46 protein-coding genes (2 of these 46 cut by a window edge) are annotated in these 57,671 nt (G+C 41.8%); 18 read left to right on the top strand and 28 right to left on the bottom strand.

The window, feature by feature from the left end:
• The 6 genes from nosR to D0907_RS16770 form a co-directional block, all read left to right on the top strand.
• Window positions 1–1,660, top strand: partial view of a transcriptional regulator NosR gene (gene nosR, locus D0907_RS16795; RefSeq protein WP_425274521.1) — the 3' portion only. Its footprint begins 476 nt before the window's first position; the window shows 1,660 of its 2,136 coding nt (coding positions 477–2,136); the start codon falls outside the window, past its left edge; it ends in the stop codon at window positions 1,658–1,660.
• A gap of 43 nt (window positions 1,661–1,703) precedes the next feature.
• Window positions 1,704–3,596: a TAT-dependent nitrous-oxide reductase gene (gene nosZ / locus D0907_RS16790; RefSeq protein ID WP_118844861.1), complete on the top strand. Its 1,893-nt coding sequence runs from the start codon at window positions 1,704–1,706 to the stop codon at window positions 3,594–3,596.
• A gap of 126 nt (window positions 3,597–3,722) precedes the next feature.
• Window positions 3,723–4,982, top strand: coding sequence for a nitrous oxide reductase family maturation protein NosD (locus D0907_RS16785; RefSeq protein ID WP_244223172.1), 1,260 nt, complete (start codon window positions 3,723–3,725; stop codon window positions 4,980–4,982).
• Window positions 4,975–5,895: an ABC transporter ATP-binding protein gene (locus D0907_RS16780; protein ID WP_118844860.1), complete on the top strand. Its 921-nt coding sequence runs from the start codon at window positions 4,975–4,977 to the stop codon at window positions 5,893–5,895. Before D0907_RS16785 ends, D0907_RS16780 begins: the two co-directional genes overlap by 8 nt.
• Window positions 5,892–6,710: an ABC transporter permease gene (locus D0907_RS16775; RefSeq protein ID WP_118844859.1), complete on the top strand. Its 819-nt coding sequence runs from the start codon at window positions 5,892–5,894 to the stop codon at window positions 6,708–6,710. Before D0907_RS16780 ends, D0907_RS16775 begins: the two co-directional genes overlap by 4 nt.
• Complete coding sequence (locus tag D0907_RS16770; RefSeq protein WP_118844858.1) at window positions 6,710–7,225, top strand: nitrous oxide reductase accessory protein NosL; 516 nt, start codon at window positions 6,710–6,712, stop codon at window positions 7,223–7,225. The genes D0907_RS16775 and D0907_RS16770 overlap by 1 nt, the downstream gene beginning before the upstream one ends.
• Before the next feature lie 79 nt (window positions 7,226–7,304).
• On the opposite strand, the gene D0907_RS16765 is transcribed toward D0907_RS16770, so the two are convergent.
• The 12 genes from D0907_RS16765 to D0907_RS16710 form a co-directional block, all read right to left on the bottom strand.
• Window positions 7,305–7,547 (bottom strand): hypothetical protein, encoded by a 243-nt coding sequence (locus D0907_RS16765; protein WP_162898065.1) that lies wholly within the window; start codon window positions 7,545–7,547, stop codon window positions 7,305–7,307.
• Between the two features lie 336 nt (window positions 7,548–7,883).
• A complete protein-coding gene (rluF, locus tag D0907_RS16760; RefSeq protein WP_075593245.1) occupies window positions 7,884–8,816 on the bottom strand; it encodes a 23S rRNA pseudouridine(2604) synthase RluF in 933 nt (310 codons plus the stop codon).
• 90 nt (window positions 8,817–8,906) lie between these two features.
• A complete protein-coding gene (locus tag D0907_RS16755) occupies window positions 8,907–9,995 on the bottom strand; it encodes an ABC transporter substrate-binding protein (RefSeq protein WP_118844856.1) in 1,089 nt (362 codons plus the stop codon).
• Window positions 9,996–10,034: 39 nt separating this feature from the next.
• Complete coding sequence (locus tag D0907_RS16750) at window positions 10,035–11,117, bottom strand: DUF418 domain-containing protein (protein WP_083633611.1); 1,083 nt, start codon at window positions 11,115–11,117, stop codon at window positions 10,035–10,037.
• A gap of 7 nt (window positions 11,118–11,124) precedes the next feature.
• Entirely contained in the window at window positions 11,125–12,339 is a 1,215-nt protein-coding gene (locus tag D0907_RS16745; protein WP_036972050.1) for an EAL and HDOD domain-containing protein, read from the bottom strand.
• A gap of 91 nt (window positions 12,340–12,430) precedes the next feature.
• Window positions 12,431–13,969: a glycogen synthase gene (locus D0907_RS16740; protein ID WP_118844855.1), complete on the bottom strand. Its 1,539-nt coding sequence runs from the start codon at window positions 13,967–13,969 to the stop codon at window positions 12,431–12,433.
• A gap of 74 nt (window positions 13,970–14,043) precedes the next feature.
• A complete protein-coding gene (gene glgC / locus D0907_RS16735; protein WP_036972054.1) occupies window positions 14,044–15,345 on the bottom strand; it encodes a glucose-1-phosphate adenylyltransferase in 1,302 nt (433 codons plus the stop codon).
• Between the two features lie 18 nt (window positions 15,346–15,363).
• The gene (locus D0907_RS16730) at window positions 15,364–17,886 is read right to left on the bottom strand and encodes a glycogen/starch/alpha-glucan phosphorylase (RefSeq protein WP_118844854.1); all 2,523 of its coding nucleotides are present in this window, start codon (window positions 17,884–17,886) and stop codon (window positions 15,364–15,366) included.
• Window positions 17,879–19,936 (bottom strand): glycogen debranching protein GlgX, encoded by a 2,058-nt coding sequence (gene glgX, locus D0907_RS16725; protein ID WP_118844853.1) that lies wholly within the window; start codon window positions 19,934–19,936, stop codon window positions 17,879–17,881. The genes D0907_RS16730 and glgX overlap by 8 nt, the downstream gene beginning before the upstream one ends.
• The gene (glgB, locus tag D0907_RS16720) at window positions 19,926–22,163 is read right to left on the bottom strand and encodes a 1,4-alpha-glucan branching protein GlgB (RefSeq protein WP_118844852.1); all 2,238 of its coding nucleotides are present in this window, start codon (window positions 22,161–22,163) and stop codon (window positions 19,926–19,928) included. The genes glgX and glgB overlap by 11 nt, the downstream gene beginning before the upstream one ends.
• Window positions 22,164–24,140 (bottom strand): 4-alpha-glucanotransferase, encoded by a 1,977-nt coding sequence (gene malQ, locus D0907_RS16715; RefSeq protein WP_075593239.1) that lies wholly within the window; start codon window positions 24,138–24,140, stop codon window positions 22,164–22,166.
• 8 nt (window positions 24,141–24,148) lie between these two features.
• The gene (locus D0907_RS16710; protein WP_118844851.1) at window positions 24,149–24,448 is read right to left on the bottom strand and encodes an isoamylase early set domain-containing protein; all 300 of its coding nucleotides are present in this window, start codon (window positions 24,446–24,448) and stop codon (window positions 24,149–24,151) included.
• Window positions 24,449–24,980: 532 nt separating this feature from the next.
• Here D0907_RS16710 and D0907_RS16705 point away from each other — a divergent pair.
• Both D0907_RS16705 and D0907_RS16700 read left to right on the top strand, forming a co-directional pair.
• Complete coding sequence (locus tag D0907_RS16705) at window positions 24,981–26,894, top strand: putative bifunctional diguanylate cyclase/phosphodiesterase (RefSeq protein ID WP_065979024.1); 1,914 nt, start codon at window positions 24,981–24,983, stop codon at window positions 26,892–26,894.
• Between the two features lie 49 nt (window positions 26,895–26,943).
• Entirely contained in the window at window positions 26,944–27,858 is a 915-nt protein-coding gene (locus tag D0907_RS16700; protein ID WP_036972067.1) for a hypothetical protein, read from the top strand.
• Between the two features lie 27 nt (window positions 27,859–27,885).
• Here D0907_RS16700 and D0907_RS16695 read toward each other — a convergent pair whose 3' ends face one another.
• Complete coding sequence (locus D0907_RS16695; protein ID WP_036972068.1) at window positions 27,886–28,314, bottom strand: Lrp/AsnC family transcriptional regulator; 429 nt, start codon at window positions 28,312–28,314, stop codon at window positions 27,886–27,888.
• Between the two features lie 204 nt (window positions 28,315–28,518).
• On the opposite strand from D0907_RS16695, the gene D0907_RS16690 reads away from it, so the two are divergent.
• From D0907_RS16690 to D0907_RS16670, 5 genes are all read left to right on the top strand, one after another.
• The gene (locus tag D0907_RS16690; protein ID WP_065979022.1) at window positions 28,519–29,724 is read left to right on the top strand and encodes an aspartate aminotransferase family protein; all 1,206 of its coding nucleotides are present in this window, start codon (window positions 28,519–28,521) and stop codon (window positions 29,722–29,724) included.
• Between the two features lie 47 nt (window positions 29,725–29,771).
• Window positions 29,772–30,806, top strand: a complete 1,035-nt coding sequence (gene astA, locus D0907_RS16685) for an arginine N-succinyltransferase (protein ID WP_118844850.1) — start codon at window positions 29,772–29,774, stop codon at window positions 30,804–30,806.
• A 27-nt stretch (window positions 30,807–30,833) separates the two neighbouring features.
• Window positions 30,834–32,306: a succinylglutamate-semialdehyde dehydrogenase gene (gene astD, locus D0907_RS16680; protein ID WP_118845270.1), complete on the top strand. Its 1,473-nt coding sequence runs from the start codon at window positions 30,834–30,836 to the stop codon at window positions 32,304–32,306.
• Window positions 32,307–32,346: 40 nt separating this feature from the next.
• Window positions 32,347–33,150: a DUF1338 domain-containing protein gene (locus tag D0907_RS16675; protein ID WP_118844849.1), complete on the top strand. Its 804-nt coding sequence runs from the start codon at window positions 32,347–32,349 to the stop codon at window positions 33,148–33,150.
• A gap of 379 nt (window positions 33,151–33,529) precedes the next feature.
• A complete protein-coding gene (locus D0907_RS16670) occupies window positions 33,530–34,753 on the top strand; it encodes a type III PLP-dependent enzyme (protein ID WP_118844848.1) in 1,224 nt (407 codons plus the stop codon).
• A gap of 139 nt (window positions 34,754–34,892) precedes the next feature.
• Here the strand turns inward: D0907_RS16670 and D0907_RS16665 are convergent, their stop codons facing one another.
• The 3 genes from D0907_RS16665 to D0907_RS16655 form a co-directional block, all read right to left on the bottom strand.
• Window positions 34,893–37,874 (bottom strand): TonB-dependent receptor, encoded by a 2,982-nt coding sequence (locus D0907_RS16665; protein WP_036972078.1) that lies wholly within the window; start codon window positions 37,872–37,874, stop codon window positions 34,893–34,895.
• Window positions 37,875–38,149: 275 nt separating this feature from the next.
• Window positions 38,150–39,430: a flavohemoglobin expression-modulating QEGLA motif protein gene (locus tag D0907_RS16660; protein WP_036972081.1), complete on the bottom strand. Its 1,281-nt coding sequence runs from the start codon at window positions 39,428–39,430 to the stop codon at window positions 38,150–38,152.
• Between the two features lie 78 nt (window positions 39,431–39,508).
• Window positions 39,509–40,369, bottom strand: coding sequence for a redoxin domain-containing protein (locus D0907_RS16655; protein WP_065979298.1), 861 nt, complete (start codon window positions 40,367–40,369; stop codon window positions 39,509–39,511).
• A gap of 193 nt (window positions 40,370–40,562) precedes the next feature.
• Here D0907_RS16655 and D0907_RS16650 point away from each other — a divergent pair, with 193 nt between their 5' ends.
• From D0907_RS16650 to D0907_RS16630, 5 genes are all read left to right on the top strand, one after another.
• The gene (locus D0907_RS16650; RefSeq protein ID WP_036972083.1) at window positions 40,563–40,823 is read left to right on the top strand and encodes a DUF3081 domain-containing protein; all 261 of its coding nucleotides are present in this window, start codon (window positions 40,563–40,565) and stop codon (window positions 40,821–40,823) included.
• 7 nt (window positions 40,824–40,830) lie between these two features.
• A complete protein-coding gene (locus D0907_RS16645) occupies window positions 40,831–41,127 on the top strand; it encodes a hypothetical protein (protein ID WP_051501861.1) in 297 nt (98 codons plus the stop codon).
• An 81-nt stretch (window positions 41,128–41,208) separates the two neighbouring features.
• On the top strand, window positions 41,209–42,804 hold the full coding sequence (locus D0907_RS16640) for an AbgT family transporter (RefSeq protein WP_036972087.1): 1,596 nt from the start codon (window positions 41,209–41,211) through the stop codon (window positions 42,802–42,804).
• A 155-nt stretch (window positions 42,805–42,959) separates the two neighbouring features.
• Window positions 42,960–43,883, top strand: coding sequence for a Solitary outer membrane autotransporter beta-barrel domain (locus D0907_RS16635; RefSeq protein WP_162898064.1), 924 nt, complete (start codon window positions 42,960–42,962; stop codon window positions 43,881–43,883).
• 236 nt (window positions 43,884–44,119) lie between these two features.
• Window positions 44,120–44,638 carry a protein tyrosine phosphatase family protein gene (locus D0907_RS16630; protein WP_075593237.1) on the top strand — a complete coding sequence of 173 codons (519 nt, stop codon included), beginning with the start codon at window positions 44,120–44,122 and terminating at the stop codon, window positions 44,636–44,638.
• A gap of 14 nt (window positions 44,639–44,652) precedes the next feature.
• On the opposite strand, the gene D0907_RS16625 is transcribed toward D0907_RS16630, so the two are convergent.
• From D0907_RS16625 to D0907_RS16570, 12 genes are all read right to left on the bottom strand, one after another.
• Window positions 44,653–45,159: an Sbal_3080 family lipoprotein gene (locus tag D0907_RS16625; protein ID WP_036972093.1), complete on the bottom strand. Its 507-nt coding sequence runs from the start codon at window positions 45,157–45,159 to the stop codon at window positions 44,653–44,655.
• 24 nt (window positions 45,160–45,183) lie between these two features.
• On the bottom strand, window positions 45,184–47,430 hold the full coding sequence (locus D0907_RS16620) for a carbohydrate binding family 9 domain-containing protein (RefSeq protein ID WP_425274519.1): 2,247 nt from the start codon (window positions 47,428–47,430) through the stop codon (window positions 45,184–45,186).
• Between the two features lie 202 nt (window positions 47,431–47,632).
• Complete coding sequence (locus tag D0907_RS16615; RefSeq protein WP_036972099.1) at window positions 47,633–48,934, bottom strand: DEAD/DEAH box helicase; 1,302 nt, start codon at window positions 48,932–48,934, stop codon at window positions 47,633–47,635.
• A gap of 138 nt (window positions 48,935–49,072) precedes the next feature.
• Window positions 49,073–49,879, bottom strand: coding sequence for a MipA/OmpV family protein (locus D0907_RS16610; RefSeq protein ID WP_227006860.1), 807 nt, complete (start codon window positions 49,877–49,879; stop codon window positions 49,073–49,075).
• Complete coding sequence (locus tag D0907_RS16605) at window positions 49,876–51,102, bottom strand: beta-ketoacyl-ACP synthase (protein ID WP_118844844.1); 1,227 nt, start codon at window positions 51,100–51,102, stop codon at window positions 49,876–49,878. Before D0907_RS16605 ends, D0907_RS16610 begins: the two co-directional genes overlap by 4 nt.
• Window positions 51,102–51,827, bottom strand: a complete 726-nt coding sequence (gene fabG, locus D0907_RS16600; protein WP_074988764.1) for a 3-oxoacyl-ACP reductase FabG — start codon at window positions 51,825–51,827, stop codon at window positions 51,102–51,104. The genes D0907_RS16605 and fabG overlap by 1 nt, the downstream gene beginning before the upstream one ends.
• On the bottom strand, window positions 51,824–52,279 hold the full coding sequence (locus D0907_RS16595) for a hotdog family protein (RefSeq protein WP_036972102.1): 456 nt from the start codon (window positions 52,277–52,279) through the stop codon (window positions 51,824–51,826). Before D0907_RS16595 ends, fabG begins: the two co-directional genes overlap by 4 nt.
• A complete protein-coding gene (locus tag D0907_RS16590; protein WP_036972103.1) occupies window positions 52,272–53,429 on the bottom strand; it encodes a beta-ketoacyl-ACP synthase in 1,158 nt (385 codons plus the stop codon). The genes D0907_RS16595 and D0907_RS16590 overlap by 8 nt, the downstream gene beginning before the upstream one ends.
• Before the next feature lie 2 nt (window positions 53,430–53,431).
• The gene (locus tag D0907_RS16585; RefSeq protein WP_036972104.1) at window positions 53,432–53,983 is read right to left on the bottom strand and encodes a DUF3261 domain-containing protein; all 552 of its coding nucleotides are present in this window, start codon (window positions 53,981–53,983) and stop codon (window positions 53,432–53,434) included.
• On the bottom strand, window positions 53,971–55,212 hold the full coding sequence (locus D0907_RS16580; protein WP_065979015.1) for an NAD(P)/FAD-dependent oxidoreductase: 1,242 nt from the start codon (window positions 55,210–55,212) through the stop codon (window positions 53,971–53,973). Before D0907_RS16580 ends, D0907_RS16585 begins: the two co-directional genes overlap by 13 nt.
• Before the next feature lie 3 nt (window positions 55,213–55,215).
• Window positions 55,216–57,435, bottom strand: a complete 2,220-nt coding sequence (locus tag D0907_RS16575) for an MMPL family transporter (protein ID WP_118844843.1) — start codon at window positions 57,433–57,435, stop codon at window positions 55,216–55,218.
• Window positions 57,432–57,671 carry the 3' portion of an outer membrane lipoprotein carrier protein LolA gene (locus D0907_RS16570; RefSeq protein ID WP_074988763.1) on the bottom strand. Its footprint extends 282 nt past the window's final position, so 240 of the gene's 522 nt are visible here — the last part of the coding sequence; the start codon falls outside the window, past its right edge — the gene reads right to left on this strand; the stop codon is at window positions 57,432–57,434. The genes D0907_RS16575 and D0907_RS16570 overlap by 4 nt, the downstream gene beginning before the upstream one ends.

Below are 57,671 nucleotides of genomic sequence, written 5' to 3'. Positions count from 1 at the left end.
TTCTGGTGCCACAGTCACGGTCATGGTCATGAATGATGCGGTAACTAAGTCAGCAAAAAAAATCGCCGCACGTTTAAACATAATTGATCTTCAAGCTTTAAATCGCTTACCAATGGCCACTATAAAGCACGATGTTTATCAACCAGCAAGTTGGCAAGCGTTAACGGGTGACGGGTCTATTCGCCGCTTGTACCTAAGTCGAGAGGCCGTTGATGAGGCGTTTGTAGGCACAGAAGCAGAACACATTGATGCAGCTGCTCCTGAACAAAAAAGCGCTATGTTCGCTGAGCTTTATTACGCGCAAGCTAATATTCCTCACATAGGCATAAACTTACTTGGTGAGAGTGAGTACCAATGGCTTATGGCGCAATTAGCCCCCGGTGAGCATGCCTTTATTGTGCTAGGAAATGGCTATTCTTTTAAAGGCTCAGGCTACGTTCGTGGCGGTATTTTTGACCGTATTCAACTTTTGCAAAATGGCGACACCATTTCATTCCACGATTTAGACCACTTTCGCGTCACTGATATTTACGCCACAGGCGCACCCAAATTCAAAGAAATGTCTATTTTTATCGCACGCGCTCACGATGAGTTTAACCCCGGAGCCGATTGGCAATTAGAGCTATTAGTACGCCGTCAAATGGGCGCTATCGACAGCACATTCACGAGCTTTAAAGGCGATTATCATACTTTAGATAAATATGTCAGTCGCCCCGCTATGCCTGAACCCGAAGCTGAATTATCACTGACGCAACAAGTATGGCAAGACAAGCAAGTGGAAGTGATTATTCTGCTGTTCCTCATGCTTCTATTAGGCGCTACCTTAATATTTCAGGATATTCTGGTGCGTCACCCAACCTTTTTACACAATTTCCGACACATATTCCTTATCGTGGTGGTGGTGTTTATCGGCTGGAGCTGGGGCGGACAACTCTCTGTAGTGAACGTATTCACTTTTTTACAAGCACTGATGTCTGATTTTTCGTGGGATTTATTTTTACTCGACCCCGTTATTTTCATTCTTTGGTGTGCTGCTGCGGTGACCATTATGATGTTCGGGCGCGCCGTATACTGTGGTTGGTTATGTCCATTTGGCGCTTTGCAAGAGCTACTAAATGTATTTGCACGCTATGTGAAGCTGCCGCAAATAGAGCCCCCTTTTGCAGTGCATGAACGTTTATGGGCCATTAAGTACCTTATTTTACTGGCTTTATTCGGCATGTCTCTTGACTCTATGGCTGTTGCAGAGCAAATGGCTGAAGTTGAACCATTTAAAACCACCTTCTTACTCAAGTTTGATAGACAATGGCCATTTGTGCTGTATGCCGTGTCTTTGCTGGTAATTAATTTATTTAACCGAAAATTCTTTTGTCGCTACTTATGCCCATTAGGCGCAGCGCTCTCTGTGGGCTCTAATTTACGCTTGTTTAGTTGGTTAAAACGTCGGCCTGAGTGTGGTCAGCCATGTAAAACCTGCGCTAAAGAATGCGAAATACAAGCTATTCACCCTGATGGTTCAATCAATATGCGCGAGTGTCACTACTGTCTTGACTGTCAAGTCACCTATTTTAATGAACAGAAATGTCCACCACTAAAGAAACTTGCCAGGAAGAAGAATAAATTTCAGGAAAAAGAAATACCCACGGTGGACGTTAGCTAACTACGCCCATCACCAAGCACAATGAAATAACCGGAGGAAGTCCATGAGTGATAGGAAAAAGCTCCCAGAACAAAAACAGCTGAAAGACGAAAGCAGACGTAAGTTTTTTGCTAAAAGTGCTTTATTAGGTGCAGGTGTAGTTGCAGCGCCTATGTCAGCTACTATGTTCGCATCAATGGCTAAGGCACAAGCCGCAGAAGCAGGCAGTAACAGTGCCACTGTTCACCCAGGTGAACTAGATGAATATTATGGTTTTTGGAGTGGAGGCCACTCGGGGGAAGTGCGTATTTTAGGTATTCCGTCAATGCGGGAACTCATGCGTATTCCTGTTTTTAATACCGACAGTGCAACAGGCTGGGGTCTGACGAATGAATCTAAACGCATCAAAGGCGACAGCGCACATCTGCAATGTGGTGACTCACACCATCCACATATGAGTATGACTGATGGCCGTTACGACGGTAAATATGTGTTCATTAACGACAAGGCCAACAGTCGTGTAGCACGTATTCGCTGCGATGTTATGAAGACCGATAAAATGCTAACCGTTCCTAATGTTCAAGCAATCCATGGCTTGCGTGTGCAAAAGGTTCCACACACTAAATATGTGATCTGTAATGGCGAATTCGAAATTCCCATGAACAACGATGGCAAAGCATCAATGGATGACATTAGCACCTATCGTTCATTGTTTAATGTGATTAATGCCGAAACCATGGAAGTCGCATTCCAAGTAATGGTGGATGGTAATTTAGATAACACCGACGCCGACTTTGACGGAAAGTATTTTGCATCAACCTGTTATAACTCAGAAATGGGGGTCACACTCGGTGATATGATCTCATCTGAACGTGACCATGTTGTTGTATTTAACTTACCGCGATGCGAAGCCGCCATTAAAGCAGGCAAATTTAAAACCTACAATGGCAATAATGTCCCAGTGTTAGATGGCCGTAAAGGGTCAGCACTCACAGCGTACATTCCGGTTCCTAAATCACCACATGGTTTAAATACCTCACCCAATGGCGACTATTTTGTTGCTAATGGTAAGTTATCACCGACTGTTTCTGTGATTTCAATTAAGAAACTAGATGACCTATTTGATAACAAAATTAAGCCTCGCGACACCATCGTTGCAGAACCTGAACTAGGCTTAGGGCCACTTCATACCGCATTTGATAACCGTGGTAACGCTTACACCACGCTGTTTATCGACAGCCAAATTGCGAAGTGGAGCGTTGAAGATGCTATCAAGGCATACAATGGTGAGAAAGTGAACTACATACGTCAGAAGTTAGATGTTCACTATCAGCCGGGGCACAACCATACTTCTCAAGGTGAAACCCGTGATGCAGATGGTAAATGGCTTATTGCACTGTGTAAGTTCTCAAAAGATAGGTTCTTACCTGTCGGGCCATTACGTGCAGAAAATGATCAGCTCATAGATATTTCAGGTGATGAAATGAAGTTGGTTCACGATGGCCCAACTTTCGCTGAACCTCACGACTGTATCATTGTTCACCGCTCTAAGGTGAAGCCAAATAAACTGTGGGAGCGAAACGATCCTTTCTTTGCCGATACTATCGCAATGGCAAAAGCAGACGGTGTTAATGTTTACGCTGATAACAAAGTGGTGAGAGACGGCAAAAAAGTACGTGTCTACATGACCTCAATTGCCCCTAGCTTTGGCATGACTGAGTTTAGAGTAAAACTAGGTGACGAAGTCACTGTGGTTATTACTAACTTAGACCAAGTTGAAGACGTGACACACGGTTTCTGTATGACTAATCATGGTGTGCAGATGGAAGTTGCACCGCAAGCAACGGCATCCATAACGTTTATCGCTGATAAACCGGGTGTGCAGTGGTACTACTGTAACTGGTTCTGTCATGCACTGCATATGGAAATGCGAGGCCGCATGTTAGTTGAAGCGTAAGCTTCGTATTTGGGTATGGGACTTTCCCATACCCTTTATCGTTACAAATAGAAGGTTTATTGAGTGCAGTTAATTTGGTTACACCGTTTATGTGGAGCAATACTGCTCTGTTTTTCATGTTATTCGTTGGCAGTGAGTACGCGACTCTCTGCAGCTGATGATTTACAAGCGCAGTTAGACAGCGCAAAAGCAGGCGACACAATTGTTTTAACGAAGGGTATTTACCAAGGAAATTTTGTTGTCAATAAAGCCATCCACCTTATTGGTGAAACAGGTGCTGTCATTGATGCTTTAGGCGAAGGCCACGCATTACTGTTAAAAAGTTCACATATTTCTATTAAAAACCTCGAGATAGTGAATTGGGGAAATAACTTAACCGAACAACATTCCGGTATTTATTCAGATCAAAAAGCAGAGCAACTAATGATTGCCAATAACCACCTTAAAGGCGATGGTTTTGGTATTTGGTTACAAAAAGGCCAGCATGTGCAGGTTTTAAATAACGTGATTGTTGGCAATAAAGCCCTGCGTTCAGCAGATCGCGGCAATGGTATTCAGCTCTCCAATGTGCAACATGTACTGGTTAAAGGAAATGATGTCTCTTACACGCGCGATGGCCTGTACATAATATCAAGCCAAGATAACGTATTAGAAAATAACACGCTTCATGATCTACGCTATGGCGTTCATTACATGTATTCCCACGACAATAAAGTACTCAATAATAACGCATACAATACGCGGGCTGGTTATGCCTTAATGAGCTCGCGTAATTTAGTGATCCAAGGTAATCGAACGACTAACAGTGAAGATTATGGGTTACTAATGAATTTTATTACCTCGTCAGACATCCTAAACAATCACATTTCTAATGTGTGGACCAAGCCCGAAAATAAAGTATTAGGGCGAGACGGAAAAGGTTTTTTTGTATACAACTCAGCGTATAACAACATTGTCGATAACGTGGTTGATACCACAGAAATTGGTATTCACCTCACTGCAGGCTCTGAGCATACGCAAGTATATGGCAACAGCTTTATAAATAACCCCACGCAAGTCAAATACGTTTCCAATAAAAAACAAGAATGGAGTCACGATAGCCGCGGTAACTATTGGAGCAATTATTTAGGCTGGGATATGAATAATGATGGCGTGGGTGATGTTGCCTTTGAACCCAACGATGGAATTGATAAATTGGTTTGGCAATACCCAGAAATGAAAATGCTAATGGATAGCCCATCGGTATTAACACTGCGCTGGGTACAACGCCAATTTCCTGTATTAAAGCCTGCAGGGGTTAAAGACAGCTACCCATTAATGCGCTCTCCACACTCACCTCATGTTATTAAATCGCAGAGTGATATCAAGGACAAACAACATGACTAACACGCCCGTGGTTTCAATGAACCAAGTAACAAAAAGCTATGACAGTCTCACAGCAGTCAATAACCTTAGCTGCGAGCTCGCGCCCGGTGAAGTGCTCGGCCTTTTTGGTCATAATGGTGCTGGCAAAACAACCATGATGAAACTCATTCTGGGTATCACATCGCCAACAAATGGCAGTGTCGATGTACTCGGTGCTAAACCAGACTCCAAAGCCGCATGGCATATTCGATCCCAAGTCGGTTACTTGCCTGAAAATGTCAGTTTTTATGAGCATTTAACAGGAATAGAAGTACTCAATTACTTTGCAAAACTGAAAGGTTTTAACAAACAACACGCAAAAGATTTAATAGCGCAAGTGGGATTAACAGAGGCAATGAACCGCGCGGTTAAAACATATTCCAAAGGAATGCGTCAACGTTTAGGACTTGCCCAGGCATTTTTAGGTAAACCTAAATTACTATTACTAGATGAACCAACGGTTGGGCTTGACCCGGTTGCAACAACTGAATTTTACCAACAAGTTGACAACCTTAAAGCACACGGCACCAGTATTATCCTGTGCTCTCATGTGTTACCAGGGGTTGAGCGCCATATTGACCGTGCGATTATTCTGAGTAAAGGGCAACAACTTGCTTGCGGTAATTTAGCCAGTCTACGCGCACATGCAAACTTAGATATACGCATTAAAACTCGCGGTGTTTCCCCTTCTGAGCTCGTTAATGACTCACAATTAATGACCCATGTTGAACTCTGTCACGATACCGATTTATTGGTAAAAGACGAGAATAAAATGAATGTTCTCCGCGAGCTCGTTAAATACCGTCATTTAGATGATATACACATTGAACAACCCGATTTAAATCAGGTTTATCAACAAATTTTATCTCAAGCGCCACAAAAGGGAAGCATATGAAATCAGTCTTCACTGTTGCTGCAAAAGAGTTTAGCGATGGTCTTCGCAACCGTTGGTTGCTCTCAATTACAATTATTTTTGCCTTATTATCAGTAGGGCTGACCTATTTTGGCTCAGCGGTCGCAGGTGAAACAGGGTTAACCTCAACCTCGACCACTGTAGCAAGCTTAGCAAGTTTAGCTGTTTTTCTTATTCCCTTAATCGCCTTGTTACTCAGTTACGACAGCTTTGTAGGTGAGCTAGAAAGTGGCACCTTACTCTTATTACTTACCTACCCTATCAACAAAACCCAATTACTAATGGGAAAATTTATAGGGCAAGGAAGTATCATTGCACTGGCAATTTTAATTGGCTTTGGTGCATCTGGTGTCATTTTATATGCCCATACTCAGCAAACTGAAATTATTACTGTATTTTCATTATTCATAGCCAGTGCCGTTATGTTAGGTCTTAGCTTCATTGCCATTGCCTTCATAATTAGTATCTCGGTGAGTGAAAAGTCGAAAGCTGCCGGTGCTGCTTTAATCGTCTGGTTTATTTTCGCACTCATATTTGATCTCGGTTTACTCGCTCTTCTCGTAGGCACTGAAGACGGTATAAGCCAACAATCACTCACGTTTCTGATGATGTTGAATCCCGCTGATACTTTTAGATTAGTGAATCTAGCAGGCTTAGACAGCGCCGATGTAAACGGGGCTCTTGCTATTGCAATACGCTCAAGCTTGTCGCTTACTCAATTGCTTTGCGTGCTCGTCGCCTGGGTTATCTTGCCATTAATTTTAGCCATCACACTATTTACTAAAAAGAGAATGTAATGAACGTTAAAACCTTACTGCCGATACTGCCACTTCTATTCATGCTTTGTGCCTGTGGGGAGAGTGAAATTAAACAGACACCCAGCCAAGCAGTTGCAATTGAAGCAACCGATGAATGTCATTTATGCGGCATGTTGATTTCAGAATTTCCAGGCCCGAAGGCTGAACTACTGCAAACTGATACAAGCTCGAGCTCGGGCAAAAAAATACATAAGTTTTGTTCAACACGAGATATGTTCAGTTACTACCTAGAACCTGAAAACACACGTAATGTAAGCGATATTTTTGTACATGACATGAGTAAAACACCCTGGCATAAACCCGCCGATAATTACTTTATAAATGCGCGAAAAGCTTGGTATGTTGCGGGCTCATCTCAACAAGGCGCTATGGGGAATACATTGGCCAGTTTTGCAACTGAACAAGATGCGATAAACTTTCAAAATGAATTTGGCGGGCATGTCATTCGTTTCGAAGATATCACACACGCTATTCTAATGCCTGCTCATCATTAAAAATGATAAAAGCGATACGCAATCTACCCATGTAAATCAGGTAGATTGCTTTTATCTACACGATACTTTTTCTAGTTTACTAGCTTCTGACAACAGTTCCCAAAGATTCACGGTGTTGAGGTAATTCACCAAAGCCTTGCTCATGTAATTTAGCAACGAGCTGTTCAAGCACGTCATCTTTTTGAGGGGCTACGGGCTGCGTTAATAGCAAAGAAGTAAGATTACCAAACCCAGGATGCTCAAAATCAGGATTCTCAAGGCCATGTTGTGCTCTTAGCGTTAACAGCATAAGTGCAGCATAAGGTGTAAATTGCCAATTCATATTGTCGAACTCAAAAAACATCTTACTTGGTGGCGATGCAACCTGAGCGACTTGATCATCACATAACTGATTAAGATAAGCGGTGATTTTTGTTACGTCAGTACTATCCCTGTTATCTAAAATAGCTTGGTAAGCAAAATCATCAACTACTGGTTTTAAGGTATTGCCACCAGCTATGTTATCGAGAACGTAATCTAAATCGACTTAAAACTATATAAGAAGCAATACCTGGTACAAAATTGGGGGTTAAGCGATAAGTACAGTGTTGTTGGTGAAGCGAGCACCAACAACACATAATAGTTGAAGATAAAATTGAGCAAAACGCCGTTATAGCGTTTACTTTTTCAAACTCAATGTGCCAGTACGTTTTGTGCTACTTCGCTTTATTTGGTTTGACCTAGGTTTACCTTGATTCGCTTTATTCGAGCCTGGTTTTGAGTCTGTGCGGCCTTTTTTAACATAGCTAGAAAAGTCGCGTTTTTTCTCGCCTTCTGAACGTGGTTGAGGCGTTCTTGGCTTAGTTGGCTGTTTATTATCGTCAATTGAACGTTCCTCTGTTTTACCCGAGTCAGCAATTGAGTTATTAATTTCAGCCATCTCTTGCTCAGTTAAATGGCGCCATTGCCCCACTTTTAAGCCTTTTAACGTCACATTCATAATACGTGTACGTTTAAGCGTGACCACTTCGTAGCCGAGGTATTCACACATACGGCGAATTTGACGATTTAGCCCTTGCGTTAACACAATAGTAAACTGCTGTGGGCCAGTTTGTTTCACTTTGCACTTTTTCGTCACGGTATCTAAAATTGGAATACCATTTGCCATTTTGTTTACAAACTGACGATTAAGTGGCTTATCGACAGTGACTACATATTCTTTTTCGTGGTTATTGCCCGCTCGTAAAATCTTATTAACGATATCGCCTTCGTTGGTTAAAAAGATTAAGCCTTCAGATGGGCGGTCTAATCGACCAATTGGGAAAATACGCTCAGGATAATTAACCGCTTTTACGATGTTACTTTGAATTTTTCGCTCAGTGGTACAGGTAATACCAACGGGTTTATTATATGCAATATAAACACGTTTCGGTTTGGCTTTGAGTGGTTTACCATCAATAAGTACTTCATCAGCATCACTGACTTTAACACCCATTTCTGGCAAATTACCATTAACAGTAACACGACCTTCCTCAATATATTTATCAGCCTCTCTGCGCGAACAAAACCCTGTTTCACTGATAAATTTATTTAATCGCTTTAACTCTGTCATGGCACACTTCTGTCTTAATTTTAAAGCCGCTAGTTTATACCAGAACCCTATAGCACGCTAGGCAGATTAATCTTCGTTTAACGGCTCGCTTTAATGCAGTGCAGGTTTTTCGGTGAGCAACGTCTGCAATGTGTCAAAATCAAACCGATACTCTGCATTGCGAGTATTGCGCAGCAAAAAAGCATCGAATGGAATAACTGACCAGTCCGTGATATCACTGAGCCAATGGTAACTTGTCACATTTTGGTTCGTGATCACGCCTAATTTAAATTTAATTTCATGATGAGTTTGCCAATATGGATGACCATTATGATGATCGACCAAACTAATTAACGCCCACGCCCCCATCATAAAGTGCCCGCCTACACTGGCTGTTAAGCGCCCTTGTTCAATTAACCTTAAGTTGTCATCAAGCCAGTCTATGCCGCCGATAAAATAGCGTTTGCCTGACTTTTCTTTAACTGCATCAAGTGCGCCCAGTGCCATTAAATCCGATGCACACCAAATAACATTCGTTTGTGGGTAACGGTGCAATAGACGGCGCACTTTTTCAGTGGCTTCGGTTTTATTCCAATTTGCATAAACAACTTGCTCAAGCTCGACATGTTGGGTTCGTAAATAGTGACTTAAACCATTACTGCGAGTATCTGATTCAGTCCCATAGTGACCGTTAATGGCCACAAATTTGGGTTCTTGTTTTGCTTGTTTAGCATTATCAAACAATGCTTTTCCTAATTGTATACCCGCTTCAAAATTATCGTGATAAACCTCTGCGAGCCAATATTTAAAATGCTCTGAGGGTTTACCAATTTGCTGGCGCTCTGCGCCGAGGATGGTTTCTTCTAATGTGATGAACTTTATCTTGTGACTTTCAAGTAAGCTCATTGATTGCTCTGCTCCCCCAGGGTAATTAATCAGTACAACATAGTCGGGAGTGGCGTTGTATTTAAGATAGTGTCTGAGCTCTTCTAACTGAATATGCCGATTGCCACCACCGTAAATAATATCAAGCTTGACGTTACTGTGTGTTGCCGCAGCTTGCATTACTGCTGTGACTTTTTGCCAAAAAGGCTCCGCTTTTACCGAGGGATTTACAAATAGCACCGAAAATTGCTCTACAGCAAAGAGTGGTAAAGAGCAAAGCAGTATTAAAACAATCAATATAACCCGTATGTTCATTCCAGCACGTTATTTTTTAAAAGTGTAGTATACGGGTAATTATCGTGACAGTTTTCGCCACACAGTCTCACACGGACCGTATCGAAACAGTTGAGTATATACTTTGCAAAATACCAGCTGAAAGACAACCACACCCGCAATAAGAAGCCAATAATTAATGCGATCAAAACTCAACACCCACTCAGGGAACATGACTTTAAAACACACTAAAAATATCACGGTTTGCATTAAGTAAAGGGTTAAAGACATACGCCCTGCTTGTTGTAATACTAAACACTTTTCGGGGTTATTCTTAACGTATTTTACGAGTATATGAATATACAACGTTGCCATCGCAAGTGCTGCAAACCAAGAGAAAGGCTCAGCCAATGCGACCATAAGTACATGTGTATTTGGTTCAACCGCTAATCGTAAAACGGTAAAGCCCAGCGCTGCAGGCACAATAAAGTTTAACTGTTCTCTAGTAAGGCCATTTGCGAAGATCTTTTGTTTATACAAATACATCCCAATCAGCATGAGCCCGCCAGCCATCCACAGCGTAATAAGCGGAACAGCTATAATCATGATGATAAACATCAACATATTACTCATAAAGCCCGCTAAATAGGATGAAAATGCCGCATTGTATGCCTCTAAAAAAGCCGCAGAGTCACGCGTAACAGGAAGCAGTTCAGGTTCAATAAATGCCAATAAAAAAGAGGAGAGTGCACCGAGTAGCAGAAATAGCATGCCCATTCTTACTATTTTATCATTCGGTTCATGGCTGAACTTGAGTGCCAACCACCCTGCACATGCATAAATGAATAAAATATCACCAGCCCAAAGTAAAAACCCATGGGCCAACCCTATAAACGCTAATACTTTTAAACGCTTATGCAATGCATCTATGCTTTGCCAGCGCTGTAATTGAATTGTAAGTGCTGCGCCAAACAATAAACAAAAGAGGGTTCGAAACCGGCCATCAATAAAGACTAAGTTAATAATATTTATAAACTTATCCGCCACAGAAGGTGTTGCACTTGTTACATAGCCATACTCAAAAACACCAAAGTAATAGGCATTCATGAACATTAAACCCAGTACCGCAATCCCTCTTAACACATCCATATTAATATTGCGCATATATCACTTATAAATTTTGTCTGCAGCTATCGCTCCAATTTACAGCATTTTCATATATTTTGGGAAGGTCTGCGCTTTCTATTGTTAAAAAAGCCACTGCTTGTTCTAATGCCCACCAGCTTCCAGTTTCGTAGGCTTTAACTGTTTCGAGAATATAATAAAGAATGTTCTTTTCTTGCATTAATGCACTGTGTATTTCATCTGGAAATGGTAAACGTTCAAGCAACTTTTCCATTGGTTGGTCAAGAATAGCATCGAGTAATGAAAACAACCCTGTTAAAAACGCTTCTCCGGTTTGCTGCTTAGCCACACGCTGTGCTATTAGCTCACAAAATCGAGCTCTTACAACACAAAGCCGCGTGAGCTCGGCAGGTTTAGTTTGTGCGCTATGTGCAGTAATAATTAAGCTAACAAACTTTTTCAGTCGTTCATGACCAAGATAAACAAGCGCTTGTTTTAACGAACCTATTTTACTTTTTATAGGAAATACACCACTGTTTATTAAGCGTAAAAGCTTATAAGCTAAAGCAGTGTCTAGCGAGAATAACCCCGCTATTTCGCTAATATCGGGGTCTGGACGCATGACTTCAGCATAAATTGATAAAACCAATGCGTAGTTATAATCAATATCACGCTGTTGGATCATGGTTGGTTTGGCAAAGAAATAGCCTTGAAAAAAGTCAAACCCCATTTCGTAGGCTTTTTCAAAATCATCTGCCGTTTCGAGCTTTTCTGCTAATAACTTTATTTTTTTGTGTTTTTTTAATTTTTTAACTACGGGTAGAATTTCTTCAAATGGGGTTTGTTTTACATCAAACTTGATAAGTCGAACAAGCTTTAAAAAGCGGTCCCACTCGGGCTGGTACACGAAGTCATCTAAGGCAAGTTTATAATTGTTATGAAATAACTCACGACAAAACGCATAGTTTTCATCGGTAGGCTCCATCGTTTCTAGCAGCTCGATAACGACATCTTTCGTTGGCAAAAAAGCACATAGATCCAGTTTTAAAGACTCTGGACCTATATTAATTAATGCTTTTTTGCCCGACGTGATATGGCGGGTACCTAAATTGAGCTGATTTTCCATAATGAGACGTGCCGTTGCGGTGCTTTCTGACACGTTTGGAAAACTGTTTTTTTCACTATCGCGAAATAGTAGCTCATAGGCGACAACTTGTTGACGACGATTAAAGACCGCTTGCCTAGCAACAAATACAGCCACTTTACCTACTTTTTATCATTTATATAACACTAAGTAATTAATAGCGGAAATTGACATAAAAGTCACTTAATTGCCATGAATCAGGGTGTTTTTATTGATATAAGTACGATAAATAACCATCTGCGACTGATTGCCACGAGAAACGCGCATTTTTAGCCTGTTCACAAATTCCTTGCCACTTTTTAGGATCTGCATTTTTTAGCGCAAGCGCTTCAGTAAAACCAGTAATAAGTTCGTAACTTTGAGCGGTTAAACTCTCACCTTTAAAACTAAATCCCGTTTCAAGGTGCTGCACAGTATCACGAAGTCCACCAACACCATGCACTAGACACGGTTGACCTGCGCGCATGGCGAGCATTTGACTAATACCACAGGGTTCAAATGAACTGGGCATTAAAAACAGATCGCCTAAATGATACAAGTACTCGCCAACAAAATGAGCGTATCCTTTCAAAAATAATAAGTTATCTTGTCGGGCCATGACTGTGGTCATCACTTTTTCAAGTTCAGTATCACCTGAGCCAAGAATAATCATATACCCATCATGTTGCTTTAAACGCTGGCATAATTCATCTAGCACTAATGCTTTATCATACGGCTGACAAAGCAGGAGCACTTTTTGATCTGTTAATCGCCCAACACTCGTCACTAAAGGGCCAGAGAAAGGCTGTGTTTTAAACTTCAGCACACGCTGATGTGCAATATAATGCGCTGAGTCAAGCTCAGACGTTTTTGCCATCCACTGAAAAAGTGCCGACTCAGCGTGCTGATATAAATGAGCAAAACTGACATCGGATAGTTCATCACCTGGATACTCACACCCGTTTAGAATGCCTACTACACGGCCTTGCTGATATGCAGCTTGTAAATCAAGCTCGAGCCCTTCTCCGCCAAAAAAGCCATTAACAGGATCGCTTGGTTTTAGCACCTCTTGGCAATATGTGGGTGATACTAAATGTATTTTATCAACCAAGTTAATCGCTGTGCGCATTGGGTTGAAACAGTCAGGGTAACGTGGATCGCATAACTTTTGGCCATCATAACCCAAGCTTGGAAACCACGCTTCTAAACTCGAAGTATCCCCTTTAAAAGGACGGATCCCTTGCAGAGCAAGGTTATGTACGGTGTAAGCTAAAAATAAGGTGGAGAAATCGTTATAGCGACTATCTGTTTTAAGTAACAACGCAACACACGCACTATGCCAATCATGTAAATGAATAACATCAGGCTTACAAATGAGTCCTTGTAATAAGGCTTCGCACACAGCGGCATTAAATAAGGCAAATTTACTGGCATCGGTTGCAAATGGGCGACCTGCCTCGTCATTACAATAAACAGCGCCATGGTGACGGCTAAATTCCCAATGAGAAATAACCAGCTGTCTAACCCCTTTCTGAGAGTGAGCAAGTTGCCACACTTCGAGTTGTTGCATGTGTCCGGCAAACGCCACATTGACCACACCTAGGCTATGACGCTCTAAATCGTGAAAACCATAATCGGGGATCACCACATCAACTGTCAGCCCCTTTTCAACAAGGGCTTTAGGACAATCTCTTACGACATCGGCAACACCACCTACTTTTGCATTCGGTAATGCATCATTCTCTGCAGCAACCATCAATACATGCATGCTTTGCCGTACTCCTTTTTACTTCTATTTTTTATGCTGGGGGGTGATATTAGTACCTTCCACCCCACCCATATTTAAGCAAGGCGTTTGTTATCTTGCTCTTGTTGTTTTAACTTTTTTGCCAGTTCATTCAACATATCACGCGTCACTAAGACAATCCCTTTTTTCGAGACTCTAAAACCATTTTCTTTATCAACTTTATGATCATAGCCTATTTCAAGGCCTGCGGGTATCTCGCAACTACGATCAATAATCGCGCGTTTTATGCGACAATTACGTTGAATTTTAGCCCCTGGTAATATAACTGACTCTTCTATTTGACAATAAGAATGGACATGTACATTAGAGAACAATAGCGATTTTCTCACCAAAGACCCCGAGATAATACACCCGCCAGACACTGTTGAATCGACCGCCATACCTCGTCTGTCATCATTATCAAAAATAAATTTAGCCGGTGGAAGTTGCTCTTGGTAAGTCCAAATAGGCCAGCTAGGGTCGTATAAATCTAGCTGCGGTTCTGGCATAACCAGCTCCATGTTCGCTTCCCAGAACGAATCAAGTGTTCCTACATCACGCCAATAAGGTTGTCCATCATAGCCTGGGTCTCTAAACGGATACGCAAAAACGTTATGCTCTTCAATAATGGCTGGAATGATATCATGACCAAAGTCACGGCCAGATCCCTCTGTTTCGGCGTCTTTTTTCAGTTGCTCAAATAAAAACTCAGTATTAAAAATATAGTTACCCATTGAAGCGAGGCATGTGCCAGGTTTGCCGGGGACTGAGGTTGGCGACGCAGGTTTTTCATCAAACCGGCGAACGCGCTTACTTTCATCCACAGTCATGACACCAAAAGTATTCGCGGCCTCTTCACACGGTACCTCGATACAACATACGGTCATGTCTGCACCATTTTCAACATGCTTTGCGAGTAAACCACCGTAATCCATCCGATATACATGGTCGCCCGATAATATCATGACGTATTTTGGCAGCTCATGACGAATAATATCCATATTTTGAAACACAGCATCAGCTGTACCACAATACCATTCATCACCATAACGCTGTGACGCTGGCAAAATTTCAACCGACTCACCCAGCTCTTTCTTAAAGTGACCCCATGCACGATTAACGTGGCGGATCAGTGAATGCGATTTATATTGTGTAGCAATGCCAACACGACGAATGCCCGAGTTAATGCAGTTCGACAGCGGAAAGTCGATGATCCGGTGTTTACCACCAAAATACACCGCCGGTTTAGCTCGCCAATCTGTTAATTCGTGTAAACGTGAACCTCGCCCCCCTGCTAAAATAAGGGCATACGTTTCTCTTGTTAAACTACTTATATATCGATTTGCATAACTTGGCATAACTCTCTCCGTCTTAAGTTAGCTGCTTTTTTTCTGTGTGTGTTGCTGTGCGCTCGTGTCTAAAAGTGGTTCCAAATGCCAAATATCATCGCTGTATTGACCAATGGTTCTGTCGCTTGAAAACATGCCACTGGCAGCAGTATTCAAGATACTCATTCTGGTCCAGTGTGCGCTGTCTAAATAGGCTTGTTCAACTTGCTCTTGCGCTTGAACAAAGCTGGCAAAATCATGGGCTACAAGCCATGGATCATGCGGACTCTTTATCGCAGCAATAATGTCGTCGAATAAGTTTGGTTCAAATAAGTTAAAATGACCGCTTTCTAAGAGTTGCATTACTTTGTATAAGCTTTCGGTCTGATAAATAACTTGCTCCGGATTATAGTGCGCTTTTATATCGTCAACTTGCTCTGCTCGTGCGCCAAACAAGAAGAAATTATCAGCACCTACAGCATCACGGATTTCAATATTTGCACCATCTAATGTCCCTATCGTCAACGCGCCATTCATCATAAACTTCATGTTACCAGTGCCCGATGCTTCTTTACCGGCTGTTGATATTTGCTCAGATAAATCGGTTGCAGGACAAATCGTTTCCATCGCGGTGACGTTGTAATTAGGTAAAAATGCAACCCGTAAATATGGCTTTGCAAGGGGGTCTTTATTAATGACTTCAGCCACATTATTAATTAACTTAATAATTTTCTTCGCCATGTAATAACCTGGCGCAGCTTTCCCCCCGAGGAGTACACAACGTGGCACACAGTTTTCTGTATCGCCCTGACGAATCCGGTCGTATAAATGAATAATATGCAAAACATTAAGTAATTGGCGCTTGTACTCATGAATGCGTTTAACTTGCACGTCGAACATCATCGTGGCGTCAAACTCAACACCACATCGGCTTTTTACAAGCTCAACAAGACGTTGTTTGTTGGCATATTTAACATCCTGCCACTGTGTATGAAATTCGGTATCGTCGTAATATCGGCGCAATTGGCCAATTTTGCTAAAGTCAGCCACCCATTCATCGCCAATTTTGCTGTTCAGTAACTTAGTCAGTTCTGGATTACAGTGGGCAAGCCACCGACGCGGCGTAACACCATTGGTTTTGTTGTTGAATTTTTCCGGCCATAATTGATAAAAGTCATTAAATAAACCGGCTTTTAATAGTTCAGTATGAAGCGCCGCAACACCATTGACAGAATAACTGCCGACAATCGCAAGGTACGCCATGCGAATTTGTGGCTCTGGGCCCTCTTCAATCAGAGAAAGGGCGCGCTGTTTAGCCACATCTCCCGGCCATGCTTGTGCGACGTCGGCGAGGAAACGGGCATTAATTTCGTAAATTATTTCTAAAATGCGCGGCAATAAGCGCGAAAATAATGACACAGACCATTTTTCTAAGGCTTCTGGTAACAAGGTATGGTTGGTATATGCCATGGTTTTTGTCGTAATGTGCCACGCTTTATCCCAATCAAGTTCATAGTCATCGATTAACACGCGCATTAATTCTGCAACCGCAATACTGGGGTGAGTGTCATTGAGTTGAAAAACATGGTAGTCAGCAAACTCATCAAAGTTTTCACCTGACTTGTTTACCCAAATATCAACCACATCTTGAATACTGGCAGACGATAAAAAATACTGCTGACGTAAACGCAACTCTTTGCCATTTTCGCTACTGTCGTTGGGGTAAAGCACCATGGTGATTTGTTCAGCGAGATTTTTACGCGCCACCGCTTCTGAGTAGCTGCCCGCATTAAACTCACTCAAGTCAAACTCATCGGTTGCCTCTGACTTCCATAACCGTAACGTGTTTACAATATCGTTTTTGTAGCCCGGGATCGGCACATCATATGGCACCGCCAAGACATCTTGGGTATCGAGCCATTGACGATACACACGCCCTTGCTTGTCTGTGTAACTTTCTACATGACCAAAAAATTTGATTCGCTTAGACTGCTCTGGTGCGCTTAACTCCCATGGGTGGCCTTCGCGTAACCAATTATCGGGCTGTTCAATTTGGTGACCATTTTCTATCGCTTGATTAAACATGCCATATTCATAACGAATGCCATAACCAATAACAGGTAGCGCAAGGCTGGCACAACTATCTAAAAAACACGCAGCTAAGCGACCTAAACCACCATTCCCAAGCCCTGCATCATGTTCAGCTTCGGCAACACTTTCAAGCTCAGTACAATACTGTTGCAATGCCTTTGCTACCTGCTCATCAAGGTCAAGATTTAAAATCGCATTACCCAGTGCACGCCCCATCAAAAACTCCAGCGATAAGTAAGCAGTTTTGCGGCGTTTTTGTTCATGTATTTGCTGTTTTGTGTCACGGCATCGCGCCACGAGCCTGTCGCGAATAGTTAACGCCAGTGCATGGTATAAATACAGTTGTGACTTACCCACTTTGTCACGCCCTAAGGTGTAATAAAAATGGCGTGATAGGTCATCCTCTAAGGTGCTTTTATCAATAATAGGCGCATCTTGCCATCCTTTTACAACACATGCTTGTTCACCTTTTTTAGTCATGACTTAAGTCCTCTGAATCGGCGGTAAAAACCCAGCTGCTCATCGCAGCAATCTGTTGTTCGGTATCAACATTCGCTGTCGAAACCGAATGAATACTGGTAAGTGCCAAAGACCATTGACCGCTTGATAAGCGCGGTAATTGGCAAGTGATAGGCAAGGAGCCAGCATTTAAAATAATCAGTAAAGCTTGTTTCGTGTGCTTATCAGTCAGGCTATACATTAAAAATTGACGGTCGCTCTGATGCCAGTCATCTTGTTGCATATCGGTGCCTGATTCTGTAAACCACGCAACGGCATAACGAGGGTCACCGTCATGCACAAAGAAAGGGTGCTGAAAAACGCTAAATTGCTTGCGTAATCTAAGCACATCATCAATAAATCGGGTCAGAGGATGGTTAAATTGCGATTCTTTCCATGCAAGCCAACTAGTACGATTATTCTGACAATAAGCGTTATTATTACCGCCTTGCGAGTGTGCCATTTCGCTTCCTAAAGAAAGCATAGGCACCCCTTTGGAAAGTAACAAAGTCAGCAGCATATTTTTTTGCTGTTGCAAGCGTAATTTGCTTATAGCTTGGTCGCTGGTATACCCCTCTACACCACAATTAAAGGAATGATTCGCACTGTGTCCATCGCGATTTTGCTCGCCATTCGCTTCATTGTGTTTTTGTTCATAACTCACTAAATCAGCCAAGGTAAATCCATCATGGCTGGTGATAAAGTTAATACTATTAAGGGGTCCACGCAGGTTATGTTCAAACAAATCAAACGAGCCATGTAAACGCTTAGCAAGTTCCCCTATTACACCTTGTTCTTGCTTCCAAAAACGTCTTACGGTGTCGCGGTATTTGTCGTTCCATTCGCGCCAAGGCGCTGGAAATGCCCCGAGCTGATAACCACCTGGGCCTATATCCCAAGGCTCTGCTATTAATTTAACTTTATTTAAAACAGGGTCTTGATTAACAGCTTGCATAAAAGCATGCGCATGATTAAAGCCATTTGGATTGCGCCCAAGTATGGTGGCCAGATCAAAACGAAAACCATCAACCCCCATTACTTCTACCCAATAACGCAGGCTATCAAGCACCAATTGCAAAGCACGTGGTGAATCGATATTAAGCGTATTTCCGCAGCCCGTATCATTTATATAATGCTGTGGCTTATCGGCAACCGTTCGGTAATAACCCAGATTATCTAACCCACGTAGAGATAATAGCGGCCCATCAGTGCCAGCTTCTGCGGTGTGGTTATAGACGACATCTAGAATGACTTCGATATCAGCTTTGTGCAGCTCAGCGACCATCTCTTGAAACTCGCTAATATCATCGTCGACCAAGTAGTCTTTATGTGGGATAAAAAAATTAAGCGTGTTGTAGCCCCAATAATTTTGCAGCCCTTTAGCCGTTAAAAATTGCTCACTAATATACGCATGAATAGGTAAAAGTTCTAAACACGTGATACCTAAAGTCCGCAAGTGTTCAATAAAACGAGGGTGGCTTAAGCCTAAAAATTTGCCTTGCAACGCTTTCGGTATATCAGGGTGGCGACAGGTCGCGCCTTTTACATGACACTCATAAATGACGGTTTTTCCCCAACTGTGCTGTGGCTTAGTGCCCTTGTAAAGCGCAAGCTCTCTAACGCGTGATTTAGGCATATCTATCGCGTTGTTCACAGTGCTTAATGTGCCAACCGGCATCTGCCCGTAGTGGCGCTCGCTCCACGTAAACTCGCCATAAATGTCGCGTGCATAAGGGTCGAGCAATAACTTATGAGGATTAAAAAATAACCCTTTTTGAGGTGCATAGTCACCATCAGCTCGAAAGCCATACAACGCACCGGCTTTTAAAGGACTAACGCGTAATGTCCACACTCCCCCTTCATTCATTCGCATGGGCAGTGTGAGAATTTCTGAATGACCGCTGCTGTCAAATAAGCATAAAGATAGGCTGTGTGCCTGGGGTGCATAGACGGCAAAGTTAACCCCATCCCCCTGCACCGAGGCGCCTAACGGCATCGTTACCCCTGTTTCAAGTGCAACACTATGACTCATCGCTCACCTTCTTAAGGTACACAGTTGCAAGGCCTGGTAATGACACGACCACGCTCTGTGTAAACCCATGATTGAGCATATTTTGAGTTAAAATAATCTGTTCAGGATCGCTTGTTACCTCAACCCCTGAGCCAAAAAATTCGGGTTTGTCTGTATTCAAGATCACTTGATAACGCCCTGCTTTTGGCACCCCGATAACGTAATCATGGTAAACCTGTGGGGTTAAGTTGCTCACAACCACAACAAAATCATCAGCTTGTTTTGCATAGCGAATAAAGCTAAAAATGCTTTGTGCTGAGTTGTTGCTATCGAGCCACGCAAACCCCGCGGGGCTTGTATCTTGCTCGTAAAGTGCGGGTGTATTGCAATACACTTTATTGAGCGCTTTTATTGTTTCTTGAACACCACGATGACTCGTGTGCTCCAGTAAATGCCAGTCAAGAGATTGATCATGATTCCATTCTCGACGCTGGGCAAACTCAGCTCCCATGAATAACAACTTTTTACCTGGGTGAGCCCACATAAAGGCGTAGTAAGCGCGTAAATTTGCAAATTTCTGCCAGTCATCACCCGGCATTTTTTCAATTAAGGAACCTTTGCCGTGCACTACTTCATCATGGCTTAATGGCAAGACATAATTTTCGCTGTAGGCATACACCATCGAAAATGTCATTTCATGATGATGATGGGCACGATACAAAGGATCGCGTTGCATGTAGTGCAAACTGTCGTTCATCCACCCCATGTTCCACTTATAGCCAAATCCTAAGCCATCATGCTCAACGTGTCTGGTTACGCCTGGCCATGCTGTCGATTCCTCAGCAACCATCATTATGCCAGGGTTATTAGCATAGCAGCGCAAATTAACTTGCTTTAGACATTCTATTGCTCCGAGGTTTTCGCGCCCACCATATTGGTTCGCAACCCACTGTCCTTCTTCGCGGCTATAATCGAGGTAAAGCATGGATGCCACAGCATCAACCCGTAAGCCATCAATGCCAAACTCGTGTAACCAATACATGGCATTGGCAATTAAAAAGCTGCGCACTTCAGCACGGTCATAGTTATAAATGTATGTATTCCAGTCTGGGTGGAATCCTTGCCGTATATCGGCGTGTTCATATAAGTGCGAGCCGTCAAAGCGATGTAAGCCATGGGGATCACTTGGAAAGTGCCCAGGGACCCAATCAAGAATAATCCCTAAGTTAGCCTCATGGCATTGTTGTACAAAGTAAACAAAGTCGTCAAAACTACCGTAACGACTTGTCACAGCAAATAAACCAACAGGCTGATAGCCCCACGAACCATCAAACGGGTATTCACTAATTGGCATTAACTGTAAGTGAGTAAATCCGAGTGCTTTGGTATAAGGAATCAAGTTATCAGCTAATTCACGCCACGTTAGATACCGGCTACTATCATCCCTGCGCTGCCAAGAGCCCGCATGTACTTCGTAAATACTAATAGGCGATTCAATACTGTTACGCTTTGCACGATTTTTAAGGGCGTGCTCATCAAGTTTTACGGTTGCTTTGCTAGCGTGTAAAACCGATGCTGTACCCGGTGCTTGCTGCATTTTAAATGCAAACGGGTCGGCTTTATCGAGCACTTCACCCATTAGAGTAGTTATTGCAAATTTATAACACTGATCTTCTTTGAGCCCTGCAATAAATAACTCCCATACGCCACTTGCTGGGTGAAAACGCATAAAGTGACGCTGGCGTTGCCAAAAGTTAAATTCACCAATAACCGATACGCTGCTAGCATTTGGCGCCCATACGGTAAAGCGCACGCCCTCTACACCTTGTTGAGTAGTAAAATGCGCGCCAAAATGGCGATAAGCATGCTCTAAACTGCCCTCATTAAACAAATACATTGCTTGTTCATCGAGCGTGCTCGCAAAACTATATTCATCGTAGTGTCTGTGGCTCGCTTTGTCGGCGTAACTCACATCTAACTGGTACTCAGGGACTGATGTGCAATCAATCGTTGCTACAAATAAATCACTTTCCCCTTGCCTTTGAGCTGCAATCTGCTGCGACCCCATAACAACAGATACCATAGTGGCACCCGGTAAAAAACAGCGCACTTCATAACGGCTATCATTAATTTTATGCGGTCCTAAGAAACTAAAAGGATCTTTAAAACAACCTGCTGACAACGCCTCGATTTGCGACTGATAAATCAGTGGTTGTGCACTTTGCTCTTGACGAACACGACTTCGCATTTATTGATTCCTTATAGAAATTAAACTGGCTAAAAATGACTGCTGCGAATGCATAATTTGCTGCGTCGGGCGCGACAATAAGCGCCGCCAGTTGGGGTATTCTTTATCCGTTCCGGGAATGTTCACCGGTAAAATTTGCTGATCTAAATCATCTATCTGAATGGTAAACAATCGAGCGGGTGCTGCCGCAAGGCAACATGCTAATGCTTGGTATACTACAGAGGCCTCTGTATCTAAGGTCAGCTGCTGAGAAGTTTCGCGCATGATGAAATTAAGCATACGTTGCTTTTCAATCTCTCTGGCTTCGAGCAAGGCGTTGCTTTGCGCTTCATCAATTAAGCTATACTGTTGTTTAACAGTTATATCGTGCCCTGTCCACCAGCCATTAAAGGGGGGGACATCATGATTAGCAATCATCAGTAAGCTATGTGGAGCAAAATGTTCACTGGCTAAAAACTCACCATTGTGATCTTTTTCAAAGTAAAATAAGCCATTGGAATAAATAGCACTGCTTTTCAATGCATCACGCACTTCAGTGGGCACAACCCCTAAATCTTCGCCTATAACCACGCATTGGTTAAGGTGTGACTCTATTTTTAAAATAGCTAACAAATGCTCAAAAGGGTAATAAACATAGCAACCATCCTGTTGGCCTTGATTATCAAAACACCACCAGAGCCTGCGAATAGCCATAACATGGTCTATTCGCAACCCACCCACATCTTCCATATTGGCGCGAATAAGCGATCGATAAAACGCAAAATTATCTTTACTTAATTTTTGCGGGTTGAGTGCAGGTAAGCCCCAGTTTTGTCCTTGTTCAGCCCATGGGTCTGGCGGTGCGCCAACATTTGCACCATGAGAAAATAGCTCATCTTGGCTACGGTATTCACTGCCATCACCCGCACATCCCACCGCTAAATCGTTGATGAGACCAATATCCATACCACATTCATTCGCTATTTGCTGGCATAGGTTAAGCTGTAAATGCGCTTGCCATTGCAAGTAGCTTGCGTATTCATTATCACCCACCACCAGCGTTGCTAAACTGTGTTTGTGAGTTAGGCAAAATGCTTCGAATTGTGCTTTACGCTCAACCGATGCTGTCTCACGAAAGTGATGATACAAACAGCTAAATAATTGGTATTTAAAATCACTGACACTTGTGTAATCAATGTATGTATCGGTGCCTTGCGGTTTTTCATTAAGCAGCTTTTCAAGTGCCAAATTATCTTTCGCGTCTTCGCATAATGACAATGCAATATAAAGCGGATTTAATAACGCACGACTATTAGGGCTATACGGACTGGCACGCTCAGGGCTGTGTTCGAACAATAAATGCAATGGATTTAATAAAATATAATCCATACCATTGGCCGCAGCTTCGCGCATTAGCGACGCTAAATCTGCAAAATCGCCAATACCTAAACCGTGCGCGTTAAATAGGCTATATAGCTGTATCGACACACCCAAGCGCTTTTTATCATCCACTGTAAAGCACTGTTTTGGCATGATCCACAGCTCAGAATGTGCTTCTTGATCAGCCACTGTAATCACAGCATCATGATAGCCTATGGGCATGTCGGGTAAGGGAAGCGCTACTTCAAGGTAACGAATATCATTAAAACGGTAATCACCTGTCACGCTCAATTCGTGCAAGTTCTCTCGACTAACAACAATATCGAGCGATGGCAGGCGTAACTCACAGCCGCGTGATAAAAGACGCTCATCAACTCGCACTCGTAAAAAGGGCTCATCTGACTCAATAAGGCTAACGTTAGGTAATAACGTTAACCACGTTCCTGCATCCAGGGCAAAGTTGAGCTGGTTAATGGTGTCTGTATCAGTGCAATCGATACCACAACAACTGAGTGCACTGCGGCGCGTACTTTCATCAAAAACGACGTGCTCGCCAGTGTACTTTGTATATTCGTAACCGATACCATGCAGATAAAATAACTGCGCAAGTGACTGCATTAATACACCTAAGCGCGTTGAGTGTTAACAATACTGTTTTCGGTACCAAAACCGTTTGGAATATACCCATCAGCTTGATGATCGTTATCCCAAACTTGGCCATTGATCAGATAGCGGAAATGAAATTTTTTATCCAATGGCAGACGTTGCTTACACTTGAATACTTGTTCTTTTTTACTGAACTTCATTGGCACAGGTTGCCAATCTGTAAATTCAGCAACTAATTGCACATCTTCAGCATCAGGGTGCTGAAATTCAAAGGTGACTTCTGTTTCGTCTTTAGTCTTAAAAAAACGTTTACTTAACATAGTGGGCTCCAATTCAACCAATCGGTAAATTAATCCTTGCCACAGTGCCGTGTTCAACTACTCAACAGACGGAGGCTGTGCGTTACATGATTTAAAACAACGTCCAATCTAAAGCATGCATTTTGCTTTAGTTAATCAAATCTATATTTACGCATTATGACAGTGCAATTTTTTATTTTTCGCACCATTTCAGTGCGCAAAATAAATAAAAGTACTCAAAATCATATTGCTTATTCAATAAGAGCAATAACCGAACCAAGTTGAAAATAAAATACACTTAATTTTCAGGCTCTTTTATTGTTTTGATCAGCGCATACTCATAAAAGTAGTTAACAAGTAGACAGGGGTAAAGTGAATAAAATTTAAGTCAAAAATAGAGTAAAAACACTAACGTAGATGCAAAATTTTTCATTTGCAAAACTATTAACAAATTAATTACATTAAAAAGACTTTGTCTATTTTAGTGACAAACAATATACTGAATAACTCAGAAGTGGGTTAAAAACTATTTTACCCGGGATGGTAGCGACTAATGACCAACGCGTTTCGTACATTATCTATTTGTATTATTACCTTAATTGCATTTGTGTATGGTTTAAATATTTTATTAACGAAACAAGTTAATGATTTAGCACATTTCAATAATAATACGCAGTTACAATCTCAGCCAAAAGTAAACACTCAGCTAGAATCTGCACCGTGGTATAATATGGTGTTTAGAGGTCAGCAACTCATTAACAAAGATGAGCTGCAGTATGTTGTAGTCAAATCAACACCCACTTCATTTATTACTATCAGTGCATCATCCCTGTTTTGGTCAACGCTCCTCTCGCCCATCAATATCAGTATATTTTTATTGCTCGGTTTAGCGATTAGTTGGCTTATCAATATAAAAAGACAAACAGAAAACGATACACACACCTTAACTGAGCTCAATAATCAACTATCAAACCTTCTCAAATCCTTACATTTAGCGCGTAATAACGATACAAGCCAACCAATTGTAAGCCAGCTAAAAACACACATTCATACATTAAGCTCACATATTACGACCTACACCCACGAATCGCAGGTCAGTATCTGCCAAGACAAATTAACGCTGTTAATTGACCGCCATGCCTATATTGAACATTTAACAAGGCAATTAAGTCTGGCTGAAATCGATAAGTTAAATTGCGCGTTATTATTCATCGATTTAGATGGGTTTAAACAAGTTAACGATTCATTCGGCCACAGCTTTGGTGACGAAGTGCTTATTCAAGTTGCAGCCCGTTTAACCAGTGTGGTACGCCACCATAAACTTAACAATGTGTCTGCTACAAATGGGCTTGAACAAAACTTAGCGCGTCTAGGCGGTGATGAGTTTTCAATCTTTATAAGTCAGCTCGACCACAAAGATAAAGCCCTAGAAATTGCGCAAAATGTATTGCAAGAAATCGAACGCGATTTTGTGCTCGGCAATAAACTGATTAAAATTAGTGCAAGTATTGGTATTGCCGTTTATCCCGATAGTGCAGCAACGCCCCATGCATTATTACAAATGGCCGATGTTGCAATGTATCGCGCTAAAACAGATGGTCGCGGTATCTTTAAGGTGTACTCCCCCGAAATGGGCAATAAAATGCGCCGTTATCACTATTTACTTGAAGAAATGCGTTTGGCGATTGCCTGCGAGAACTTTCATTTATCGTTCCAGCCAATTGTGCACGTAGAAAACTGCACTATCGATTACTTCGAAGCTCTCACCCGCTGGGATCATCCGGTAGAAGGCGCAATCGCACCTGCTGAGTTTATTCCTATTGCCGAAGAATCGAACCTGATCCTCGAACTAGGCGATTGGATTTTACTCGAATCATGCAGACAAATGTCAGCGTGGTATAACGCAGGGATGAAAAAAGTTAAAATATCGGTGAATATATCAGGCATTCAACTTAAACACCGCGCTGTGTATGATTGGGTAATGAACATATTGGCTAAAACAGGCTTGCCTGCAAGTGCCTTAATGTTAGAAATAACCGAATCAACACTTATTACAGCCAGTAAACACATTATTCAGCAACTTGAGAAATTACGAGCCAGTGGCGTCACTATTGCAATTGATGACTTTGGAACGGGTTTTAGCTCGTTAAGCACGCTGGCTGATTTACCAATCGACGTCATTAAACTCGATCGTCTGTTTATTGCCCAAGCGAATAGCAATCCTAAATACAATGAAATACTGCATTCAATCAGTGAGCTTGGCCATAAATTAGGACTAAAAATTGTGGCTGAGGGTGTCGAAGAATTTGCCCAGTTTGAACTCGTAAAATCAATGGGGATACGCAGTGTACAAGGTTATTTAGTCAGCCACCCAGAATCATCAGTGAATGTTGGACACAAAGTCTTGCAAGACAATATTAACTTTATGGCCGCGACAGGAACTGGGGTATGGAATATACAAAGATAAAGATTGTAGGGTATACTACTTTACATCTTCCAAAGCCATTTCCTTGTTAATGTTAAAGAAAAGCGTATTCACCTTTTTTATCCTTGCCGTGACTGTTGTTGCAGCGCTGGTCGGGTCTTCTATTTACACCCTTTACAGTAAAAAGCGATTAACTGTTGATCCTAAAGTCAAAGAAATCTCTGGTATTGAATTTGATAAATACAAACGGCTTTGGGCAATAAACGACAGTGGCGATAAGCCCAAGTTATACCGCCTTAACCAAGATGGTTCAATTGCCAAAGAAATCCTTGTCACTAATGCCAAAAACATTGACTGGGAGGACATGACCCAAAACACCTTCGGGCATTTCTTCTTAGGCGATTTCGGCAATAATAAAAACGACAGAAAATGGCTAACAATTTATAAAATCGAAAACCCCATTGATATCAAAGGGGACACAACTGAAGCCGAAATCATCAAATTCACCTATCCAGAAATGGATGGCACCCCTATTGAGCCTGACAAACGAAACTTTGACCTAGAGGCCTTTGTCGCCTTCGGTCGTCATTTATACTTATTTACTAAAAATAGAACAGAACCATTTGATGGTATAACGAATGTCTATAAAGTAGGCGATCACGCTGCTAATTTTGACGCTGAGCTGATTGATTCATTTCAGACCTGTACCACATTAGAAAAGTTATGTTGGATCACCTCCGCGGCTTTAAGCCCCGATAGAACTAAGTTGGTTCTTCTCGATTCAACAAGTATCTGGCTATTTGAAAACTTTAAAGAAGACAAATTCTTTTCGGGTGATGTATCACGTATCGACCTAGGTATCGTTACTCAAAAAGAGGCTGTCACCTTTTATGATGACAACACCATCGTGTTTACCGATGAAGAATTTAAAGGCATTGGCGGCAATGCCTACGTCATAAAACTGGATGAAGTTGAAAAGAAAGTTATTCGTAAAGCAAGCAACTAACCCAACATTAAGCGCTAAATGGCCCTATTAGCGCTTAAACTTTGTTTCTAATATTACCGACGAAGTTGTTCTTTCTACTCCATCTAGATTACCTATATCATCAAGCAAATGACTCAATTTTTCGAGGTTTTGAGCTTGTACGACTGCAATCAAATCAAATTCACCACTAATCGCATAAAGCTGAGAAATTGCGTCAATTTGCTTCAGTTCTATATTCGTTTTTGTGGTTAACTTTTGTTTCACCTTAATTGATACATGCGCTGAGACCATTTGGCTTAAATAAGCATCACCGTAATCAACGCTATACCCTTTGATCACACCCGACTCTTCCAGCCTTAACATCCTACTTTGTACCGTAGAGCGTGATAAATTTAAGGCCCTTGCTAAATCCGACACACTTGCGCGAGCGTTAGTTTTTAATATCGCAAGCAACTTTTCATCTTGAGGAGTTATCATTTTGTTTAATTCTTTCGTCAATTTGCTTTTTATTTTAGTCAATTTACACAAAATAGCACTGCAAATTTAAGTTCGCAAACCAGATAATATAAATAATTGATAAGAAAAATAATCTCATCGTGCGTAACTAGGCAGGAACGGCTTAACTAACCTAGTTTTTGCAATTTTAATTTTTTCATATTAAGCCAGATTTAGGTGCAACACATGCAAGTAACAAGAGAATTATTCAATGACGTAATGGTGCCAAACTATAACCCTTCAGAGGTTATCCCAGTTCGTGGCGAGGGTTCACGCGTGTGGGATCAAAACGGTAAAGAGTTTATCGACTTTGCAGGTGGTATTGCAGTGAACTGCTTAGGTCATTGTCACCCTGCCCTTGTTAATGCATTAAAAGAGCAAGGCGAGAAAATTTGGCATTTATCAAATGTAATGACGAACGAACCGGCATTGCGTTTGGCTAAGAAGCTCACTGATGCGACCTTTGCTGATAAGGTTTATTTTGCAAACTCAGGGGCAGAAGCAAACGAAGCAGCTTTAAAACTCGCGCGTCGTTGGGCATTAGATGTACATGGTGAACAAAAGAATCAAATTATTGCCTTTAATAAAGGCTTTCATGGCCGTACATTTTTTACTGTAACGGTAGGTGGTCAAGCGGCGTACTCGGATGGCTTTGGTCCAAAACCAGCTGCCATCGATCATTGTGATTACAATGACCTTGCTGCATTTGAAGCGCTTATCAGCGACAACACATGTGCGGTTATGATGGAACCTTTGCAAGGTGAAGGCGGTATTATTTCACCAACTAGCGACTTTGTTAAAGGGGTCCGCGCATTATGTGACAAACACAACGCACTTCTCATTTTTGATGAAGTACAAACGGGTGTTGGCCGCACAGGCGCTCTATACGCTTACCAAGATTTAGACGTAACACCTGATATCCTAACAACAGCAAAAGCACTGGGTGGTGGCTTCCCTATCGGTGCCATGATCACCAAAGCTGATATTGCCGAGCACCTAAAAGTAGGGACACATGGCTCTACTTATGGCGGTAATCCATTAGCGTGCGCTGTAGCTGAAGCGGCATTCGATACAGTTAACACACCAGACGTGCTTGCTGGAGTTAAAGAGCGCGAACAACTTTTACGTGATGGCTTAAAAGCCATTAACGAAAAATACGACGTATTTAGTGAAGTACGTGGTAAGGGTCTATTATTAGGTGCAGTGCTTAACAGTAAATATGAAGGCCGTTCTCGTGACTTCCTCGTTGCAAGCACTCAGCACGGTTTAATGAGCCTAGTTGCTGGCACAAATGTTGTGCGCTTTACGCCTTCTTTAGTGATCCCACTTGAAGATATCAAAGAAGGTTTAGCACGCTTTGAAAAAGCGGTTGCAGACGTTGTAAACGGTTAATCCAAGTTGGCGTGCTGTTAATTCAGCACGCCATCGGAGAGCAATGAATGCAAGTATTACGTCCAATTACTGCAAATGATTTTGCAGCTTTAAAGCAAATTGCCATTGAATCGGGCCATGGTTTTACCTCACTCCCGGTTGATGACAATTTATTGCTAGAAAAAATTGACCGCGCTGAACGCAGTTTTGCCAAAGACATCAATAAACCACATGATGAAACCTATTTATTTGTTTTAGAAGACAGTAAAACCGGTCAAGTCATTGGTACCACAGCCATTGAGGCTGCGGTAGGTATGTCGGTCCCACTTTATCATTATCACTTAGGTAAAACAGTCCATCATTCTCGCACGCTTAACGTGTATAACACGGTTGATATTTTGAGCATGTGTAATGATTACACAGGCTGTTCCGAAATTTGTACCTTATTTTTACGTGAGCAAAACCGTAAAGGGTTAACCGGGCGATTTTTATCACGCTCGCGCTTTTTATTTATGGCGCAGCACAGTGAGCGTTTTGCAGACACCGTTATCGCAGAAATGCGTGGTGTCAGTGATGAAAAAGGACATTCACCATTTTGGCAATGGTTACAAGAACACTTTTTTAGTATTGAGTTCCCACAAGCAGATCACTTAGTGGGCTTGGGCGATAAAGTATTCATTAGCGAACTCATGCCAAAATACCCAATTTATGCCAACCTTTTAAGCAAAAAAGCGCAAGCTGTGATTGGTAAAGTGCACGAAAAAACCAAACCAGCACTCAAACTACTCGAAAAAGAAGGGTTTGAGCATCGCGGCTATGTTGATCTATTCGATGCAGGCCCCACGGTAGAAGCAAAACTTGGCAATATTCGCAGCGTTCGTGAATCACAGGTATGCCCTATTACCATTGCTGAACTGGCGCATATAAACGAAAAAAGCTCAGACACATTGGCAATCTGCAATCAAGGTGTGAATGACTTTAGATCCACATTCACAAAGCATGCTCATTATAACCACGCGAAACACACGCTTATTGTCAGCCAGGAAGTGGCCAATGCACTTAAATTAAAACAAGGGGATGCAGCGCGATTTTTCCGCCTGTAGCCGCTTAAGGAGATTACGGTGAGTCAAATAACTCAAGATACGCAATTAATAAATAACCAGTGGCAGCATGGTCTAGGCCACGAGTTCAACTCTGTTAACCCAAGCAATGGTGATATTGTTTGGCAAGGCAAAACAGCCACAGCAGAGCAAGTGGATGCTGCCATAAAAGCAGCACGAGAAGCACAACTAGACTGGGCAGACAAAACCGTTGATGAACGCATTGCAGTATTAGAGCGCTTCGCAGACCAATTAAAAGAACATAGCGAAGAGTTTGCAACAATTATTGCCCGTGAAACAGGTAAGCCATTATGGGAAACGCGCACTGAAGTAGGCGCGATGACCGGTAAAATTGCTATTTCAGTTAAAGCATACCACGAACGTACTGGCACAACCGAGAACCCAATGCCAGGCGCCAAAGCGTTTATTCGACACAAACCACACGGTGTTGTCGCAGTGTTTGGCCCTTACAATTTCCCTGGTCACTTACCAAATGGCCACATTGTTCCTGCTATTTTAGCGGGTAATACCGTGGTGTTTAAACCTTCTGAACTGACCCCCCATGTTGCAGAGTTTACATTAAAACTGTGGCTAAAAGCCGGTTTACCAGCAGGTGTCATCAACCTTGTACAAGGTGAAGTGGATACTGGGATTGCCCTTGCCAGCCATAAAGATATTGATGGTTTATTCTTTACCGGCAGCTCAAACACAGGTCACCTATTACATAAACAATTTGCAGGCAACCCAGGTAAAATTTTAGCGTTGGAGATGGGCGGTAATAACCCGCTTATTGTAAAAGATGTCGCTGATATCAACGCTGCGGTTCACGATATCATTCAATCAGGTTTTATTACCTCAGGTCAACGCTGTACCTGTGCACGCCGATTATTCATTGAGAATACACAAAATGGTGATGCTATCTTAGACAAATTAGTGGCAGCAACTAAGCACATTGTCGTCGCAGATAGCTTTAGTGAAGAGCAGCCATTTATGGGCGCAATGATCAGCGAAAAAGCAGCGCTTGGCATGGTTGCTGCGCAGCAACAACTTATTGAAATGGGGGCAACTCCCCTTGTTGAACTAACACATCTACAACCGGGCACAGGCTTTGTAAGCCCAGGAATTATTGATGTGACGAATGTAAAAGAGATGCCTGATGAAGAGCACTTTGGACCACTCATCAAGGTATATCGCTATACAGACTTTGATAGCGCGATTGAAGAAGCAAATAACACCGCATTTGGTTTATCTGCCGGTTTATTAAGTGATGCAAGTGCAGACTATGATCACTTCTTAAAACGTATTCGTGCTGGTATTGTTAACTGGAATCGTCCAATAACAGGGGCTTCTAGCGCCGCACCGTTTGGTGGTATTGGGGCAAGCGGAAACCACAGAGCAAGCGCATACTATGCAGCAGACTACTGTGCATACCCTGTTGCTTCTGTAGAGGCCGACAAAGTTAACTTACCTCAAACCCTTGCGCCGGGCTTAATTATTGAATAATTGATTGGCGGTCTTACCGCCTTAAATGAAGGAATTTAAAATGCACACAGATGTAAATGCCCTATTTGAAAAACTATGGGATAACTATTTATCAGTTACGCCTTCGGCAGTGAAAGTTCATGAGTTACTGGGTTCGACACAAAAAGATGATGTAATAAACGACCACATTGCATTACGTACTTTTAACCATGAAAAGATTGGCCTCGAAAAGCTCGCAGCCCACTTCTTAGCCGTGGGCTATAAAGAGTGTGGTGAATACCACTTCGAAGCAAAAAAACTGTATGCAAAGCACTATGAACATTCAGATCCGAAACAACCTAAAGTGTTTATTTCTGAATTACTTGTAGAGCAATGTTCAGCAGAGTTACAAGCCATTGTTAACGACATGGTAGAAAAAATTGATGCCGATGCCGTCACTGCTGATAACTTTTTATACTCAGGGACTCATTGGCAAGTAAGCTCAGACACTTACAAAAAACTATTAGCTGAGAGTGAATATGCAGCGTGGATGTCAGCATGGGGCTACCGTGCCAATCACTTCACAGTTAGCATTAACGAACTTGCCAAGTTTGATAACATTGAGAGCGTAAACCAAGCATTGAAAGACGCAGGCTTTGCACTCAATACCTCTGGCGGTGAAATTAAAGGCTCACCAGAGGTACTTCTTGAGCAATCATCAACTTTAGCTGATGACAGTGAAGTAGAATTTAGTGATGGTAAAATGGCAGTACCAAGCTGTTTTTACGAGTTCGCGCTACGTTATCCAAAACCCGATGGCGAACTTTACACGGGCTTTGTGGCGGCCTCTGCTGATAAAATATTTGAAAGTACCAATGCACGCTAATTAGCGGCAAGGTTCTGCAATTATAGAATTGATAAATCCCCTTTTTAAAGGGGATTTTTTTCGTTTAACAAACAATATTAATCCATAGAATAAATATTATTAATCGATTTATACCCTTGAAAAATAACAATAAAAAATTATTTTTATTTTCCTAAAAAATTTTATTGCACAAATAAAAAACCAGATCTATTATCTCGCTGCTTCTTGATGATAGCCAATCCGAGTACATTACAAACCCTGTTTGTAGCAAGGCGATAGAGCAACTATCCAAGAGTGAATTTGATTGCACACCCTTTATAAATATGTGCGCTTTTAATGACACTCAACTGACTCGGACTTCCATTTTTACCGAGCGGTTGCTTAATTGCCGGAGAGTAAAATGGCTATTTCAACACTTACACAAGACTTAACAATCAAAGTACCTGCAGCTAAGGTTGCTGCAAACCAAACATTACATTTTGCACAACCGTCGAATCAACTTATTGAGCAATTAGTTGCACAACACGGTGCCCCGCTAATGGTTTTAGACTGCGAGTCTGTTCGCCAACAGTACCGAGCTTTAAGCCGTGCTTTGCCGGGTGTGACTTTATACTTTGCACTGAAACCACTCCCGCATGCTGCTGTTGTACGAACTTTACTTGAAGAAGGTGCAAGCTTTGACTTAGCAACCAGTGGGGAAATTGATTTAGTTGCAAACCAAGGCGTGCCCAGTGAGCGTACTATTCACACTCACCCAATAAAACGCGATGCAGACATTCGTGATGCACTTGAATACGGTTGCAATGTGTTTGTGGTTGATAACATCAACGAACTCGAAAAGTTCATTGCATACAAAGACGACGTTGAACTTCTTGTTCGCTTAAGCTTTCGTAATGCAGACTCATTTGCTGATTTATCGAAAAAGTTTGGTTGCAGCCCTGCAATGGCGATTGACATTATTACCTACGCACAGCAACTGGGTATTCGTATTAAAGGTTTATCGTTCCATGTTGGTTCGCAGACAGCAAGCCCAAGCAAGTACGTTACAGCAATTTCAGCATGTAACCACGTAATTAATGAAGTGACAGCGCTGGGATTACCTGCATTAAGCACGCTTGATATTGGTGGCGGTTTCCCTGTGCCTTATAACAAAGATGTACTGCCTATTGATGAGTTTTGTGCGCCAATAAACGACGCGTTAGCGCAATTACCAGACACCGTTCGTGTAATTGCTGAACCCGGCCGCTTTATTGTTGCCGGTGCCGTCACCAGTGTTGCATCAGTCATGGGTCAAGCTGTACGCGAAGGCAAACCATGGTATTACTTAGATGATGGTATCTATGGCTCATTCAGTGGTTTACTTTTTGACGAAGCGAGTTATCCGATTGACTCATTAAAACAGTCAGGCGAGCGCGTAGAATCGGTACTGGCAGGCCCAACATGTGACAGTATTGACGTAGTAAGCGAGTCAATTATGCTACCAAAACTAAACAACGGTGATTTAATCATCAGTCGCATGATGGGTGCATATACATTAGCAACCGCTACCGACTTTAACTTTTTTAAACGTGCAGAAGTCATTGTGTTAAACGATGTTGTACACGTTGATGCACTAACAGGTTAACAAGTTCCTCGACAAAGCATGCAAGGCAAACATGCTTTAACTCTACAAAACGCAGCTGCTCATTCCAGCTGCGTTTTTTTATTAAAAAAGCCTTTTCAAATGAAAAGGCTTTAATTATTAAACGACTTAGAGTGCTGTCTTAAAACTTAAAGCTTGCGCTTAAACGAACATAACGCGGCTTTTGATAGTTAGTTGCTAACAAGTAATCTGGGTTAGCTGCACCTCGATAACCACCAAAATCCGGATCATATGCTGAAATAAATTCTGCAGTTTCATTGTATTCCGTTATTTCATCATTGTTGAATACATTGAATACATCCGCTCTAAATGTTAAGTCATGCTCAGAAATTTTCATGTTATATTGCAGACTTAAATCTAGGTTCCAAGTGTTTGGTGTGCGTCCTGCACTGCCACGAGGCACTAGCTCACCGTCTTTATAGAATGCTTCTGCACCATATAAAGATGCAAAGGCATCAGTTGGGTGTAGACCAAATGCTCCATAAGGACGACCAGTACGCCAGAAGAAATTAGAACCCATTGTTAGGTTTTCTGTAATTTCATAAGCAAACTGCATCTTAACCTGATGGCGTCTGTCATTTGGTAAGTTACCAGACGCACCATCCGTTAAGCCTGGTTGGTCAAAGTTAGTTGTTAAACCAGCATCGGTCTGTTCATTATCTGAACGAACATAACCTTCATTATTACCCCAGCTATGTGACCATGTGTAGGTAAAGTCTAACATCCAGCCATCAGCCCATGCTTTATTGAAGTTCACATCAACAGCACCATACTGACGCTCAGCTTTAGGATAGCCTAAATCTGAATTTGGAATCGTGTAGGCTCCGTATGCAAGTGGACCATCGCCATCAGGGTCAGTGGTAATTGTTACGTCTTCACCTGGATTTGTTAGTACATAATAATGGAAACCATCACACATGGTACATGAACTACCAAACTCTCGCTCAACATAATCGTTAAAGCCTTTATCGATAGCGATATCTTCTAATGAGCTTTTCAAGTCACGGTATGTTGCTTTTACACCCATACTCCAATCTTCAGTTAATACCGTTTGGAAACCTAAGATAAACTCATCTTGATACATTGGCTCAATGTCAGCGTTAACTGTTTCATCCGTGCCTTTTAACGTACCATCAGCAAGGATATCTTTTGCCGACAATGCTTCTCCAAGAATAGGCGCCTTCGAAATATCATCTGCAATTCCTAACACTTCGAAAAACTGACGAGTGTACAGTTCATCACCAGCTAGACGAATGTTGGTATTTGTTGCAACTGGTAAGAAGTAACGACCGTAGTTTGCAAATACTTTAAACTCGCCTTCACCGAATGGGTCCCAACTTGCACCTAAGCGCGGCGCCCATTGATCTGACACATCAACAAATTTTTGATTTTCTTTATTATAGTTTTCGAAGGTTTCATTACGTAAACCAAGTGATAGGGTTAAGTTATCGGTCACTGTCCACGTATCAGTAATATAGTATGCAGAGCTTTTCGTTGTGAAATCACCGTTGTTTATATAAAACTCTTGGCGAACCACACCACAGCTAGACGGATCACCGGCTTTCACAGCATCTAAATCATCACAGCCTTGATAACGATAAGCAACACCACCTGAACGTTGAGTATTCTCAGTAGAATCAAGCTCTTCATAATCTAGACCAAAACGTAGTGTATGAGAATCTGTCGCATACCAGTCAAAATCAAGACGATATGCAGTACGTTTATCTTCTTGTAAACTAGGCGAGCTTAAGGCCCACTCGCCTAAATCAGTACCGCTAAAGCGCTCGTAAACCATAGGGTATTCACCAAACGGACTCGAACCAGCGTTTACATTACTGTAGTTCGCTTCGTTAATTCCACCCATCGCACTGACCGTTAAAGTGTCAGATAAAATACCTGTGTATTTTAATGAATAAGTCTTACCACCGCGTTTTAAAGTATAGTCACCTCGACGGCTAGTAATTTGACTTGCCTCTGGATCCCAATTGTATTTAATACTATCAAGATCACTTGAACTATCCCAACCCGTGAACTCTAAGATGTGATCATCTGTAATATAGTAATCAAGTTTAAGTGCTACAAATAAGTCGCCTGACTCACGTTCATACTTATTAGAAGTTGATGCATAGTCAGAGACACGTTCGTTGTAATTAACTAAACCAAAAAAGAATAACTTATCTTCAACAATTGAACCGCCAGCCCATAAGTTATAGTCATTTTCACCAACTTTACGCTGACTTTGGTCGCCATTAAAATATTCAGTGCCGTAAAGATCGACCCCTTCCTCTGTACGGTATGTTTGTGGAATGTCTTCTGCCATTGAGCTTGGCTCGAAATAGGTGCTCGCACCCCATACAAATTCATTTGTACCACGTTTGGTTGTCGCGTTGACTACCCCACCAGTAGAGCGACCAAATTCTGCAGAGTAGCCACCGGTTTTAACTTCAAATGTATCGTAAAATTCAAATGGTACATCTGCACCACCTAAACCGTTTCTGAAGTTAGTTACGTTCATGCCATTCACATAGTAACTATTTTCACCCACTGACGCGCCACCAAATGATGCTAAATTACCGAAACCTGCATCACCTTGTGTCGTTCCTGGCGCTAATAATGCAACTGAAGTTACATCACGTGCGACTGGTACGCGTGCCAATAATTCTTGGTCAACAAAAGTAACAGACTCACTTGATGAAACATCAATTGAACTAATTCGATTACCCATCACTTCAATCACTTCAGGTTTTTCTCCTGATGCGTATAGCGTCACAGGTAAACTTGTTTTAACACCCATATTGATTCTTAAACCAGACTCTTGAGCCAGTACATAACCGTCTTTTTTTACAGACACGGTATAAGAACCCGTTGGTAATAGAGGAAAACGGTATGAGCCATTTTCTGATGTAACAAGTGTACGTGTTAGGCCTGTTTCTTCATTTTTTATTTCTATTACAGCCCCTGACAATTGCTGACCCTGGCTAGATTCCACAACACCTGTTAAAAAGCCCGATGATGCACTATCTGCAGCCATTACATTGTGTGCGCTCAATGCACCCATAATAGTCAACGCTATTATGCTTTTTTTATAATTATTAAATCCCATTTGGACACCTCTCGTTATTGTTACCAAAATGTAACATATCTTTTCTATCACTATATCGTTTACAACAACAGTAAGATGAGTAACAAAAATAAAAACATAACGTTAGCATCATGTAAATTAGCGGAAAGGAGGTTATACGGGGGCTGTAAGAAAAACCAGGCTGTTTACATAAAAGAAACAAAAGCATATATCGTAAACAAAAATTTACGATATATGCTAAATTTAGATGGAATTTGCTTTATATAATTATTGCATTACTTTTGAGTTTTTTATTCTCAAATAAACAAAGGTTTATAGTCATTCTCAAGTTGTTCAAATGACAAGTTGCCAATAAAACGCCCGAAACTGAGCCACGTAGCTAAACCTCTTAAATCTTTGAAATGTGGAGGAATAAATTTAGGATCTTCAATCACTCCTAAGTCATGTAATTGTGAGATAAGCCTAAAATCATCAATTGAGATTTTGCCGACTAACAATAAATGTAATTGATCAATGCGACCTAACTGAATTGCAACACGGATCAAGTTATACACCAACACAAAACCTTTAATGTAAGCAATGTCTTTCGTAAATGGCAGACCCGTTGCAGTGCTTCCTCTAAAGACACGTTGCGTTAACGTATAGCTGTCGTCTTTACTTAGCCCTTGCGCAATATAATCTCGATAAATATCAACAAACTCTGCACCATCAATTACTTTGGTAATACCTTGAATACGATTAACTAATTTAGCTAACCGCCTTGGTGTTGACTTAAGCGTAATTATTTCTGTCAAAACAGCTAAGCCTTCTTGGGTAACTGTTGAGCTTGGCGTGCCCTTACTTAAACAGGTTAAATAAGGTTGAGCTAAACCATTTTGCGTGGTGCCGACGTGGATCCAGCCTTCATGCACTTCAAGAATATCAAGTTCTCGTTGTGAGAATTTCACATCTTGATTCAGCTTAATATTGTCCGCCCCTGCTGCTGCATCACTGACAATACCATCACTTAAAATAACTTCTACATTTATACCCGGCATACTCTGCTTCACTTGCTCAGCCAGAATCTTTACCGCATCCACTGCCTCAATATTTTTTGGGTCATCGGGTAAAATGTCTGCATCAAGCATGCTTTTAAGAGGTTGTTCTAACATCGTAGCCAATTCAGCAAGCGAAGGTTCACCCGCATGGAATAAATCTTTTGGGTGACCAAATAACTCCACCGACAGGTCATGAAACTCGGGGGTTCCACGATATTCAATCATACTAAGTACGGTTTTATACTCTGTGCACATTTTACTCATGTACTGTGCAATAGGATTTAACTGACCGAGTTGACTGATGATATCGCGGTTAAGATCTGAAAATGCTCGGCGTAAATCACTTGGCACAAAACCAAGGTCACGCTGTTGGTAATAGGCTTGGTCAACAGTCGGGTTTTTTTGACATTTATGTTTAAAAAACTCTTCTTTGATCTGTTTATCCCAATTAATCGCATCAAGAATTCTGATCGGAGTTTGTAGGGCGATTAATCGGTCAGATAATTCGCGAGTTTTTGTTAATAATGCCTTATCAATCATGCTTTAAGCTCACAAGTAAATGAGCTTTGAGCATAGGCTAAATTCAGTGAATTACAAAGCAAATTCGCAGCGTTTTGACTAAAATTTTTCGCGTTTTGCGACACGCTTTCCATTCTCAAAGATTAATAAACTTGGCACCGAATTTATCCCGTATTCAATAAATAAATCATTACCATAGTCAATTGAAACCGGCATATTGGCGGTAAATTTTTTAACATACTCAGCGACCGCATTGTGGTCTGTCCAAAGCTGACTCACTTTTACTTCCACATCAATTCCCTGTACTGCAAGTTCATTAATGTACTTTTGAGCAAGTACACATTGCTTGGCCATTTGTGGACGGGTATCAGCTAAATACCAATCGCACCACGTTGTTGTAAACAACACCGCTTTTTTAGCGTCTTTGGGGATCACTAATTGCGTGCCACTCTTTTGCTTTTCATTAAGCAGCCTTACTTTATCAACTCGGCCATTGTGCGAGAGTAACCGTAACGTATTATCGAGCGGCTGATCGGCATCATGCCCTTGAAAAATCACATTTTGATTATTATCAATTAAGACATGAAAAGGCGTACCTAAAAACTCATAATGCTTTGCAACCTTCGCTGTATGGTCTGTGTACATAGGCATTGTGAGTGAAAACTGGTTTTCAACTTTCGCAACGGCATCCGCGTTATCATTAAGGTCTATATTGATAGCGATAAACTGAATTTTATCACCGTACTGTTCATAACTTCGTTGAAAATGTGGCATTTGCTGCATACAAGGTTTACACCACGTGGCCCAGAATTTTAAGTAAACGGGTTTTTGTCCAAATAGGCTATTAAGACTAACCTCTTCGCCTGTGTGGGTTTGTAAAGTGAGTGGAGGTTGCGCTGACAACGGACTTCCTATACTCATAAGTAACGTGAATAAAATTGTAATAGCTAAACGGCTCATACGGTCACCTGCAAATAGAAAACAGTTTAGTGGTGGGGGGTCGCTAAGGTATTGTAAATTTTCGACACCCACGGCACTTTTTTTGTTTTTTAATGACCTAACGCAAAACACTGGTGTATGAATATTCACATTACACAAAATAGCACTAAACTTTTTATAGGTATTTAACGTACTGAGAATAAAAGGAGTCATCATGAAAAATGAATTAGACGGTAAATTAATTCTTTCTGTTTACGAAAAAATTATCCAACACGGTGAAGACCATGAAGACGGCAAGCTCTATGAAGGCATTTGCGCTTTCTCTGATATTGATGGCTACACCGTTTACTTAAAAGGCAGTGGTGTTTTGCTTCGCTTTGGTTTTCATAATACTTATCACCTTGATTACCAACATGAGAAGAATAAAGACGACTTTATAAAGAAAATTCAATTTATTGCTAACGAGGAGCACTAACTTAACAATGTCGCGACGTGTAAAAGCTGAATCAAAGCAGCAAGTTGCTTACATAAATGAGGTAATTAGCGCACTGAAGGATGATCCTCGTAAGTTAGACATCATTCGTAAAAACCTAGACTTTTATCGCGAACAAAGCTTTCTCAAACGAGGTTTCTTGCTAGCAATAGAACGTTTCGATTGGGTCTTTGAAGCCAGTAACGGTGTAGACGAAGTGTGTGCGCAAATTCTTGCCGATGATTATATCGGTAAACGTTTACGCCGTTACCCTTTGCTGTACAAAGGGGTAATCAACCGCACTTAAAACATATCTTATCGCTAAAAACATGACCCAGAGGTTAAAAAATGCTAGGTTAACGCCATTTTGTAATTATGAGAACTGGATATGTCAAAAGCAGTAGATTCACCAACCACAAACGATGGTGATAACAATGGATTGTTTAACAGGTTCCTAGCGACTGTCGAATTTTTAGGGAATATGCTCCCCCACCCAATCACACTCTTTGCAATGTTTTGTGTGGCAATTATTGTTTTTAGCGGTGTTGCAGATTGGTTTGGATTAAGTGCCATAGACCCGCGCCCCGAAGGTGCCGCTGGCCGCGATCCTGATGGTGTGATTGAAGTAGTCAGCTTACTTAGCGCTGAAGGCTTGCAACGTATTGTGACAGGTCTTGTAACCAACTTCACCAGTTTCGCCCCGCTGGGCACTGTATTAGTTGCTCTTTTAGGTGTCAGTGTTGCTGAACATTCGGGACTACTCTCTGCAGCAATGCGCGGCATGGTCATGGGTGCATCAAAACGTTTAGTCACGTTTATGGTGGTCTTTGCGGCAATATTATCAAATACCGCATCTGAGCTTGGTTATGTTGTATTAATTCCTTTAGCCGCAATGATTTTCCACAGCTTGGGGCGTCATCCATTAGCAGGTCTTGCTGCAGCATTTGCAGGGGTATCCGGTGGTTACAGTGCGAATCTATTGCTAGGTACGATTGATCCACTGTTAGCGGGTATTACGACACCCGCTGCACAAATGATTGATCCCAATTATCAAGTAGGCGCCGAAGCTAACTGGTATTTCATGATGATTTCGGTATTCCTAATCGCTATTTTAGGCACTTTCGTTACCGAAAAGATTGTTGAACCACGCTTAGGTAAATACAACCCAGAAGAAGCAAGTAATGACTTGCCTAAAAACGATATCGCAGGCTTAACGGCAAAAGAAAAATCAGGATTAAAGTGGGCGGGTGTCTCATTATTGGTTGTCTCGCTGTTACTTGCATGGACCATTGTTCCTGACGATGGCATTTTGCGTAACCCTGAAACAGGCTTAGTTGCACACTCACCTTTCTTAAAAGGCATCGTGGTTTTTATTTTTGTCACGTTTGGTATTCCTGGATTTGTCTATGGCCGAGTTGTCGGCACGATGAAAAACGATAAAGACGTCATCGATGCGATGAGTAAAAGTATGAGCTCTATGGGCATGTATATCGTCTTGGTGTTCTTTGCAGCTCAATTTGTTGCCTTTTTCAAATGGACTAATCTAGGTACTATTTTAGCTATCAATGGTGCTGCACTTCTGCAAGCTTTAAACCTAACAGGCCCAGAGGTTTTCGTACTCTTTATTTTAATGTGTGCGCTAGTTAACTTGAGTTTAGGCTCATCCTCTGCACAGTGGGCAGTAACAGCACCTATTTTTGTGCCTATGTTAATGCTAATTGGCTACGCACCCGAAACCATTCAAGCGGCATACCGTATAGGTGACTCTGTGACAAACTTAATTACACCAATGATGAGCTACTTTGGTTTAATTTTGGCGGTTGCCACTAAATACAAAAAAGACATGGGTATTGGCACACTCGTCGCCACTATGCTGCCATATAGTATGATTTTCTTTGTCGGTTGGGTTGCCCTATTTTATCTTTGGGTATTTGTATTAGGCCTTCCGGTGGGACCTGAATCACCTATTTATTACCAACCTTAATCACGATTAACGTTTAAAAGCCAAGTAGAATACTTGGCTTTTTTGTTTCGATTGTTGTGAGGCTGTGTATATACTTCTATGATTATTACTCCTGTTCCTATCCTTTATTTTTTATGACGTTACCGATAAAAGTCTGTGCTTTACTATGCTGTGTAATGACGTTCAGTTTGCAAGCAAACCCAACCAAACAGCTTGAAACTGCTTTATCAACGTCTTTAGTACTTACTGATGGCGACAGTATTACCTTGGGGTTTGGTGATTTTGATCCTCAAAAAATATTTAACCCTCACTTTACCAATAAAGATGGCGAGAGCATTGCCCTTCGCAAAAAGTTGCGCTTATACAGTGTTCCTTTCTCATGGGAGGCAAAACAGCCCTACTATGAACATAAGTGGCATATAAACGGCCGGGTCAGTTATTTGAATCAAGCTGATTTCATTTCACTCTTTGACGAAGCCCAATCCGACTCTATTTCTGAAACTGTCTATAGCGCCACGTTTGGTATTAATGCTGAAAAAGCACTTGGCTCAAAATGGTCCTATATTATTGGCTTAAATAGCCACTACCTACATTACGACAATGACTACGATTATAACTCTCAGCAAAGCCGTGACGTATTAAAACCGCTAACCAACAATCTCTATACCAATTTAAACAGTAATGCGCTGGTGTTAAATCCCAGCCTGTCTATGGTTTATAGATTGCCTCGACATTGGGGCTATTATGAATATAAGTTAAATATTAATTATTATTACGGCTGGGCTTTATCACAACCTAACGAAATTGAAAGTGCAAAGCCTGAAACAACACGGATACTTAATGGCATAAAAGCTAAATTTAATATGTTCAAAGTGGGCCCCTTTGAACAAGCTTTCTACATTAAAGGGCAACGCATTGACTTAGGTGGAGATAGCCATGCTGCGTTTGGCACTGATCACTTTTATGAATATGGCCTTGGCTTTTTGTGGGACAGCCGTCACTGGACCTCATGGTTCGATAATTTTGGTATTGGTATCAATATTCATAGTGGGAGTAGTCTAGAGGGAGCCGCCATCGTGCTTTACTTCAATGAAATTTAGTTACTCAATTTTGATAGTTATTTCTCTTTTAAAGCACAACAATCAAATTTCAAACTAAGATGTACATTTTTAATCCGACAGATTAGAGTAAATACATAAAAGCAGTGTAAAAAGGGATGAAAACACATTTTTATCATCCTAAGTAACCACGCCTTTACTGAATAAGTCATCATAGACTGGGCATACGTGCGTGCGAACTGTTTATACCAAACATTAACCTAATTAAAAGAGACATTATGAATAAGCTCATACACTTAGCGTTATTCGCTTTACTGTCGTTTTCAACGATAGCCGCTCAAACAGACGTAACACAACTTGATATTTTAAACTTAAAAGCACAATCAGAGTCTGTTTATACCTCGGGTCAACCCAGCCAAACAGACTTTGCTAAGTTAAAAGACGTGGGGCTGCAAACAGTTATTAACTTACGCGGCGATAATGAAACTAGCTGGTCGGAGAAAGAGTTAGTAAGTGGACTCGGTATGAATTACTACCATATTCCAGTTCGTTCGAAAGCAGATATTACGCTTGAGAATGCCACAAAACTTCAAGCCTTACTGCAAACACATCAACAAGAAACCACCTTATTGCACTGTGCTAGTAGTAATCGTGTGGGTGCTTTGGTTGCGCTTTATCATGCTGTGACACTTAAAAAACCGATAGATGAAGCAATTGAAACCGGTAAACAATGGGGCCTGAAAAGCCTTGAAAGTGTGGTAAGAAATAAAGTTAAAGAAGAGATTGGTCAGCCATAGGCTGACCAACTTAATTAGATCGCTGTTTTTTCTGATTTATTTTTGTTTTTGCTTTCAACTTGCTGAAACATCGCATCAACCAGTTCGATAATTTTATCATTAGCATCAATAAACTTATCTAGCCCACCACCAGTGCGGTAGCTTGCTTGAGCAATCGTTTCTTTTTGCTCAGGATCCATCACCCAAATATTAGCATACGCCATGTACAGGGCGAGATCCCAATGCCAATTAGCGACATAAAAAGCAACTGCATCACAGCCATCCGTGTTAGCCGATGTAATATCCGTTTGGTACGCTTGATGTTTTAAAACATAGTTTGCTGGGATAACACGAGTTTTCACGTTATGTTTGGCAAACCCTGATTCTAGCGCCGTTACGACACCCTCTTTAACAGCTTGATGCTCTGCAATACACACTGTTTTTGGTACTTCGGCTTCAAAATGTGAGACGTCTTGTTTTGCTGCACACCCAGCAAGCACTGTTGCTACCGCAGTAACGACTGATAACTTTAATAACTTCATTGTTTTCCTTACTTATAATTATAACTAAAGCTGCCATGCATAGCTTAGTTTTGTGAAAAATGTTCGTTGATCACGTTCTAGCTCTTTTAAAGAGTCATCCTGATAGCCTTTATCCGAATAACCTAAATAGAACAGGGTTTGTGAATTTATTTTGTATGAATACACTAATTGGCTGGCGAAATCACGGTTAATTTCACTCACGTTAGAAAAATAGGCATCTCTATCACGATCTATGTCTTTAAATTGCAATACCAGCTTGAGCATTGAGCGCATATTAAATTTATAATACACACGTAAATCAGTGAGGTTTGCAGTATAAACGCGTTCATTTTGCTCGTTATCAAGGTAGCTATAACTATGCTCTAATTGAACTTGCCAGTGGTCATTAATATCCCAAGTCATTTCAGGCTCGACACGCACCATCGTGCCAAGTTGCGCGTTGCTGTAGTCTATTTTGCTGCCATACTGAGCATACAGTAAAAAGCGGATATCGCGGATGGGCCTAAAACCGCCATAAATATAAGCGATGTTTTGATTAAAGAACTGCCCTGCGTAAAATTCATTGCGGTGAATAAAGCCGATTTCAGTCTGTGACTGCATTTTACCTTTAAAGGTAAAGAAGCCATCGTATTCTTCTTCGAGTAGGTCACCATTTTGTGCCCAGGTTTTATCCCACTCAACATTATAGCTGTACTCAGTGACAATATCATCGGCATCACGATACCAGGTTTGACCGCCTCCGAGTTGAGCTTGTTTATAGTCAACTTTTGCTTGATAACCTAAGTCAGAGCGATACTCCTCACCAATGTTTTCATAACTTGCATACAGTTCATAATCACGTTTGGTACGACTAAACTCTACTTTATAGGCCTGATCTGATTGCGTTTCTTCTAAGCCATAAACATCAACTAAAAAATCAGAGTTTTTTGTATCGGTTGTTGCAACTTGGTATTGCAAGCTGTCTGTTTGGTTAAACCAATAACTGCCATCGAGTGATAACACAGAGTTATGATAATCATCATTTTCCCGGTGTGTACTCATAACCCCGATAGTGCCTTTTTGACCAATATCAAATTGATAGCGCCCCACAGCGGCATGAGTTTTATCGCCTAGATTTGCAAAATATGAGCCTTGGTTGGTTGGTAATAACACACTGGTGTTGTCATCATCTGCATATATAAACCCATAGCTGTGGTTACCGGTCTTGCCTGTTAACTTAACGCCTACGTCAGGCTCGGCTATTGTGCGTGTATACAACAACTCGAACTGACTGGTTTTAAAATAGGATGCTCCATCTAAAAAGAATGGGCGTTTTTCAGCATAATAAATCGAGTAAGTGGTGTTAACATCAAGTTCAAGTGAGTCCGCTTCAACTTGCGAAAAGTCAGGGTTAATCGTTGCATTAATCACTGCATCTTGTGTAACGCCCCAGCGTAAATCAAGGCCCGCTTCTGTATCAACATCTCCATTTTGCCAATCACCTGGCAGCGTATTTTTTGTATCATTACGAAGCGCGGTCAAAGTCGGGGTAAGCTGAATATTCATACTTTGTGTCATGTCAGCAAACCCTGTTAGTTTATCAAACTGACAAAAACTGCACTTTACATCACGGTCAAAGCCTACGTTAGACATTTGATAAAACACATCACGCGGATAATTACGCCAAACAGCCAAGCTCCAAGTCAGTTGTTCTTTACCTTTTGGAAAACGCAGTGCCGTAAAGGGAATGCGCATCTCAACCACATAACCCTCATCGGTAATTTGACCCGCACTATCCCAGATTGCATCCCATGATGGGTCTTCCACCCAATCGTCGATATCGGTCATGCGCATATCGCCTTGCGCACCTAGTGGGTTTACGTAAAACTCATAACCCGTTCGTTCGTCGTTAAAGGTATCGATCATCAGGGCAACATTATCGTCTTGCCACAGTGTATCTCTGTCACGAAGTGCTGCACGAATTTGTGATGGGTCTGGGTCTTTAGCAATAAAGCCAACGTACAAGTATTGACCATCTTCATACAGGTAGGCATCGGTTTGTACCGGTGGCGTGCCCTTTTCATTAGGCTCATTCTGATATTTTAACGGTACTTTTGTTGCTTGTTGCCAATGAGCTTCATCCATAACGCCATCAACACTGATTGATTCTTTAATATGCGCTAAAGCAAACTCCACTTTGTCGCTAGCCGTTGCTAGCGAAGGAATACTGACGCAACTGAAAATTAGGCAGGATTTTACAACACGGGTTATTATTTTTTTTAAGTACAGCATAAACATCCATTTAGACACGTGCGCACAAATTACACGACTTCATTGATTAAAAAAGCAATTGTAATTCAACAAGGTACACTTGTTAATAACAAACCACTCTTTTAACCATAAAAATTAACAAAAACACTCCTTTTGGACTAGTTTTAGGTTCAAAAAAGCCCCATGGCCGAAAGGCGATGGGGCTAATTACGACCAATAAACGCTATTTTTTTAAGCTAAGTTTATTGCCTTTAAGTGATTTTCTCACTTTAGCAATACGCGAGCGGTTCTTGGCTCTGGCTTCGCCGGTTGCCTGCCCTGATGGCTTATTGCTTCGGCTACGACGTAAATGAGATGGCTTTTTACCAATTTTGTCGATCAGGACTTCACGATTACTTACTTCATAACCCGGCAGCACTATACGGTTAATACGTTGACCAATTAACTTTTCAATATCGAATAACGTATTCTCTTCTTCGCGACTTACAAATGAGATTGCCTGTCCCGGTTTACCAGCACGTCCTGTACGACCAATACGGTGTACATAGTCTTCAGCAAGCCAAGGTAAATCAATATTGATCACTCGTGGAAGGCCTTCAATATCAATACCACGAGCTGCGACTTCAGTTGCAACAAGCACACGTACTTTACCTTCTTTAAATTCACGTAGTGCACGACGTCGGTTACCTTGGGTTTTATCACCATGGCACACAGCCGCAGGAATACCATCAAGGTTCAATTCTTTAACGAGCTCATCGGCTGTTTCTTTCATGTTGACGAACACTAACACTTGCTGCCAATTTTTCTTACCGATCAGTTCTGAAAGAAGCTCTTGTTTACGGCGCTCTTCAACAGGATAAACAACGTGCTGTACGGTTTCTGCTGTACTGTTTGTTTGATCGACACGAATAATTTCAGGTTGCTTAAGAACTTTGCTTGCAAACTGTTTTATCGCCGCGGGGTACGTTGCTGAAAAGAGTAAAATTTGACGTGTTTCATCACAGCCGTTTATAACCGTTTGCATATCAGTTATAAAACCCATATCGAGCATACGGTCTGCTTCATCAAGAACCAAGTGCTTTACATTTGCTAAGCTGATATTACCCAAACGAAGATGATCTAATAAACGACCAGGTGTCGCCACAACGATATCAACACCCGCTTTAAGATCGTTTGCTTGTCCGGCTAAATTAACACCACCAAATAAACACACTGTTTTTAGTGCCGTGTATTTAGCAAACGCTTTAACGTTATTGGCGATTTGCTCAGCAAGTTCACGCGTCGGAGCAAGCACAAGTGCGCTCGGCGCATTGTTATCACTTAAGGTTGATTCAGATAATTTTTGAATAAGTGGCAGCGCAAACGCAGCGGTTTTACCGGTGCCTGTTTGTGCGCTAGCAAGTACATCTTTCCCTTTTCGTACCGCAGGAATTGCACTGCGTTGAACGGGAGTAAGCGTATGGAAATTAAGTTCTTCTAATGCCTGTAAGAGCTCAGAAGAAAAACTAAACGATTTAAAGTTCATGCTGTATAACCTGCGGCCATCATATCAAGGGTCGCAAATTATACAGAAAAAAAATGACTTTAGTTAGTTATTACTTCACTAAAGTGCCTTTTAATAAAACAAGTAAGGGTGATCGTCGTTTAATATGTGCCGCACTCATTAAAAATGCTTACGGTAGAATTTCCACGCAACACCAAAGCCAATAGACACATTATAGTCTTGCTTAACGAGCGGGCTTGCATGTTGCTGACTATTAGCAAGATGGTGATATTTAACAAAGCCACCTAGCCAGTAGTTAGGTGTATCGAAATGGAGCCCAATTGACACATCAGCACCTGAAAAACCTGAACGGCTTGCGTATATTTGCCGTGTTGCATTACTTTCTATTTCGTTAACCGCGTAGTAATAGTTCAAATAACGCTCTGTCGCAAAATTTACATTACCACGAAATGCGACTGAAAACTGTGAGTGTGCTTGCTCTAAAAGCGGTATGGTGTAATAAATACTGGGACCATAACGCCAACCTATATCATCTACATCACCAAAATCAGTCGCAATGGCTTTACGTACAAAGAGACTAAAATACATGTGCTCTTTGCTATTTGGTTCACCGATAACGTAATAATTTAAGGATGGCCCTAATTCAAACACCCAATCAAGGTCGTCCATGCCCTCGCGTGCTTTGTTATCTTTACTATCAACGGCTAAACCAACACCCGCCGATAAATCTAAATGCAGGTTTTCATGTTGCCACAGGTAACCGGTGAAGTTATTACGGTCAATGGCCATTTTCTCACTTTGATAGCGGAAATAAGGCACTGGAAGTAAATATTTTTCGCTCTCATCTGAGCCTAAATAATGGGGAATATCGGCATAAAATACCCCAGCCCCCAACTCCATTTTTGCTGCGCTGTACGCCTTAACGCTAACCAGAACTAAAATAACAACAACGCAGCGCCAGATCATGCTTGCCACTTCTTAAAAATTAACGATGTATTAATACCACCAAATGCAAAATTGTTAGACATAATATAGTCCGTACGCATTTCGCGGCCTTGTCCAGTTATGTAATCAAGGTCAGCACATTCAGCATCAACGTGGGTCAAATTAATAGTCGGTGCAAACCAGCTATCATTCATCATATTAATACTTGCCCATGCTTCAATTGCACCGCAGGCACCGAGTGTATGCCCTAAGTAACTTTTTAATGAACTAATTGGCTTTTTACCTAAAGCATTAAAGGTCGCATGAGATTCAGCAATGTCACCTCTATCAGTCGAGGTGCCATGAGCGTTAACATAGCCAATATCATCGGCACTTAACTGGGCATCTGCCAGTGCCAATTCAATAGCAACTTGCATGGTTTCAGCTGTAGGTTGGGTCACATGTTGACCATCTGAATTACAGCCAAAACCTACTAGCTCTGCAAAAATTGTCGCTCCACGAGCGACGGCATGTTCATACTCTTCTAAAATTAACGTACCAGCCCCTTCACCAATAACAAGACCATCTCGATGTTGATCAAACGGACGTGGCGTCTGTTTTGCTGCATCATTTTTTGTGCTGGTTGCATATAACGTATCGAAAACCGCCGCTTCGGTAATGCATAACTCTTCGGCACCACCCGCAACCATCACTTTTTGACGCCCAAACTTAATGGCCTCATACGCGTAACCGATTCCCTGTGAGCCTGAGGTACATGCGGAGCTTGTCGTGATTACTCTGCCCTTTATTTTGAAAAACACGCCCACATTGACAGGGGCCGTATGTGCCATCATTTGAATATAGCTGGTTGCTGTCACCCCAGTCATTTCCCCCGTTTCCATCATTTTGGCAAAGGCAAGCAACGGCGGCGTTGAGCCAGTTGATGAGCCAAACGCAATCCCTGTAGAGCCATCGGTTAAACTTGGGTGCTCTAACAGTCCCGCATCTTGTAAAGCATGCTCGGTCGCACAGGTCGACATTAAGGCAACTCGCCCCATTGAACGCACTTGTTTACGCTTGTAATGGCTGGGTTTTGTAAAATGAGTAACCGGCGCAGCTAAGCGAGTGTTAAGCTCTGGTGCGCTATCCCAGTCGGTCATGTACTGAACTGCGTTTTCACCTTTTTGCAAAGCGGCTTTAAATTCCCCCCAAGTATCGCCCAGCGCAGTAATAGCCGACATACCTGTAACAACAACACGTTTCATTACACCATTCCGCCATTAACCGAGATAACCTGACGCGTAATGTAAGCCGCATCTTCAGAGCATAGGAATGAAACGGTTCCTGCAACTTCGTTTACTGAGCCCATACGTTTTAATGGGATCATTTTTAGCATGTCATCGACGGGTAAATCATCGGTCATTGCTGTTTCAATAAGTCCAGGGGCAACACAGTTCACCGTAATTTTGCGTTTTGCAAGTTCTAGCGACAATGCTTTGGTTGCACCAATGATCCCCGCTTTTGCGGCACTGTAGTTTACTTGACCACGGTTACCCGCAATACCAGACACTGATGCCATAGTAACAATGCGGCCCCCTTTACGGGTTTGAACCATTGGCATTACCGTGGGATGAACCACATTGTAGAATCCATCAAGACCAGTACGAATAACTTTATCCCAATCATCACCTTGCATCGCAGGAAAGGCCATATCGTTAGTAATACCCGCATTACAGATCACGCCGTAATATGCCCCATGTGCTGCAATATCTGCTTCAATTTGTTGTTTTGCCAGCGCCCGATCACACACATCAAACTGTAACAAGCTTGCATGACAACCACGCTCCCTGATTTCTTTACAAGTTTGCTCAGCCTCAGTCACACCACTTCGACAATGAACCGCAATATCAAAGCCATCTTTTGCTAATCGTAATGCGATTGCTTTACCTATTCCACGGCTCGAACCTGTGACTAAAATTCGTTTTGTCATTGATTTTCTCTTATAAACTGCATGGGGTCCTGAGGCTGAAACACATTTATTTTTGCTTCTGCTAATAATGTTTCAGCATCATGAATTTGACACTCAAACACACTCAACCCGGATTCTTCTTGATATAACCTTGCAACGGATACTTTTAACGTACTGCCGTTATTAAATACAGGCGCATACGTTTTATACTTACGCGTCCCGATTAAAAAGCCAATTTGGACAGCATCACCTCTGTCTTTTGCCAACGCCCCCGCATACGCAGCAATGGCTTGTGCCATATATTCACAGCCAATATAGCTGGCAACGCCGCGCAAACTCTCATCGTAAAAAAGGCTGTCAGGGCTGATATCTACTTCACAGCAGCCAGATTCATCGGTGTAACCGTTAAGACGATTGAGCAAAATCATTGGGTCACTATGAGGGACGACGTGCTCAATTTTATAGTTATTCATGCAGATGTCCTAATATTACACTGACATTATTGCCCCCGAAGGCAAAAGAATTCGATAAACAATAGCTAACAGATGCGTCTCTGGGCTGAGTTATTAGGTTAATGTCACTCAGGGATTCATCTACTTCTGTGTTATTAAACACCAAGCGCGTAAACTCAGGGTAAGCTAAATATAACCAACATAGGCCTGCTTCTAGTGCACCTGCAGCGCCTAAAGTGTGACCCGTTAAATGTTTTGATGAGCTAACGGGCGTATTGTTGCCAAACACCTTACTGATTGCAAGTGACTCCATGGCATCATTTTGCACTGTTGCAGTTCCATGAGCATTGATATAGTCAATATCTGTTGCGAGTAGATTGGCATCATTAAGTGCTTTTTGCATTGCACTTATTGCACCCGAACCATCACTAATTGGCGCTGAAATATGGTGAGCATCGGAGCTTTCCCCCCCTCCTAAAAATGCCACTGCGTGATCATTGAGTTGCTCTTTACTCATCACAAACACGGCTGCTGCTTCACCGATATTAATACCTTTTCTATCCTTACTAAATGGCTTACAAATTTCATCGCTAATTGAAGAGAGTGAATCAAAACCGTTCACTGTCAGCTGGCACAAGCTATCAACCCCACCACAAATAACCACATCGGCTAAGTCTGCACTGAGCAAGGCACGTGCACTGATCATTGCCTTGGCACTTGAGCTGCATGCTGTCGAAATGCTGTAACAGGGACCCGTTGCATCAAGTGTCTTTGCAATGTAAGCCGCGGGTGCGATGAGAGCTTGGTCGTAATAATTAAACTGAGCCGGCCATTTTCCTTCTTTAGCGTGTACTTTACGTGCCCTCTCCCCCTCTTGAATAGCAGCCGTGCTTGTGCCCATAACCACCGCTATACGATCGCGTGAACATGTTACTTTTGCTAGCGTGTCGGTCAGTTGTGCCAAGGCTAAGTCAATAAGCTTATAGAATCGCATTGATTCTGTTAACGGTAACACATCCACTAACCCCACAAATGTTGGGCGCTGTTCAAAAACAAGTGAAGACACGTTTGTAAGTGTTTGAGTTGGCGCTTGACTGATGCGCGCCATGGTGTGCTTTTGCCCAACACCTAATGCACTCACAATTCCTAAATCATTGAGCCAAAATGGCATAATCAATTAACCCTTTGAAATATTATTTTGTAGTTTCGCTGATAATTTACGAGCTCGGTTTTTTCTTCTAAAAAACGGATCTCACTAATCAACTCATCACCTTTATAAAGCAAACGCTTTGAGTCTTTTGCAACTATTTTTAAACCATAAAGCTGCGAACTGAGTACTTCCACAGGCCAATGCACAAGCATTATATCGGCCAAAATATAGCGCGGGTCAAGACGCTCAATTGGCAGCATTTTTTTACTTTTAACGGGTCCTGAAATCGCTTTTTCCAATTGAAAAACAGGCACTCCTTGTGCGGTCATTACCACGAGGTTAATTCCACTAAGACTGTTAATATCGAGCTGTGCTAGTAACGTGTGGCTTTCATCGTTGTGACTGACTTCTAACACCTGCTGCCAATTATCTGCAACAAATGAAGCAGGCGGATCCATTAAATAAATCCCCGCATTGGGAGCAAGATCCACCCCTGCTTTAACTGCAAACTCACTTGCACAGCTCGCTAATAACAGGACCATTGCTGCAATGACTAACGTTTTTAATCTCGACATAGCTCAACCAAGGTATTCAAGCGTCGCTCGCTTTGTTTTACAAATGGATTATCAAGGTCCCACGCGTACCCTGCCAAAATAGCACTGATCATTTCTCGTACTTGCTGGTTTTGTTCACTGTAAAAAATCACATCTTGAAACGAAGTATCATACCAAGCAGCCACATAAGTTCGAAAACAGTTTACACCCTGCTGCAATGGCTCACTGTACTGTGCTTGAAAATCAACCTGTTTGCCCTGTAAGTAGTCATCGACTAATGGCGCAACTAATGATGCCGATTTTAACGCAATTGTGACTCCCGATGAAAACACCGGATCTAAAAACTCACCCGCATTGCCCAGTAACGCAAAGTGTTCCCCATGAAGCGAGGCTACATTGGCTGAGTATCCTTTAATTGTTCGTGCTTCGCCAATTGCAACTCTACGTGCAAGTAATTCACTTAAATACGTATCTTGCTCAATAAACTCATTTAAACAAGCTAAAGGCGCTGTGTCTTCAAATTGGCTAGGTTTTCCAACCACACCGATACTGGCAGTCCCATCACTGAATGGAATAAGCCAATACCAAATATCGTTATGTTTTGGATGCACATTGATCAGGATTTTTTCGCGATCAAATTTATCATCAGTAATATTGTCTTCAAAATGACTGAAATACGCCCAGCGTACAGGAAAATTTGATGGCGTTTCTAAATCAAGTAAACGTGGTAATACGCGGCCAAAACCACTGGCGTCTAATACAAACCGCCCTTTTATTTGGTAGCGTTGATTTTTTTCATCATCAACGGTGAGTAAAGCACCATCGCCATGGTCTGTGTACTCTATGACGCTGTGCTGATAACGAATTTCAGCCCCTTGTTCCATTGCGCCATCTGCTAAACACTTATCAAAATCAGCCCGTTTTACTTGAAATGTCGTACCAGGGCCTTGAGTAAATTTTTCGGTAAAGTCGATCGCCGTATGCTCGCCTCGACGTTGAAATGCAGCACCATTTTTAAATTGGAAGCCCAACGTGTCAGCTTGCTCTTTGACACTCTCAGCTAAGTTTGCTTCTGCAAGAAAGTGCATACACTGTGGCAGTAAACTTTCACCAATTGAAAATCGAGGGAATACTTGTTGTTCTAGCACCACGACACGCCAGCCTTTATTCACCAGTAAACTGGCTGCAACGGCACCCGAAGGCCCTGCGCCAATAATGACGACATCTGCCTGTTGAATCTGATTATTCACCTATTATTTTTCCTTATTATTAGGTAATGCGACACAGAGCGGCGCTAACAAATAAATGCAAATCAGCCCCACTAACACGGTTAAACCAAAACTAAAAATAGCGGGCGTTTTTGATACCGCTAGCATACCAAATACCCACATAGAAGAGGCGGCAGATAAGCTAATCGCTAATACATTGATCGGGGTTAACTTATTGATTTGATAAAACACTAAATAGTCGATTGCGAGCGCTAAAATAAGCAAGCATCCCAATAAGTTAAATATTGATAATTGTGTTTGAATTGCACTACAAAGCAGTAAAACGGCTGCTAATGTTAACCCCAATATTAACCCTTGCTGGTAAGCGACTTTAAAACCAAACTTTAAGGCAAACAATAACATGGCAAACGTGATAGCGATTGCAATGGTTACCAATAACGAGTGTGAGTAATCCTCTAGCCCCGCAGTTATCATGGCCACTTTATCGTACACTAGCAGCTCGCTTTCAGCGCGAGCCCACTCAGCTAATTGCGTTTTATCGATACCCGTAACCATAAACCAGCTTGCAGCAAATTCGTTGTTTAAAATCACTTGATTAGCAATAAGAGGACCTAACGGTGAGTTTAGTGCAGCGTCCAGAGTAAGGATTGAATCTGACAACACTAAAGGACTGCCTGTCAATTGTGTGACAACATCGAGTGATGCGTGATGCACACGCATCTCATTGTTATTTTTTTGTTGTGTACTTGCACTCGGCACAAGGTCACTGAGCATCAATGCCTGACCACCTTGCTGCTTAATTTTAACTTTTAGTGCTTCTTGTTTAAGTAAAAGCTGCTCAGCATTTTCGGCAAACATGATCATTATTTGCCCATTATCTTTACCTAATAAAGACATGTGCAAGGCTTCGTTGTTCATAAGCACTTGAGGACTTGCATTGAGCAGCTTCACATCATCATTTAATACGGGAGGTTTTAACAGCGAAAACACACTGAGGCTAACGAGCAGTAGCAAGATGATCGCGACTTTTTGCCGATGAATAGACTTAAGCAGGGCACTTAATTTTTCCGCAAATTTTCCTGCCTCAACACTGATTGTGAGTCTTGCTTGCCAACTAGGGAGTAAAAGCCGTGTAGTGAGCCACGCGGTTATCAGTCCTGCTACAACAAAAACCCCAACCTGAGTTAATAACTGCACAGGCGAGAAAAATAAACTCGCATAGCCTAATATTGTCGTCACTAAAGACAACAAAAGAGCAAGTTTAAGGCCCCGACTAAAGCCATTTTTATGCGTTGTTAAGTCCAGCATGCTATGAAATGCGTAATCAATTGCAATACCGATTAAGGTCACTGCAAAAACAAGCGTTAAAACATGAATCTCAGAAAAAAAGATAGCCAAGGCTATGCTGCCACCAAGCGCTGCGCTGATAACCGTCACAGAAGCAAGCCATAATGCGTTAAACGACCTGAAAACCCAAACCACCATAATAATCAGCGCGATTAAGCTCAAAGTCCCGAACAAGGTCATTTCAAATTTTGCTTGTTGTGCATTTTCTGCGGTATGAAATAAAGCACCTGAATAATGTATACTGGTGTGTGGGTAATTCGTATGTAGTTGGGCAAGTTGAGCGAGCACATCATCATTTAATGCCACTGCTTGGTCTATCGAAAATGCATTATCGGCTGCGTGTACAAACAACATCAAATAGTCATTATCTAAATGGCGAATACTAATGCGGCCATCTGACATTTCAAATTGCTGTAATTGTGTGATTACCGAGGTTAAAAATTCTGCGGTACTTAAACTCGGATCCAGATTAATCGTACTCGATACAAAAGGATCGGCCACTTTACTCAATTGACTAAAATAGTAGTGCTGAAAACGACTCGCATCAGTTAATGCGTGTTGATAGCTTGGAGTCAACAAGTTGCCCGCATATTGACTATAGAACGTGGCAAGCTGTTCGACCTTGGGGACGCTAAAGCGCGGTGTGATATTTTTTTTAGCTAACCATGCAACCATTTCATCGTAAGCTTGCTCTTTATTTTCACCCGAAAATGAAAAGCTTAATTGCTGTTTGTTACTGGCAAAAAAGTGCGTTTCGAGCTGTTGGAGTCTAGGTTCTGACTGGGGAAGTAATGCCAAAATATCATTATTTAAGGCGGGCTGTTTTATGACAAAAACAGCAACCAATAAGCTCGCCATTACTGTTAACCAACCCAGTGTTACCCCCCAAACTTTCACTGTGGGCTTCCATCTTGTGGGTATGAAAAGCGCAGTAACGTAACATTGCCATTTATCTCTTGTAAACGCACGCTGTTAACGTTTTTTTCATCAGCGCACACTGTAAACTGGCTAAAAATCTGCTGGAGCGTTTCATCGTTAGGAAGTAATAATTGGCAATCATTGTCAGCGTGTTCACGGGTATCAAACTGTAAAGCCAGCGCCGCTTTATCGTGCTTTATAATCGCTTGTAAAAG

It is taken from the genome of Pseudoalteromonas lipolytica, from assembly GCF_003515105.1.
In the GTDB taxonomy this organism is placed as follows: Bacteria; Pseudomonadota; Gammaproteobacteria; order Enterobacterales; family Alteromonadaceae; genus Pseudoalteromonas; species Pseudoalteromonas lipolytica.
The sequence above is the reverse complement of the archived record's forward strand: the minus strand, read 5'-3'. Positions and strand labels throughout refer to the sequence as shown.

Excerpts from the sequence above, each read along its gene's own strand:
- nosZ (WP_118844861.1), top strand. The coding sequence starts at position 1,704 with ATGAGTGATAGGAAAAAGCTCCCAGAACAAAAACAGCTGAAAGACGAA.
- D0907_RS16780 (WP_118844860.1), top strand. The coding sequence starts at position 4,975 with ATGACTAACACGCCCGTGGTTTCAATGAACCAAGTAACAAAAAGCTAT.
- D0907_RS16775 (WP_118844859.1), top strand. The coding sequence starts at position 5,892 with ATGAAATCAGTCTTCACTGTTGCTGCAAAAGAGTTTAGCGATGGTCTT.
- D0907_RS16770 (WP_118844858.1), top strand. The coding sequence starts at position 6,710 with ATGAACGTTAAAACCTTACTGCCGATACTGCCACTTCTATTCATGCTT.
- D0907_RS16765 (WP_162898065.1), bottom strand. The coding sequence starts at position 7,547 with ATGAATTGGCAATTTACACCTTATGCTGCACTTATGCTGTTAACGCTA.
- rluF (WP_075593245.1), bottom strand. The coding sequence starts at position 8,816 with ATGACAGAGTTAAAGCGATTAAATAAATTTATCAGTGAAACAGGGTTT.
- D0907_RS16755 (WP_118844856.1), bottom strand. The coding sequence starts at position 9,995 with ATGAACATACGGGTTATATTGATTGTTTTAATACTGCTTTGCTCTTTA.
- D0907_RS16750 (WP_083633611.1), bottom strand. The coding sequence starts at position 11,117 with ATGCGCAATATTAATATGGATGTGTTAAGAGGGATTGCGGTACTGGGT.
- D0907_RS16740 (WP_118844855.1), bottom strand. The coding sequence starts at position 13,969 with ATGCATGTATTGATGGTTGCTGCAGAGAATGATGCATTACCGAATGCA.
- glgC (WP_036972054.1), bottom strand. The coding sequence starts at position 15,345 with ATGCCAAGTTATGCAAATCGATATATAAGTAGTTTAACAAGAGAAACG.
- D0907_RS16730 (WP_118844854.1), bottom strand. The coding sequence starts at position 17,886 with ATGACTAAAAAAGGTGAACAAGCATGTGTTGTAAAAGGATGGCAAGAT.
- glgX (WP_118844853.1), bottom strand. The coding sequence starts at position 19,936 with ATGAGTCATAGTGTTGCACTTGAAACAGGGGTAACGATGCCGTTAGGC.
- glgB (WP_118844852.1), bottom strand. The coding sequence starts at position 22,163 with ATGCGAAGTCGTGTTCGTCAAGAGCAAAGTGCACAACCACTGATTTAT.
- malQ (WP_075593239.1), bottom strand. The coding sequence starts at position 24,140 with ATGCAGTCACTTGCGCAGTTATTTTATCTGCATGGTATCGGTTACGAA.
- D0907_RS16710 (WP_118844851.1), bottom strand. The coding sequence starts at position 24,448 with ATGTTAAGTAAACGTTTTTTTAAGACTAAAGACGAAACAGAAGTCACC.
- D0907_RS16705 (WP_065979024.1), top strand. The coding sequence starts at position 24,981 with ATGACCAACGCGTTTCGTACATTATCTATTTGTATTATTACCTTAATT.
- D0907_RS16700 (WP_036972067.1), top strand. The coding sequence starts at position 26,944 with ATGTTAAAGAAAAGCGTATTCACCTTTTTTATCCTTGCCGTGACTGTT.
- D0907_RS16695 (WP_036972068.1), bottom strand. The coding sequence starts at position 28,314 with ATGATAACTCCTCAAGATGAAAAGTTGCTTGCGATATTAAAAACTAAC.
- D0907_RS16690 (WP_065979022.1), top strand. The coding sequence starts at position 28,519 with ATGCAAGTAACAAGAGAATTATTCAATGACGTAATGGTGCCAAACTAT.
- astA (WP_118844850.1), top strand. The coding sequence starts at position 29,772 with ATGCAAGTATTACGTCCAATTACTGCAAATGATTTTGCAGCTTTAAAG.
- D0907_RS16675 (WP_118844849.1), top strand. The coding sequence starts at position 32,347 with ATGCACACAGATGTAAATGCCCTATTTGAAAAACTATGGGATAACTAT.
- D0907_RS16670 (WP_118844848.1), top strand. The coding sequence starts at position 33,530 with ATGGCTATTTCAACACTTACACAAGACTTAACAATCAAAGTACCTGCA.
- D0907_RS16665 (WP_036972078.1), bottom strand. The coding sequence starts at position 37,874 with ATGGGATTTAATAATTATAAAAAAAGCATAATAGCGTTGACTATTATG.
- D0907_RS16660 (WP_036972081.1), bottom strand. The coding sequence starts at position 39,430 with ATGATTGATAAGGCATTATTAACAAAAACTCGCGAATTATCTGACCGA.
- D0907_RS16655 (WP_065979298.1), bottom strand. The coding sequence starts at position 40,369 with ATGAGCCGTTTAGCTATTACAATTTTATTCACGTTACTTATGAGTATA.
- D0907_RS16650 (WP_036972083.1), top strand. The coding sequence starts at position 40,563 with ATGAAAAATGAATTAGACGGTAAATTAATTCTTTCTGTTTACGAAAAA.
- D0907_RS16645 (WP_051501861.1), top strand. The coding sequence starts at position 40,831 with ATGTCGCGACGTGTAAAAGCTGAATCAAAGCAGCAAGTTGCTTACATA.
- D0907_RS16640 (WP_036972087.1), top strand. The coding sequence starts at position 41,209 with ATGTCAAAAGCAGTAGATTCACCAACCACAAACGATGGTGATAACAAT.
- D0907_RS16635 (WP_162898064.1), top strand. The coding sequence starts at position 42,960 with ATGACGTTCAGTTTGCAAGCAAACCCAACCAAACAGCTTGAAACTGCT.
- D0907_RS16630 (WP_075593237.1), top strand. The coding sequence starts at position 44,120 with ATGAATAAGCTCATACACTTAGCGTTATTCGCTTTACTGTCGTTTTCA.
- D0907_RS16625 (WP_036972093.1), bottom strand. The coding sequence starts at position 45,159 with ATGAAGTTATTAAAGTTATCAGTCGTTACTGCGGTAGCAACAGTGCTT.
- D0907_RS16620 (WP_425274519.1), bottom strand. The coding sequence starts at position 47,430 with ATGCTGTACTTAAAAAAAATAATAACCCGTGTTGTAAAATCCTGCCTA.
- D0907_RS16615 (WP_036972099.1), bottom strand. The coding sequence starts at position 48,934 with ATGAACTTTAAATCGTTTAGTTTTTCTTCTGAGCTCTTACAGGCATTA.
- D0907_RS16610 (WP_227006860.1), bottom strand. The coding sequence starts at position 49,879 with ATGATCTGGCGCTGCGTTGTTGTTATTTTAGTTCTGGTTAGCGTTAAG.
- D0907_RS16605 (WP_118844844.1), bottom strand. The coding sequence starts at position 51,102 with ATGAAACGTGTTGTTGTTACAGGTATGTCGGCTATTACTGCGCTGGGC.
- fabG (WP_074988764.1), bottom strand. The coding sequence starts at position 51,827 with ATGACAAAACGAATTTTAGTCACAGGTTCGAGCCGTGGAATAGGTAAA.
- D0907_RS16595 (WP_036972102.1), bottom strand. The coding sequence starts at position 52,279 with ATGAATAACTATAAAATTGAGCACGTCGTCCCTCATAGTGACCCAATG.
- D0907_RS16590 (WP_036972103.1), bottom strand. The coding sequence starts at position 53,429 with ATGCCATTTTGGCTCAATGATTTAGGAATTGTGAGTGCATTAGGTGTT.
- D0907_RS16585 (WP_036972104.1), bottom strand. The coding sequence starts at position 53,983 with ATGTCGAGATTAAAAACGTTAGTCATTGCAGCAATGGTCCTGTTATTA.